This window comes from Caballeronia eucalypticola (genome assembly GCF_047608185.1).
GTDB lineage: Bacteria > Pseudomonadota > Gammaproteobacteria > Burkholderiales > Burkholderiaceae > Caballeronia.
On sequence record NZ_JBLKRU010000045.1, the window covers coordinates 1 to 56,863 of the forward strand.

Annotated in this window: 51 protein-coding genes and 5 pseudogenes (1 of these 56 cut by a window edge); 25 read left to right on the forward strand and 31 right to left on the reverse strand. The window is 59.8% G+C overall.

Annotated features, from left to right (window positions below):
• The coding region (locus ACMX25_RS32840) for an IS4 family transposase (RefSeq protein WP_414954071.1) at positions 1–972 on the forward strand (972 nt) is incomplete at its 5' end.
• A 45-nt stretch (positions 973–1,017) separates the two neighbouring features.
• On the opposite strand, the gene ACMX25_RS32845 is transcribed toward ACMX25_RS32840, so the two are convergent.
• A complete protein-coding gene (locus tag ACMX25_RS32845) occupies positions 1,018–1,311 on the reverse strand; it encodes a hypothetical protein (protein WP_414954072.1) in 294 nt (97 codons plus the stop codon).
• Between the two features lie 413 nt (positions 1,312–1,724).
• Here ACMX25_RS32845 and ACMX25_RS32850 point away from each other — a divergent pair, with 413 nt between their 5' ends.
• Entirely contained in the window at positions 1,725–2,003 is a 279-nt protein-coding gene (locus tag ACMX25_RS32850; RefSeq protein ID WP_414954122.1) for a hypothetical protein, read from the forward strand.
• Here the strand turns inward: ACMX25_RS32850 and ACMX25_RS32855 are convergent.
• Positions 1,938–2,713 (reverse strand): annotated as a pseudogene (locus ACMX25_RS32855) (ISKra4-like element ISBte1 family transposase); the annotation flags it as partial. The gene ACMX25_RS32850 and the pseudogene ACMX25_RS32855 sit on opposite strands and share 66 nt — an antisense overlap.
• Before the next feature lie 168 nt (positions 2,714–2,881).
• Between ACMX25_RS32855 and ACMX25_RS32860 the strand changes: the two are divergent.
• Together ACMX25_RS32860 and ACMX25_RS32865 are read left to right on the forward strand one after the other, a co-directional pair.
• Positions 2,882–3,772: a nucleotidyltransferase domain-containing protein gene (locus ACMX25_RS32860; protein WP_414954073.1), complete on the forward strand. Its 891-nt coding sequence runs from the start codon at positions 2,882–2,884 to the stop codon at positions 3,770–3,772.
• Positions 3,773–3,841: 69 nt separating this feature from the next.
• Positions 3,842–4,047: pseudogene (locus ACMX25_RS32865) on the forward strand (transposase domain-containing protein); the annotation flags it as partial.
• Positions 4,048–4,144: 97 nt separating this feature from the next.
• On the opposite strand, the gene ACMX25_RS32870 reads toward ACMX25_RS32865, so the two are convergent.
• Positions 4,145–5,962, reverse strand: coding sequence for a reverse transcriptase domain-containing protein (locus ACMX25_RS32870; protein WP_414954074.1), 1,818 nt, complete (start codon positions 5,960–5,962; stop codon positions 4,145–4,147).
• A gap of 989 nt (positions 5,963–6,951) precedes the next feature.
• On the opposite strand from ACMX25_RS32870, the gene ACMX25_RS32875 reads away from it, so the two are divergent.
• Entirely contained in the window at positions 6,952–7,851 is a 900-nt protein-coding gene (locus ACMX25_RS32875; protein WP_414954075.1) for a nucleotidyl transferase AbiEii/AbiGii toxin family protein, read from the forward strand.
• Here ACMX25_RS32875 and ACMX25_RS32880 read toward each other — a convergent pair.
• Positions 7,828–8,721: a type IV toxin-antitoxin system AbiEi family antitoxin domain-containing protein gene (locus ACMX25_RS32880; RefSeq protein WP_414954076.1), complete on the reverse strand. Its 894-nt coding sequence runs from the start codon at positions 8,719–8,721 to the stop codon at positions 7,828–7,830. The genes ACMX25_RS32875 and ACMX25_RS32880 overlap by 24 nt on opposite strands.
• Before the next feature lie 637 nt (positions 8,722–9,358).
• On the opposite strand from ACMX25_RS32880, the pseudogene ACMX25_RS32885 reads away from it, so the two are divergent.
• The 3 genes and pseudogenes from ACMX25_RS32885 to ACMX25_RS32895 all read left to right on the forward strand — a co-directional run.
• A pseudogene (locus tag ACMX25_RS32885) lies at positions 9,359–9,477 on the forward strand (electron transfer flavoprotein subunit alpha/FixB family protein); the annotation flags it as partial.
• Positions 9,478–9,945: 468 nt separating this feature from the next.
• Positions 9,946–10,188 carry an AbrB/MazE/SpoVT family DNA-binding domain-containing protein gene (locus ACMX25_RS32890; protein WP_414954117.1) on the forward strand — a complete coding sequence of 81 codons (243 nt, stop codon included), beginning with the start codon at positions 9,946–9,948 and terminating at the stop codon, positions 10,186–10,188.
• Positions 10,185–10,616, forward strand: a complete 432-nt coding sequence (locus tag ACMX25_RS32895; protein ID WP_414954077.1) for a PIN domain-containing protein — start codon at positions 10,185–10,187, stop codon at positions 10,614–10,616. The genes ACMX25_RS32890 and ACMX25_RS32895 overlap by 4 nt, the downstream gene beginning before the upstream one ends.
• Before the next feature lie 810 nt (positions 10,617–11,426).
• Here the strand turns inward: ACMX25_RS32895 and ACMX25_RS32900 are convergent.
• The 4 genes and pseudogenes from ACMX25_RS32900 to ACMX25_RS32915 form a co-directional block, all read right to left on the reverse strand.
• Positions 11,427–11,570 (reverse strand): annotated as a pseudogene (locus ACMX25_RS32900) (IS66 family transposase); the annotation flags it as partial.
• A gap of 215 nt (positions 11,571–11,785) precedes the next feature.
• A pseudogene (locus ACMX25_RS32905) lies at positions 11,786–12,818 on the reverse strand (L-idonate 5-dehydrogenase).
• A gap of 228 nt (positions 12,819–13,046) precedes the next feature.
• The gene (locus ACMX25_RS32910; RefSeq protein WP_414954118.1) at positions 13,047–13,454 is read right to left on the reverse strand and encodes a porin; all 408 of its coding nucleotides are present in this window, start codon (positions 13,452–13,454) and stop codon (positions 13,047–13,049) included.
• 149 nt (positions 13,455–13,603) lie between these two features.
• Positions 13,604–14,428, reverse strand: a complete 825-nt coding sequence (locus tag ACMX25_RS32915) for a TauD/TfdA dioxygenase family protein (RefSeq protein WP_414954078.1) — start codon at positions 14,426–14,428, stop codon at positions 13,604–13,606.
• 297 nt (positions 14,429–14,725) lie between these two features.
• Here ACMX25_RS32915 and ACMX25_RS32920 point away from each other — a divergent pair, with 297 nt between their 5' ends.
• From ACMX25_RS32920 to ACMX25_RS32935, 4 genes are all read left to right on the forward strand, one after another.
• On the forward strand, positions 14,726–15,457 hold the full coding sequence (locus ACMX25_RS32920) for an IclR family transcriptional regulator (RefSeq protein WP_414954079.1): 732 nt from the start codon (positions 14,726–14,728) through the stop codon (positions 15,455–15,457).
• A gap of 81 nt (positions 15,458–15,538) precedes the next feature.
• Complete coding sequence (gene dctP / locus ACMX25_RS32925) at positions 15,539–16,555, forward strand: TRAP transporter substrate-binding protein DctP (protein ID WP_414954080.1); 1,017 nt, start codon at positions 15,539–15,541, stop codon at positions 16,553–16,555.
• A gap of 14 nt (positions 16,556–16,569) precedes the next feature.
• The gene (locus ACMX25_RS32930) at positions 16,570–17,118 is read left to right on the forward strand and encodes a TRAP transporter small permease (RefSeq protein ID WP_414954081.1); all 549 of its coding nucleotides are present in this window, start codon (positions 16,570–16,572) and stop codon (positions 17,116–17,118) included.
• 22 nt (positions 17,119–17,140) lie between these two features.
• Positions 17,141–18,445: a TRAP transporter large permease gene (locus ACMX25_RS32935; protein ID WP_414954082.1), complete on the forward strand. Its 1,305-nt coding sequence runs from the start codon at positions 17,141–17,143 to the stop codon at positions 18,443–18,445.
• 76 nt (positions 18,446–18,521) lie between these two features.
• On the opposite strand, the gene ACMX25_RS32940 is transcribed toward ACMX25_RS32935, so the two are convergent.
• From ACMX25_RS32940 to ACMX25_RS32975, 8 genes are read right to left on the reverse strand one after another with little or no spacing between them, the layout of a single operon-like run.
• Positions 18,522–19,073: a 3-isopropylmalate dehydratase small subunit gene (locus ACMX25_RS32940; RefSeq protein ID WP_414954083.1), complete on the reverse strand. Its 552-nt coding sequence runs from the start codon at positions 19,071–19,073 to the stop codon at positions 18,522–18,524.
• On the reverse strand, positions 19,070–20,335 hold the full coding sequence (locus ACMX25_RS32945) for a 3-isopropylmalate dehydratase large subunit (RefSeq protein ID WP_414954084.1): 1,266 nt from the start codon (positions 20,333–20,335) through the stop codon (positions 19,070–19,072). Before ACMX25_RS32945 ends, ACMX25_RS32940 begins: the two co-directional genes overlap by 4 nt.
• A 3-nt stretch (positions 20,336–20,338) precedes the next feature.
• Positions 20,339–21,220, reverse strand: a complete 882-nt coding sequence (locus ACMX25_RS32950) for an isocitrate lyase/PEP mutase family protein (protein ID WP_414954085.1) — start codon at positions 21,218–21,220, stop codon at positions 20,339–20,341.
• Between the two features lie 10 nt (positions 21,221–21,230).
• A complete protein-coding gene (locus ACMX25_RS32955) occupies positions 21,231–22,307 on the reverse strand; it encodes an ABC transporter substrate-binding protein (RefSeq protein WP_414954086.1) in 1,077 nt (358 codons plus the stop codon).
• A 60-nt stretch (positions 22,308–22,367) separates the two neighbouring features.
• Positions 22,368–23,159, reverse strand: coding sequence for an enoyl-CoA hydratase/isomerase family protein (locus tag ACMX25_RS32960; RefSeq protein WP_414954087.1), 792 nt, complete (start codon positions 23,157–23,159; stop codon positions 22,368–22,370).
• A 49-nt stretch (positions 23,160–23,208) separates the two neighbouring features.
• Positions 23,209–24,558, reverse strand: coding sequence for a phenylacetate--CoA ligase family protein (locus ACMX25_RS32965; RefSeq protein ID WP_414954088.1), 1,350 nt, complete (start codon positions 24,556–24,558; stop codon positions 23,209–23,211).
• Complete coding sequence (locus tag ACMX25_RS32970) at positions 24,548–25,261, reverse strand: TetR family transcriptional regulator (RefSeq protein WP_414954089.1); 714 nt, start codon at positions 25,259–25,261, stop codon at positions 24,548–24,550. The genes ACMX25_RS32965 and ACMX25_RS32970 overlap by 11 nt, the downstream gene beginning before the upstream one ends.
• Positions 25,258–26,430 carry an acyl-CoA dehydrogenase family protein gene (locus ACMX25_RS32975; RefSeq protein WP_414954119.1) on the reverse strand — a complete coding sequence of 391 codons (1,173 nt, stop codon included), beginning with the start codon at positions 26,428–26,430 and terminating at the stop codon, positions 25,258–25,260. Before ACMX25_RS32975 ends, ACMX25_RS32970 begins: the two co-directional genes overlap by 4 nt.
• A 249-nt stretch (positions 26,431–26,679) precedes the next feature.
• Between ACMX25_RS32975 and ACMX25_RS32980 the strand changes: the two genes are divergently transcribed.
• From ACMX25_RS32980 to fabG, 7 genes are read left to right on the forward strand one after another with little or no spacing between them, the layout of a single operon-like run.
• Complete coding sequence (locus ACMX25_RS32980) at positions 26,680–27,474, forward strand: glutaredoxin domain-containing protein (RefSeq protein WP_414954090.1); 795 nt, start codon at positions 26,680–26,682, stop codon at positions 27,472–27,474.
• Positions 27,459–28,400, forward strand: a complete 942-nt coding sequence (locus ACMX25_RS32985; protein WP_414954091.1) for an SDR family NAD(P)-dependent oxidoreductase — start codon at positions 27,459–27,461, stop codon at positions 28,398–28,400. The genes ACMX25_RS32980 and ACMX25_RS32985 overlap by 16 nt, the downstream gene beginning before the upstream one ends.
• Positions 28,397–29,311 (forward strand): MaoC/PaaZ C-terminal domain-containing protein, encoded by a 915-nt coding sequence (locus ACMX25_RS32990; RefSeq protein ID WP_414954092.1) that lies wholly within the window; start codon positions 28,397–28,399, stop codon positions 29,309–29,311. The genes ACMX25_RS32985 and ACMX25_RS32990 overlap by 4 nt, the downstream gene beginning before the upstream one ends.
• Entirely contained in the window at positions 29,308–30,747 is a 1,440-nt protein-coding gene (locus ACMX25_RS32995; protein ID WP_414954093.1) for an OB-fold domain-containing protein, read from the forward strand. Before ACMX25_RS32990 ends, ACMX25_RS32995 begins: the two co-directional genes overlap by 4 nt.
• A 9-nt stretch (positions 30,748–30,756) precedes the next feature.
• On the forward strand, positions 30,757–31,965 hold the full coding sequence (locus tag ACMX25_RS33000; protein WP_414954094.1) for an acetyl-CoA acetyltransferase: 1,209 nt from the start codon (positions 30,757–30,759) through the stop codon (positions 31,963–31,965).
• Complete coding sequence (locus ACMX25_RS33005; protein ID WP_414954095.1) at positions 31,966–33,123, forward strand: acyl-CoA dehydrogenase family protein; 1,158 nt, start codon at positions 31,966–31,968, stop codon at positions 33,121–33,123.
• 15 nt (positions 33,124–33,138) lie between these two features.
• Positions 33,139–33,891 (forward strand): 3-oxoacyl-ACP reductase FabG, encoded by a 753-nt coding sequence (fabG, locus tag ACMX25_RS33010; RefSeq protein ID WP_414954096.1) that lies wholly within the window; start codon positions 33,139–33,141, stop codon positions 33,889–33,891.
• On the opposite strand, the gene ACMX25_RS33015 is transcribed toward fabG, so the two are convergent.
• The 6 genes from ACMX25_RS33015 to ACMX25_RS33040 all read right to left on the reverse strand — a co-directional run bounded on the left by ACMX25_RS33015 (position 33,851) and on the right by ACMX25_RS33040 (position 41,066).
• Positions 33,851–34,756: a MaoC/PaaZ C-terminal domain-containing protein gene (locus ACMX25_RS33015; RefSeq protein ID WP_414954097.1), complete on the reverse strand. Its 906-nt coding sequence runs from the start codon at positions 34,754–34,756 to the stop codon at positions 33,851–33,853. The genes fabG and ACMX25_RS33015 overlap by 41 nt on opposite strands.
• A gap of 18 nt (positions 34,757–34,774) precedes the next feature.
• Positions 34,775–35,650: a TauD/TfdA dioxygenase family protein gene (locus tag ACMX25_RS33020; protein ID WP_414954098.1), complete on the reverse strand. Its 876-nt coding sequence runs from the start codon at positions 35,648–35,650 to the stop codon at positions 34,775–34,777.
• A gap of 39 nt (positions 35,651–35,689) precedes the next feature.
• Positions 35,690–36,526 carry an ABC transporter permease gene (locus ACMX25_RS33025; protein WP_414954099.1) on the reverse strand — a complete coding sequence of 279 codons (837 nt, stop codon included), beginning with the start codon at positions 36,524–36,526 and terminating at the stop codon, positions 35,690–35,692.
• Positions 36,523–37,344, reverse strand: a complete 822-nt coding sequence (locus ACMX25_RS33030; protein WP_414954100.1) for an ABC transporter ATP-binding protein — start codon at positions 37,342–37,344, stop codon at positions 36,523–36,525. Before ACMX25_RS33030 ends, ACMX25_RS33025 begins: the two co-directional genes overlap by 4 nt.
• Before the next feature lie 454 nt (positions 37,345–37,798).
• Positions 37,799–39,634 (reverse strand): serine hydrolase domain-containing protein, encoded by a 1,836-nt coding sequence (locus tag ACMX25_RS33035; RefSeq protein ID WP_414954120.1) that lies wholly within the window; start codon positions 39,632–39,634, stop codon positions 37,799–37,801.
• Positions 39,635–39,899: 265 nt separating this feature from the next.
• Positions 39,900–41,066 carry a serine hydrolase domain-containing protein gene (locus ACMX25_RS33040; RefSeq protein ID WP_414954101.1) on the reverse strand — a complete coding sequence of 389 codons (1,167 nt, stop codon included), beginning with the start codon at positions 41,064–41,066 and terminating at the stop codon, positions 39,900–39,902.
• 320 nt (positions 41,067–41,386) lie between these two features.
• Here ACMX25_RS33040 and ACMX25_RS33045 point away from each other — a divergent pair, with 320 nt between their 5' ends.
• The 3 genes from ACMX25_RS33045 to ACMX25_RS33055 are packed head-to-tail and all read left to right on the forward strand — an operon-like array spanning position 41,387 to position 44,927.
• Positions 41,387–42,598, forward strand: coding sequence for a serine hydrolase domain-containing protein (locus ACMX25_RS33045; RefSeq protein WP_414954102.1), 1,212 nt, complete (start codon positions 41,387–41,389; stop codon positions 42,596–42,598).
• A 59-nt stretch (positions 42,599–42,657) separates the two neighbouring features.
• Positions 42,658–44,313 carry a D-alanyl-D-alanine carboxypeptidase/D-alanyl-D-alanine endopeptidase gene (dacB, locus tag ACMX25_RS33050; protein ID WP_414954103.1) on the forward strand — a complete coding sequence of 552 codons (1,656 nt, stop codon included), beginning with the start codon at positions 42,658–42,660 and terminating at the stop codon, positions 44,311–44,313.
• Positions 44,310–44,927 (forward strand): D-alanyl-D-alanine carboxypeptidase, encoded by a 618-nt coding sequence (locus ACMX25_RS33055; protein ID WP_414954104.1) that lies wholly within the window; start codon positions 44,310–44,312, stop codon positions 44,925–44,927. Before dacB ends, ACMX25_RS33055 begins: the two co-directional genes overlap by 4 nt.
• A 394-nt stretch (positions 44,928–45,321) precedes the next feature.
• Here ACMX25_RS33055 and ACMX25_RS33060 read toward each other — a convergent pair whose 3' ends face one another.
• The 8 genes from ACMX25_RS33060 to ACMX25_RS33095 all read right to left on the reverse strand — a co-directional run bounded on the left by ACMX25_RS33060 (position 45,322) and on the right by ACMX25_RS33095 (position 54,252).
• Positions 45,322–46,053: a maleate cis-trans isomerase family protein gene (locus ACMX25_RS33060; protein WP_414954105.1), complete on the reverse strand. Its 732-nt coding sequence runs from the start codon at positions 46,051–46,053 to the stop codon at positions 45,322–45,324.
• Between the two features lie 252 nt (positions 46,054–46,305).
• Positions 46,306–47,712, reverse strand: coding sequence for an amidohydrolase family protein (locus tag ACMX25_RS33065; RefSeq protein ID WP_414954106.1), 1,407 nt, complete (start codon positions 47,710–47,712; stop codon positions 46,306–46,308).
• A gap of 45 nt (positions 47,713–47,757) precedes the next feature.
• Complete coding sequence (locus ACMX25_RS33070) at positions 47,758–49,095, reverse strand: nucleobase:cation symporter-2 family protein (protein ID WP_414954107.1); 1,338 nt, start codon at positions 49,093–49,095, stop codon at positions 47,758–47,760.
• A 121-nt stretch (positions 49,096–49,216) separates the two neighbouring features.
• Complete coding sequence (locus ACMX25_RS33075) at positions 49,217–50,278, reverse strand: CobW family GTP-binding protein (protein ID WP_414954108.1); 1,062 nt, start codon at positions 50,276–50,278, stop codon at positions 49,217–49,219.
• 58 nt (positions 50,279–50,336) lie between these two features.
• A complete protein-coding gene (locus tag ACMX25_RS33080) occupies positions 50,337–50,933 on the reverse strand; it encodes a UbiX family flavin prenyltransferase (protein ID WP_414954109.1) in 597 nt (198 codons plus the stop codon).
• The gene (locus tag ACMX25_RS33085) at positions 50,930–52,336 is read right to left on the reverse strand and encodes a UbiD family decarboxylase (protein ID WP_414954110.1); all 1,407 of its coding nucleotides are present in this window, start codon (positions 52,334–52,336) and stop codon (positions 50,930–50,932) included. Before ACMX25_RS33085 ends, ACMX25_RS33080 begins: the two co-directional genes overlap by 4 nt.
• Positions 52,337–52,429: 93 nt before the next feature.
• Positions 52,430–53,335, reverse strand: coding sequence for an amidohydrolase family protein (locus ACMX25_RS33090; RefSeq protein WP_062173372.1), 906 nt, complete (start codon positions 53,333–53,335; stop codon positions 52,430–52,432).
• A complete protein-coding gene (locus ACMX25_RS33095) occupies positions 53,332–54,252 on the reverse strand; it encodes an amidohydrolase family protein (protein WP_414954121.1) in 921 nt (306 codons plus the stop codon). Before ACMX25_RS33095 ends, ACMX25_RS33090 begins: the two co-directional genes overlap by 4 nt.
• Positions 54,253–54,482: 230 nt before the next feature.
• On the opposite strand from ACMX25_RS33095, the gene ACMX25_RS33100 reads away from it, so the two are divergent.
• Positions 54,483–55,397 carry a LysR substrate-binding domain-containing protein gene (locus ACMX25_RS33100; RefSeq protein ID WP_414954111.1) on the forward strand — a complete coding sequence of 305 codons (915 nt, stop codon included), beginning with the start codon at positions 54,483–54,485 and terminating at the stop codon, positions 55,395–55,397.
• Here the strand turns inward: ACMX25_RS33100 and ACMX25_RS33105 are convergent.
• Complete coding sequence (locus tag ACMX25_RS33105; protein ID WP_414954112.1) at positions 55,366–56,259, reverse strand: LysR substrate-binding domain-containing protein; 894 nt, start codon at positions 56,257–56,259, stop codon at positions 55,366–55,368. The genes ACMX25_RS33100 and ACMX25_RS33105 overlap by 32 nt on opposite strands.
• 115 nt (positions 56,260–56,374) lie before the next feature.
• Between ACMX25_RS33105 and ACMX25_RS33110 the strand changes: the two genes are divergently transcribed.
• A complete protein-coding gene (locus ACMX25_RS33110) occupies positions 56,375–56,851 on the forward strand; it encodes a (2Fe-2S)-binding protein (RefSeq protein WP_414954113.1) in 477 nt (158 codons plus the stop codon).
• On the forward strand, positions 56,848–56,863 hold the 5' end (the start) of the coding sequence (locus tag ACMX25_RS33115; RefSeq protein WP_414954114.1) for a xanthine dehydrogenase family protein molybdopterin-binding subunit. It continues 2,258 nt past the right edge of the window; 16 of the gene's 2,274 nt are visible here — the first part of the coding sequence; it begins with the start codon at positions 56,848–56,850; its stop codon lies off the right edge, out of view. The genes ACMX25_RS33110 and ACMX25_RS33115 overlap by 4 nt, the downstream gene beginning before the upstream one ends.

Sequence of the window (56,863 nt, forward strand, 5' to 3'; positions counted from 1 at the left end):
CCAGTCAAGCTGGTTGATGGCACCGGGATCTCGATGCCTGATACGCCGTCGAACCAGGCCCGCTTCCCACAGCCCGGTTCCCAGGCCGAAGGCGTGGGATTTCCGTTAGCCTATCTGGTTGCGGTGATCTGTCTGGCAAGCGGCGCAGTGCTGGAGGCGGCGCTCGGAACTTATGCGGGCAAAGGCAGCGGGGAGCTGGCGGCGTTTCGCATGCTGCAAAGCTCGTTTCGTCGCGGTGACGTGATCGTTGCTGACGCCTTGTACTGCCACTACTTTCTGATGGCCTCAATGATCGCCGCCGGGGTGGATGTCGTGATGGAACAGCATGGGGCGCGCCACACCGACTTTCGGCGCGGCAAGTCGCTGGGCACGCGCGATCACCTTGTGACGTGGCCCAAACCCCAGCAGTGTCCCGCCTGGATGACGCGTGAGCAGTACCAGGCCTTCCCCGATGAACTGACAATGCGCGAGTCCAGGCTGCATCACCAGGTGCTGGTCACCACGATGCTTGATGCACGCAAGACCCGCAAACAGGACCTCTCGCAGTTGTATGCCAGGCGCTGGAACGTGGAACTGGATCTACGTAACATCAAGACAACGATGGGCATGGATGTGCTGCATTGCCAAACGGCCCACATGAACGAGAAGGAGATCTGGGTCCATCTGCTGGCCTACAACGTAATCCGGCTGCTGATGGCCCAAGCCGCCAGCCACTACGCCACGGACCCGAGAGCACTGAGCTTCAAGCACACCGTGCAGCTATGGACTGAATGGCTGGCCAGAGGGCTGACGGCAACGCACGACCAGAGTCTCCTGTTCAGCCTGATCGCACAGTCCCGTGTTGGGAATCGCCCCGGTCGCATCGAACCACGAATGCGTAAACGTAGACCGAAGTCTTATCCATGGCTGAAAGAGCCTCGTCACATCGCTCGCGAGCGCGCCCGAAAATATGGGCACGCTCCTCGGGCTTAAGTAAGTGCCATTCGGTCTAGAGGCAGTTCCCCGCCATCCCGATACTCATTCCTTTGTTGCGATCTGGTCAACGGCGGTCAACCATTCAACAGGGAGGCGAGTGTGACCGGCCCGCGGTAAGTCGTCGTTGGCCGCCAACTGCTTGATCCAAGCCCGCATCTGTTCGGCAGTATCAAGACCGAAGAGCACGCGTAGTTTGTTGAAGAACTTCATCGAACTCGCACGAGCAAAAACCGGAAAGGGTGCTCGCCCAGGTCCAAGATAAATCGCTGTGTACGGCCACCAATAAACACCCGCCCGCTTGAAGTGCATGAAAAGCAGGACATCGGCTTGAGCCAACGACTCGAAGCGAGTGACGGCGGTCTTGCATCGGTCATGCAGCAAATCGGCCCGAAGCGACGTTCGCCGCAGATTTAGTCGTGTATTTCGCCGTTCCAGCGATCCCACGTCCCGGTCGATAGCCGCCGCGGAACCATCGGCTCACCTGTGAAGGCACGGTTTTTCCCGACGTAGAAGTCAGTAGCCGTCAAAGTTCGCGCTTGTTCAAAGCGGTCGCCATCGATAAGGATCGCGATGGTGTGCAGAAAGAGTTCGTGCGTGATAAAGAGAAAGTTATCGAAATCCCAATCGGAGTAAAGCTGCCTGCGCCGCCGTTTCCATGATTTGTTCGCTCCGGCCGAGCGAATTGCAGTTACTCTACGACCGTCTGGCCAGGGTCGACTCGGCCGCTGAAGCGCAGGCGTTCATGGTTAATGTTTACTCGATGCAGTGAGCTGACCCGGGAGCTGACCGTCGCGGTAACGGATGGTGTATTCGGGGATAGCGATCGACTGAGCCAGCATCCTGTCGGCCTGAAGGTCCATATCAAACAGAACGCCGTGGCGCGGCGCATGTCGCTCAGCCAGTCGGCCAAGGATGATTCAGGGTGTTTGGAATACCAATCGGAGCGCGCCAAAGCGGGGGCACTACGCTGCGATATGGCGAGCATGATCGTTGCCTGCGAGCGCTGGATACCATCGCTCGAAGCATGATCGCAGTTGCTCATTCAGGACGGCAGTCCTCACCTGCAGAAGGCCATGCGCATGAGCCGGTCGCCACCCTATTTGCTGCCGCTTCACAAACCGTTTGCTGACCACCCGGTTGACCGCCGACTCGACGAAGCTCGACGAAGCTCGACGTGATCGGCTCGCCATGGCGATAGCGGTCCCCGTAGTTCACGATAAAGCGCTGGTTGTTCTCGATGTAGCCGCCGAACTCCTCCTGTCTGGCCAGCAGCCTGGCCTCCTCGGGACTGCGATCCGTGGCGAGTTCCCAACCCAGGCTTTCAACCCGCCGCAGTGCCGGATAGGGGCAGCCGTGCCAGAGGTGCCACTTTGCACTGCGCAGCCCATCGATCAGCACGTCGACACTTGGCCGTTCGCCGCGGTCCGGCAGCCCCTTGATCTTCTGTTCGAGATTTTGTACCCGCATGGCGACGTGAAACCAGTCGACTACATTCTCGCCACAATCGCCAAAGTCGATCTGGGTGCGGCGCACGGTGTCGCCGCCATCAGACAGGAAAGTCACCGGCTGATCCGCGGCGACGCCTTCCTGCGCGAGAAGCGCCAGCATACGATCGACGGGCGCGTGCTCGTGTGTATGAACGTACGCGAAGCTGTGTCCGCCCGTCATCGCGCATTGATTTCCCGACGATGACTTCGAACCACCCGTCCTGTCGACTACTGTGCCCGGCGAGCCGGATAAGGAAGTGCCAATGGTGCGTGTGAATGACACGTACAGTACCCCGGACATGGCGACTGATCTTATGGAACACGATCTCAAGAAATTAAATGTTCTTTACCAGCGCGGCGGCCAATCGTTTAGCAAACACGAAGACGAACTCAAGAAACTGTTGATCTAAGGAGGACGAATGGCCATACCAGAAGACCAGTTGACTCAATGGGCTCAGATCGGGGCGCAAGTTACCTCCAAGGACACGTACGCGACAATCAAATTGGCGCTGGAAAGTGCCGACGCAGGCTATGCAAACAAAAACTATAAGATTTTTCTGCAAGGGTCATACCGCAACGACACCAACATTTTTAAGGAAAGTGACGTCGACGTCGTCATCATGCTCGAATCGGTCTTTTATTATGACCTCACGCCCCTTCCCGAACCCCAAAAGGTCGCATTCTCTGCGGCTCATCCTGATGCTCTATACACGGCGGAGGCATTTCGCGCTCATGTGTTGGATGTGTTAAAGAAGCGGTTCGGCGATGACGCTGTGCCCGGGAGCAAGGCCGTCGAGATCCAGCCGCGTCACAGCCGACGTAAGGCTGACGTTTTGATCGCTGTGGAACACAAGAAATATCGCCGGTTTACCGCAGTTGGCAACGAAGAGCAGGTTGCTGGGATCTGTTTCTTCAAGTCAGACGGCACAAAGGTCGTGAACTATCCGAGGCTGCACCGCAAGAACCTTACGGCGAAGAATCAAGAAACAAACCAGTGGATGAAGCACATCATCCGTATCTTTAAGAACGCTCGACAAAGAATGATTGAGCAACGAGTCTTGGAGCATGGCCAGGCTCCTTCATACTACCTTGAAGGGTTGCTTTACAACGTTCCGGTCGATCGTTTCGGAAACACATACGACGACTCGGTTGTCAGATGCATCAACTGGCTGGTGGAGGCGAATCGCGCGACTTTTCTGTGTGCCAATCGGCAGTACAGATTGCTCGACGACTCGCCCGAGGTGTCCTGGAATTCGAAAGACTGCAACGCTTTCTTGAACGGTTTCGTTCAGCTGTGGAAGGGCTGGTGAAGCGGACTATGTGTTAGTTCGAGGGCGCAAGCTTCCGGACTTATTGCAGAAATATGCAGGTCCGCGTAGCTGTTCAGTGACACGGTTGCTGGAGCGAAAGCGAGCGCAATGGCTACAGCCTGATGCTCACGTGTCGGGCCTGCATCGTCGAACCCTACGCATACCTCGTGCACGTGCTCACCGAATTACCGCAGCGCGCACCGGATGCCCATGTCACCGACTTGCTGCCCTTCAACTTCGCGAAGCTTACGGCGCCAGCACTTAACCCCGCTTGATCCAACTGGCGCATTGGCGCGGACTTCGCCGGATCGACGCGGTGAGACATGATCGCCCACCCCGCAGGATATCAATTCCGTGTGCTGGATCGCGCGCTTACGGAGGAGATGCCAGCGTCGCCTCATACTCGGCGATCCAGGCGTCCAGCTCTGCGACGCACAGGCACTCGTTGTTGCCGGCGTCCTGCTGCGCACCCTGCTGGGCGACGCCCGCCACGCGAAACAGCTCGTCAACGACCGGACCACCCGAGTTGCCCTTACGGATCAGCTGGTTTATCTCGAAACGCTGTAAGCCGGTGCGGGGAAAGCGCGCGGTCACAACCGCCGGCTCGATGTTCGCGCGCCGCCCCCTGTTCCAGTTCGGAAATCCGATCAGGTGTCCGGGGGAGTGTCGGTTGATCGGCGCGTCCATCCCGGAGAAATGTCGATGTTCGGGCGCGTCCTCGAACTCAAGGATTGCGAGGTCGCGATGGGCGTGGCGATGCATGACCCGGAGCGGCCAGTGCTGCCCCGTCACAGGGTCTATCGCGGTCAGGGTTGCACCTTGTACCTCCTGCGCGTCGATATCGGTGGAGAACGGGACGCGATTGATCTCGCCGTGGCCGCCCAGCACGTGATCGCAGGTGATCAGGCGGTTATGGCGCTTGTATGCGAAAGCCGTGCCCTGGCTGTAGACCATACCCGTTTCGCCGCCAGCCGGCGGATGATAGTCCCCGGTCCATTCCACAACGAACACGGCCCGTTCGGCGTCATGCGCGTTCCGAACGATCGCCTCGACGGGCAGAGTCGAAGCCTTGAACGTCTGGCTCGTCTCGCGTTCCCTCGCCACGAGACGGTTGTAGGTCTCCGCTAGGCGGGTGTAGATCGCATCGTCGGCGCCGCGCACCATGCGCACGAACAGGAGCTTGCCCCATAAGACGTTCTTCAGCGTGGGAGGTTGGCCCGTGCGGGTTTGCCGCTTCCACGGGCGCTTCTCATATGCCAGGGCAGCGCCGTCGGCGATAAGCTTTTCCCAACCCGCCTGCGCGGCGTCGTAGCCATACTTGTCCCAAGCGTGCAACGCCCCTCGGATCCTGTCGATGAACACGCGCTTTACGTTCGGGAACTCGTTGATGACGATCCCGGTGACCTCCATCCGGCGCTGGCGGGTGGACATGCGCGTCTTGGCCGCGTTGATCCGAAAGCTGTGTTGGTTGATGATCCCGGTCAATTCCTGCCCGAGGGTCACCACACCGCTGTCGAACGTGCAGATGTTCGCGGGCAGTGCAGCACGGTTCGGCGACGAAAAGCTGAACGTCATGTCGTCCGCGTAGCGGGTGTAAGTGGCCTGGTGACGCTTGGCGAGGGCCATCAGGTCACGGTCCAACGATCGGCAGACCTGATTCGACAGGAAGGGCGACGTTGGCGCACCCTGAGGCAGCTCGTTCTTCACGACGCACATGTGCGCAAGCATCGTTGCGACCGAGTGCGAGAAGTGAAACGGCGCTTTTTGCAAAACACCGCGAATCCGGTAGAAGGTGATCGACGGGAAAAACCCTTCAAGGTCCAAATTCAGCACGAAGTGCGGTCGGCGCTCCAAATGTTTGCGCGCGTTCGTGACGATGCTGCGGTCCTTCGTGAAAGCGTGGGCGCACGGCTTGGGCGTGCCGGCCCGATCGAGAAGGTAAGCGAGTAGCTTTGCTTGGAGCAGCTTCAGCCGCCGCCGGGGCTCGCGGATGAGGCGATGGCCACCGCTGCGCTTGGCCATCAGAAAAGCCTTGTACGGCGGCGTTGGGTAAAGAATGCCTTGCACGTTTTCGTACGCGAGGTCGAACACATCGGCTGCGAAAAGATGGACGTCCGTGTGTCGCCAGAGTTCCGCCCACTTCGCGCTTTCGGTTAGGTCTTCTGCGGAAATAATCAGGGGAATGTTCATAAGGGTAAGGTGCCGCCCCGGGTATCTTTCTCCTGTACCTGCTGCGCGCAATCCGTCAATCGGTCAGGCTCAGCGGAGCGGGGTTTCCATGATGCAGCGTCCGCGTTAACGCAAACGAGATTAAGTCCTGCCCAGGGCGGCGTTCGATTGTAAGCCGTTGCATAACCTTCAGGCAACGACGTGCTAGTCCCGGTGCGCCTCCTTTCTTGAGCAAAGAGGCCATTTGTGAGCGGCCAAAGGGAGAGGTTGGTTGCTGCCGGCAGCGCCAAAGACGGGGTGCACTCAATATTCGGATGAAAACGTACGATAGCCGCGCCGCATCACTAGGCGAATCAATGGTCTAGCCGCAGAGACAAATTGCCGCCGAATTGACTAGCATAAGTACCGAGCCTCGCTCCATAGGGCTTTTCAGATAACAGGCGTACGCAAAAATCCGAAGCCTGAGAGAACTCCATGACTGTTGATAAAATAGCCTATCGTTAGCCGCGACGTGGCAATCCGATGCTCCCAAAGTCGTGACACCAAACTCGACCTCACGGCGCACGGCCGGTCGGCACCCGTCGACGAATACGCCGTAGGAGGTTTCATGAAGGTTAAGTTTGATGTGAACCAGTTGGACAGCGACATGCGTTCGGCTCGGGAATTTTAGCCGTCTCCGGCACAGCAGGCCGCAAGGCTCTTTTGAGTCGGTTGAGAAATGATGGGGCGCGGCGGGCCATCGAGATCGCGAAGAGTGTGATAGTTGACCCGAGCATCTACGCAGCGGACCGGTCAGCGACGCTGAAGTGGCTAAAGATGCACACCAAGAGGTAGTCGCATGAGGGGCGCATGCCCCTTCGTTGCAGCGCGCCGGGGCCGATGCAGTCTCGAGTGCAGGCTATACGCCTGCCATCTCGCGGCGGCATTTTCGGGGCGATGCTCGCGCGGGTCACGTGCGGTGCCATATTACCGTCGCTCGCCATCAACAACACAGGGCTCGCCAGAAGAAAATGAAAAAACCCAAGACAGGACCGCAAGACCCGAAACTGCTGGACAGGATCAAGAGCTTGGCGGTCCAGGCGATGTTTTCCGACGACGAGCTGTTGGAGCAACTAGTGCTGAAAGGCGGCAACGCAATGGCGCTCGTCCATCAGATCAGCGCGCGTGCTTCCGTCGATCTCGATTTTTCGTTGAAGCAGGATTTTGGCGAAAACCTAGAGCACGTGCAGGCGCGGATCTTCAAAACACTCTCGGATACATTCCGTGCCAACGGGTTCGAAGTTTTCGACTTCAGAATGGTCGAGAGACCAAAGGCCATAACGGCGGACATGAGGGATTTCTGGGGCGGCTATGGCGTCGAATTCAAGCTCGCAACCGCCGAGATGCATGTCGAGCATTCCGCAAATCTTGAAGAGTTGCGCAAGAGAGCGATTAATCTGGCGCAGGGCACAAAATTCCTTATCGATATCAGCCGCTTCGAATATGTGGAAGACAAGCAGGATTGGGACTTCGACGGGACGCTGATCTACGTCTACTCACCCTCAATGATCGTCTGTGAGAAGTTGCGGGCCATCTGCCAGCAGATGCCTGAATACGGTCCGGTCGTCAAACGAGAACGCCTGGGGAGTGCCCGCCCCAAGGACTTCGTCGACATATTCGTGCTCACGAAGGCGCTGGAGCTGGATCTGTCGGGCGAGCAAATGCGACGAATCCTGACCTCGATGTTTGAAGTCAAGAAGGTGCCCCTGTCACTCCTCAGCCTGATCCCGAACTACTACGAGTTTCATCTGGCCGGTTTTGCGGCAGTTGCCGACACAGTCTCCCCGGATTTTGACCTCCAGGAATTTGATGTCTATTTCAACTATGTGCTCGAGCTGGTTGATCGGCTAAAACCCACTTGGGACAGATAGGCGCCACTGCTTCATGTAACTGGTCTCGCCCATCTCGTGCATCAGGTAAAAATCGTGTTCGATTGGCAGGCGCCGGATCAGATTGATCTGGCTCGGCTTGTAACCCGCGCGCTCCAGGTAGTAGCCTATCGCTTGGTGATAGGGATACGCAAAGTTAAGCTTGCGTAGCATTGCAACCAACCGGTTGATGGAGACTCGATCTTTCGCGAGCTCAAAGGCCTTGGCAACTTCAAAGACGCCACCGGCATAGACGGGTTTCACGGTAATGTCGATGAGGGTGCGTTCTAAGTTGGTGAGGCGTGCAAGGACTTCCTGGCCTCCTTCATCCGTAACGCGTTCGGTGACGATACCCAGATGGCCCGTATGTGCGCCGTTCAGCAGGTAGATCTTTTTCCCCGCATGCTCGACCCAGTTATGCGAAACCCGTGGAGCCCGACTGAATGCCTGGTCGATTTCAGCTTGTCCGAGCTTGACCTGCTCGCGCTGATCGCTGCCGCCGCTGCTGCGCTCATCCGTTATGTAAATCGTTGTGGGTGACTGCTCGGTTAGCCCGTGCATCCGTACTGCTGTGTAATGACTGAAATAAAGGTCCTTCCTCAGCGACAGCAGAATGCTCAGTAGCGGAACGTCGCCCCAGACATAGCATCGCTCCGTGCGTTGCGGAAACGGGAATTCAACTTCCCTGAGCTTGGCGTGCTCTTTCAGAAAGTCTGTGAAGCGCTCGGCAGTGGTGCTTTGCGCGAGACGCCAGAAGGCGCGTTGGCTGGCAAGAATCGTCCGGATTTCCTTCAGCTTGAGGGCGTGCTTCGGCAGCTGATCGAAATGCTTGACGATATCCGCTTTTGCGATTTGGATTCTTGTTCGGTTCATCCCAAATATTAGGGAATATTATGATGACGCTGCACTGGCAGCATGCATGCTGCCAGTGCAGCGTCAAGAATTCAATCTAAGGAAAGGACTTAGCATTGTTTGTGTACAAACCACTGCGCTACGCAGCGTTGACGCTGCGTAGCATAGCGCATATTTTTCTAAAAATCAACGCTGTAACCCTTGATGTTGAGGCAAAGCGCCTTGAAAAATCCCTATAAATAGTCTATGCTATGCAGCGTTGACGCTGCATAGCACGCCACTAAAACCTATTTTAGCCCGATTTCGCATCATTCTGTTAGCGCTGCATCGAAAAATCAACTGAGAGGGGAAGACTTCTAATTTTTCATCACGACGTTACGCAGCGTTGACGCTGCGTAACGTATCATATATTTTTCTATAAATCAATCCTGAAAGCCTTGATTTTTAAGGTAAGACATCGTTAAAAATCTCGATAAATATGTTATACTATGCAGCGTCAACGCTGCATAGTACGGATAAATAGGAATTGATTTGGCCGACGCATCTTTCGTCAAGGACTTTCTGCACGGAGTCAGAAATGAATCCGTTCGAAGTCGTCCAGGCTGATCTCGTGGCGACACCGGCCATAGAGCTGGGTGGTGAGTGAGGTGTGACTGGCGATTCGAAGGTGATCATTGCGCTCAACAAGGACGCGGAAGCGCCGATTTTCGGCGTGGCGAACTAAGGCCTCGTGGTGATCTGTTCACGGTCGTACCGGAGTTGACTGACTCGCTTTAACGGTCTCGTCTAGTCGCCGAAGCCGGCGGCTTATTGCTGCGGTTGGGTAGATCCCGCGCGCCCTGGCTTCAGGAGGTTAGCGGCGCCTGTCAAGGGCGCGGATACCCAGTTCGAGAACGAGTCAAACGCAATTATAATTTGACATAATCTTATTTGTCATATTTTAGTACAAACATCCTTTTATTTATATTCGCACAATGTGCATCGCGCACTTAAGATCCGTCGCACGCCACAACTTGGTTAACGCTTCGCGAAGTGGCTGACGGCCAGCTACAGCGGATTATCTGACCGCGCGAGCAGCTTTCTTTAGCTCGCGTCTCGGACGTGGCCGGAGCGCTGATTCATTTCGCCTAGGTTTCGGCAGCGATGGCGGCATCCGTAAGCACCGATCGATCGTCGGGTGCGCTGAATTTTAAAATTGCCCAGAAAGATATACAATATGGAAAATGTGTATCCAAAGGGGTAATTATGCAAGTCGCAAAATGGGGCAACAGCCTTGCCGTCCGACTGCCCGCTAGCGTCGTAGAGGCGCTCGGACTGCAGGAAGGTGACGACATCGAAATCTACGCCGACAAATTTGGTGCGTTCTCCGTGAGCAAAAAGCCCACCGTCGATGAACGGATCGAGCGTCTGCGGAAGTATCGCGGGCGCCTGCCTGCCGACTTCAAGTTTGATCGGGAATCGCTCAGCGAGAGAGGAAACGCTGAATGACCGTTGACGCACCGACGCGGTTCGCCGTCGATAGTAACGTGATCGCGTATCTGTTTTCTGGCGATCAGACAAAGGCTGAACGGGCCGAATCGCTAATTGTGAGCAGCAATCCGCAGCCCGTAATCAGCACACAGGTAATGAACGAGGTCACACTCGTCATGCGCCGTAAAATGGACCTTCCGTGGCCCGAGATCAACTCGCTGTTAAGCGATGTTGAGGAATTCTGCGAAATCGTACCACTGACGCTTGAAGTGCATAAGGAAGCGCGCCGGGTCGCCGAGCACTACGGCTTTCGGTTCTACGATTCGTGCATCATCGCGTTCGCGCTGATTGAAAATTGCGAGGTTCTGTATAGCGAAGACATGCAGCATGGCCAGGTGATCTATGACCGGTTGACGGTGGTCAATCCATTCCATTCGCCAAGCTGATCACCCTGCGATCTCCATTCAGGCGTCATACGGTACTGCTGTGACACCTTTTGTGTCTGCTCATCTCAGTGGCCGTGCATCGACGGCGCGACGTGCGCAATCTCGTATCGCTAGATCCAGAGCAGCAGCGCGATCGCTTCCAAGCCACCCCGTGAGGTTTGAAGCCACCCGGTGAGACCGGATCTGGATCAACTCGCACAGCAGCGCGTATCGCATCGCGACCTGTCGATAGTTGTCTGGCGGCTGGAACAGGATTCGCAGCACGTCGGTCGTGGACACCGAGTCGGGGCCCGACGGCCGAGGTCCAACGGCAGCCACTCCTCGCACGCAATCGCGCGTCTGCCCTGTTCGCTCAGCACGCGCTCGATGTCGTCCGCGTTCAGTGCGATGTGTGCCGTGAGCGCTGAGGGCCCGGACTCGGCTGGGTCCTGATTCGCTACTTCAGCCGCGTTTCCTTACGGTCAGTCACACCGGTAAGTCAGTGTTGCGGGCGGATCTTAGCCGGCAGTGTAGCCAGCTCCTCGTCAGATCTGCACAGGGCTTGAAAGCAGTCCACGTTCCCGAGCTCGACTGGAAAAGCATGCCAGTAATCAGAACGCTGTCGATGAAGACGATCCAGACTCAGGCCTCTACGTAGCCGCCATGATAGCTGCGACGCTCGCGCTGGCGGCTGAGCCACTACCGATGCTGACGGCGCGGAGTAAATGGAGCAAGCCTGAAAAAACACTGCCTTAGAATAAAAAGCAGCTGACGCGCAAGCAACACGTCTCTCCCATGCGCAGCACAGAGCGGTTTGTCGATCGGAACGGTCGCCAGACCGGCGCGCGCGACGATGCGTTCTTGTCTGTACAACGGAAGGTGATCACCATGTTTCGAAACAAGCACGTGTGCCAGCAGGCCGGCGGTCGGAATGCTCTTGTCAATGACATGCAGGGGCACCAGGGCTTGGGTCAGCCGCGAATGGCGGATACGCTGCTGCGCGTAACCGACATCTCGCAAGCGAGGGATATCACGGTCCCTGCAAACCGTTGATGAATCTGGTCGCAGAACTCCCTGCTCATTAACCAGCGCCCGCGCTTGATTTACTGACGGACGAGTTCATCGAATCGATCCGCCCGCGCTGGCAGGACTCGAACTATCGCAGTTCTCGGTACTTCCAGCCTCGTGGGTCAGGCAAAATCCACGATGACTTTCATCGCTTTTGACCGGTCGTTCGCCGTTTCAAAAGCCTTGAGCGAATCGCGGTAAGAGAAGATATCGGATATCAGCGGCTTGGTGTCGATCAACCGCTTGTTGAGCAGTTCAACCGCAATAGCAAATTCCTCACGAAACCGGAATGCGCCGCGCAAATCAAATTCCTTGGCCACAATCAAATTCATCGGCAGCGGCACGTCGCCCCCGAGACCCACCTGCACGATGATGCCGCGCGGCCGCAGCGGGTCGAATGCGCTACGCAATGCGGATGCATTGCCGCTGGCCTCGATCAGCACGTCGAACGTGCCCTTGCCCGCAGCGAACGGCAGGAGCGCATCCGGCGCCTGCAAGATGTTGAACGCGTGGTCGGCACCGACCTCGAGCGCGATCTTCAGAGGAAACTCATTCACGTCAGTTGCGACGATATGCGCGGCCCCGGCACGTCGCGCTGCCGCGACGATCAGTGCGCCAATCGGACCGCATCCCGTGACCAGCACACGCTTGCCGAGCAACGGTCCCGCCCTGCGTACCGCGTGAAGCGCAACCGACAGAGGCTCGAACATGGCGGCTTCAGCATCGCTCAATCATCCGACACAACATGAGCCTGCGACCGATCAATCACGATCTTCTGGCGAAATGCACCCTGAACGTGCGGCGTACGCATGCACTGCCGTAGTAGCGCATGTCGAGACAGTGGTTCTGCAGACCTTGCTGGCAGTATTCGCAGTGTCCGCAAGGTCGGCTGGGACTGATCGACACGCGCGTTCCGACGGGCATGTCGGTGACATCGGCACCGACGCGCGAGACCACGCCGGATACCTCATGCCCGAGCACCATCGGTTCCTTGATGCGAACCGTGCCGAAGCCGCCGTGATTGAAGTAGTGAAGATCAGAGCCGCAGATGCCGCCGGCGCGAACGCGAATCAGCAGTTGATGCGCTTCCGGTTCGGGCGTCGGGACATCTTCAATGCGCAAATCCAGCGGCGCGTGAATCACGAGTGCATGCATGGCGAAAACCCCTTGTTAAGCGGTACATTGAGCGGTGCTGGAACGGTACATCGGACGTGCTCCACTCTACGGCCAGGTCTTCAGCTTGAACAAGATCGATTCGATCTGGATCAATAGGCGTACCTTATGATCGCCACTGCGATCCCACTGCGATCCCACTGCGATCCCACTGCGATCCCACTGCGCGCAGCGTGAGCCGCGCGCATTCATGACCAGCCGCTGCGTCGATCAGAACCTGTGGCGCAGGCCGATCGTTGCTTCGAACAGCGAGTTATAGCCATTGAAGGGTTGGTTCGAGCCTGCATTACCCGCCAGCGTGGTCCATGCGCCGGTCAGGTGATTGTAGTCCACACCCACATAAACGTCGGTCCGCTTGCTGAGCAAGTAGTCAAGCGTCGGGCCGGTCGTGATCCGCGTTCCGCTTGTATTCGCGTGACGCAGGAAGTCGATATAAACCGGCATCATCAATTGCAGCGAAGGCGTGATGAAGTAGCTTGCTGCAACGGAGAACGAATCGTTCCGGTAGTCAGCCGGATACACGTGGCTATAGATGTAGGAGCCGTAGAGCTTGGCATTGCCAAGCGTGTAGGTCGCGCCCGCGGTAAATACCTTCTGCGAACTATCCGGGATCGTGATGCCGAAATACGTGCTGCCGTAAGCCGTGGCGCCGGCGTCAGGCCACCGATATCGTTGATGACCTGATAAGCGGCGCCCACGCTAAGCGGCCCGTGGTCATAAGAAAGACTGACCGCCGGCGAAGAGTTCTGATGGCAATGCCAACTTCGTCAGCGAGGCCGGTCTCCTTTGAGCGTGATGCGATGCATGACACGCCGGAAACCGTGATAGTCGTTGACAGGATTGTGCTGTGCGGCCCGGTTGTCCCAGAACGCAATAGCATTCGGTGTCCAGGTAAAGCGGCAGGTGAATTCCGGCCTGACCTGATGCTTGAAGAGAAACTCGAGTAATGGTGTGCTCTCGTCTGTCGTCATCCCCGCAATGCCGATCGTGTGCGCAACGTTCACGTAAAGGCTCTTGCGCCCGCTCTCCGGATGCGTCCGCACGATCGGATGCTCCGCGACATAATTCTCGACCTTGCTTGCTTTACCATCGCTTCGAATCCGGTCTTCTCGTGTACGGGAGACATCAGCTTTCGCTGACGAACTGATTCCCTTGAGTCCGGCCAAAAGCGTTTTCATTGTGTCCGATAAGGCGTCGTATGCGAGTTGCTGATTCGCAAAAAGTGTATCCCCCCCATATGGCGGCACTTCGCGAGAGAGCAGCATCGAACCCATTGGCGGGATCTCAAGGTACGTTGTATCGGAGTGCCAGACGCCGCCGAAGTTGACGGTCTCGTGCTCCAGCTTTTTCACTTCGATAATTTTCGGATAACCGTCGACGCCGTTCACGAACGGATAATCGATCGGCTCTCCCATGGCGCTCGCGAAGTCGAGAAACTGTTGCGATGTCAGTGGCTGATCGCGCAGAAAGACGACCAGATGGTCGAGCAGGGCCTGACGAATTCCATCGATATCGGAACCGCTCATTCCCGCCGTGAGATCGACTTCCAAAATCTCGGCGCCGATAGCGCCAGCAATTTTCCTGACTTGCATGTGAACCCCTTCCTTTTTGAGCGGATGCAAGAGCGCAGGTCGCGTTACCGCCAGGCGCACGACCATCCACAAGAGTTTCGAGTTTCAAGCTTTTCGTTATTTCGAAAAATTTTTCAAAATAGGCGATTCAAATATAAGAATCGTCGATCCGCGTGTCAAGGATGGGAAATCCCGCGAACGAGGTCATGCAGCGTTTAAATTCGGGTAATCCCCGGCTTCACACCGCTGGTGCGCAAACCGACTTTTTCTTATACTGAATTCGTTCTGTCGAAAATTTCTTCGAGATATCGAAAGCGAATGAAACCTACTGACCGCGCGCTGAGTATCTTCGAAGCATTTGCGGTTTCCGAGCGGCCGCTCACGCTGAGCGAGCTCGCTGAGGTCGCAGGGCTGCCCGTCAGTACCTGTCACGGTATTGTCGCGACACTCGTGCAGCGAGGCTATCTCTACCTGACGAGCCGTCGCAAGGATCTTTATCCGACGCGTCGCTTAGCCGATATGGCCGAACGCATCGGGCGGCACGATCCTTATCTGGAGCGGCTCGAAGCGCACCTGGAAGTATTGCGCGAGGAGACTCAGGAAACGGTGATTGTCGGCAAGCGGCAGCATGACGAGATTGTCTATCTTTCGGTTCTCGAAGGGCCGCAAACGATTCGTTATAGCGCAAGCGCGGGCAGCATCAAGCCGCTGCATTCCACCTCCATCGGCAAGGCGCTGTTAAGTTCTCTCGACGATGTAACCCTGCGCGCATGGTTAAAAACGCAAGCGCTTGCAGCTGTGACATCGTCCACGCTCACCAGCGCCACGAAGTTGATCAATAACCTCAGGGACGGTCGCGAGCGCGGATTCTTCGTCACGCGCGGCGAGAGTGTGAGCGACGTGCTCGCGGTTGCCGCGCCTGTCGTCGTTCAAAGAGAAGTGCTAGGCATTGCCATCGCCGGTCCGATGTATCGCATGGACAAGCGCATTGACGAGATGGGCGCCATGCTGCTGCGTACGAAGGCGCTCATCGAAGCTTCGCAAATTTGAACAATCCGGGATATTTCTCGTCCCCCGCGCACGTAATGAAAACCACAAGGGCCGATCAAGAGGCCCGCATAGGAGACGACTGTGAAACTGCTTCGATTACTCGCGCTGTCGGCGGCGGTCGCTGGCTTGGTATTGCCGCTCGCGCAAGCCGTTCGAGCCGATGACTCCGTGCACTTGAAAATGGCACATCAGTGGCCAGACGATCCAAACGATTATGTGGTCCTGACGGGCAAGAAATTTGCAGCTGAAGTGGAGAAGCTGTCGGGCGGCAAGATCCATATCGACATATTCCCGGCGGAGTCGCTCGTCAAGTCGCTCGCGACGCATACCGCGTTGCGCAACGGAACCGTTGATTTATCGATCTATCCGTATATCTATTCGGCGGGCGCTATTCCGGAGATGAACCTGACACTGTTACCTGGACTCTGGAAGACGCCCGACGACGTCTTCCGCTTTCGCAACTCGGACGCCTGGAAGGATGTCGAAGCGAAAGCGGAGACGTTTGGGTTCAAGACGCTCTGCTGGATTCAGATATCCGGAGGCGTAGCGTCAAAAGGCAAGGCAATCAATGTACCGGGCGATGTCGCCGGCACCAAGGTTCGCGCGGCCGGCAAGATGATGGAAGCCGCGTTGCAAAAGGCGGGCGCGAGCACGGTGTCGATGGCGTCTTCGGAATCGTATAGCGCTATGCAACTGGGGTTGCTCGACGAGATGTGGACGTCGTCGGGCACGTTCGGCTCATATCGCATCTACGAAGTTTCAAAGTTCTACAACTCGCCCGAAAACTTCAGCGTCTACTACACGATCGAGCCTATCGCGATCAGCATGAAGACCTGGAACAAACTGACGCCCGAGCAGCAAAAGATCATGGTCGATGTAGGCAAAAGTCTCGAGCAGGACGCGTTTGAATCGGCAAAGGCCGATGACCGTCGCGTGACCAAGCTCTTCGCCGATCACGGCGCCGCGATTCACAATATGACCGGCGACGAGTGGAAGCAATGGCAGACGCTGTTCCAGCAAGTCAGCTTTCCCAAGTTCCGCGCCGAAGTGCCGGGCGGGGGCGCGTTGCTCGACAAGAGCCTCGCGTTCTACAAGTGAGCGACGAGGTCGCAATGCCTGCTAAAAAACGCCCCTTCACGCGCTTCCTCGATGCCATGTGCCACGCCATTGCGCTGTCAGTAGGCTGCGCGGTGCTGCTCACGGTGGCGGTCGTATCGTACGGCGTGCTCGCGCGCGAAGTGCTGAAGCTCTCCGACGTATGGGTCACGGAAGTCACCACCTATTTGATGGCGTACATGACTTTCGTGGGCACGGCAACGCTTGCGTGGCAGGGAAGGCATCTGAAGGTGGATGTAATCGGCCAGCATGTCGGCCCGAGCACGGCACGGGTGCTGACGATGATCTCGTGCGCGATCGTGACCGCCGTGGCGCTCACGCTGTTCTGGCTCGGCTACAACTTCTGGCTCGACGCGTGGCAAAGCGGCGAAAAATCCTGGGGCATGTTTTCGATACCGCTCTGGATTCCCTATTCATGCTTGCTGATAGGCAGCGCTTTACTGGCGTTCGTGCAGGTTGTACGTCTCGGCAAGATGCTGCTCGCGGTGCTGAATATCGGCAGCGAAATGCCGGACGACGAGACGCACGTCATCGTCCGGCATTGATCGCCGACAAAGGAAAACGCCCATGCAAATGCTGATCGGTGCAGGAATGTTCGGCGGCCTGCTTGCCGTGCTGTCACTCGGCGTGCCGATTGCGTTCTCGCTCCTGTTCGTCGCGCTCGTGTCGCTGTTCATTACCGGCGGCGGGTGGGACGCGCTCAACCTGATCTCGAGCACCTACTGGAGTTCGGTCGCGACCTTCACATTGACATCGGTACCCATGTTCATGTTCATGGGCGCCATTGTTTCGGCATCCGGCATGGGCGCTCGTCTGTACGGCGCACTCGCGACCATACTCGATGGCGTGCCGGGCGGTCTGGCTGTCGCGACGACAATTGCATGCGGTGTGATGGCTGCCGTATCGGGATCGAGTGTGGCGACAGCGGCCGCGATCGGTGGCTTTGCAATCGCCGAGATGCGACGCCGCGATATCCCGGTTAAGGAAGCGTGCGGCGCGGTCGCGGCGGGGGGCACGCTCGGCATCTTGCTTCCGCCAAGCATTCCGTTAATCGTGTACAGCGTGATCGCGGAACAGTCCATCGGCAAACTGTTCATGGCGACGCTCGTGCCAGGCGGCATCATGGCGGCCAGCTTTGCGGCCTATCAGATCTATCTGGCGTTGCGCAGGCGCGCAAAGGGCATTATCACGGATATCCCCCCACGCACGCGCGCGACAGTCATGGAACGGGTAGTCGCGTTGAAAGACATTGGGCCGTTTGCGCTGCTGATCGTGATTATTCTGGGTTCGCTCTATAAGGGCCTGGCGACGCCGCAGGAAGCGGCATCGCTCGGCATCGTCGCCAGTCTTTTGCTGGCCGGACTCGTGTACCGCGAATTGAATTGGCCGCGCTTTCGCAAGATCCTGCTGGACACGGCGCAGAGCAGCGTGATGATTCTTGCAGTGATTGCGTCGGCCATTGTGTTCGGCTATGTGATGACCACGAGCCAGGTCGCTACTGCATTCACCAGTGCAGTAGGCAACGCGCATGTGAGCCCTTGGGTACTGTTCATATCGATCAATCTGCTGTTGATCTTCCTTGGCTGCTTCATGGAGACGATTGCGATCATCGTCGTGACGATGCCGATTCTGATTCCCGTCGTTACCGCGTATCACTGGGACTTGATCTGGTTCGGCGTGGTCGTGGTGATCAACATGGAGATGGCGTTAATCCATCCACCCGTGGGTCTCAACCTGTTCGTGGTTCAGAGCGTGGCCCCGGACGTCGGCCTTCGTCGCATCGTGTTGGGGACCTTGCCCTACGTCTTTATCATGATGCTGGTGCTAGTGTTGATCGCGGTGTTTCCGGGGCTCACACATCTCATTTCGTAGGCCTTTCCGAGCTGTGCACTTTGTTCGGGCATTCGCACATGGCACAGCCGCCGCTGAGCCACCAGATTCCCCCAGACTACGCCGGCGATCTGGTTATCTCCGCGTGAGAGGTCAGATCTTGACCGTCCTTTATCTGCTGTTTCAGGAACGAGAGTCCCCCCCCTGCGGAAACAATGTCCATCACGAAAGGTGGCAGCGGCTCGACACGATATTCAATAGCCTTGTCCACCTGCCGAATGACGCCTGCTGAAAAGTCCACCGCGATGGTTTCTCCATCAGCCAGGGAATCATAGACATCCTGACCAATCTCCAGAAACGGCACGCCCATGTAGACCGAAATCCTGAACGGCGCGCGAGTCAGTGCGACGGCGAGCAGCCCAAGGCCGAGTTCTTTCATGGCGATGAATGGATGGCTATGCTGGCTGCCGTGCGCGAATCGTCGACCGGCCAGCAGTAAATCGCCCGGTGCTGCCGTGCCGGCGAGTTCGGGCCGCAGTTCGTGCAGCAGGTGCTTGCGCAACATCCGCGGATCGTATTCGAAAACGTGCTCGGCCGCGATCAGCGCGTCGCTCGAGACGTTGTCGGGCAGCTTCCAGCAGCGCCCGGTGGTTGCGAGGCCTGTATTCATGAGTGAACCTCGTGCAGATATTCGCGTGGGTCGGCGATGTGTCCGGCCAGCGCCGAGGCCGCGACCGTCAGCGCGCTGGCAAGATAGATCTGCGCCTCCGCGCTTCCCATCCGGCCCGGATCATTGCGTGTGCTCGTGCTGATGCGTACCTCACCCGCTGCAAGCTGGGCAAGACCGCCGAAGCAGGGACCGCATGTCGAACCCGCTATCTGGGCGCCTGCTGCCATGAGTGTGCCAAGCACGCCTTCGGTCATCGCTTGCTCATGCACGCGCCGCGTGGCAGGAATGACGAGCAACTGCACGTCCCGATGCACACGCCGGCCTGCAAGCAACGCTGCCGCCGCCCGCAGTTCAGCGAGACTGCCCGACGCGCACGAGCCAATGTAGGCATGCTGGATCTGGACGCCGCTCAATGCGGCAGCGCTGCGAACGTGGGTTGGAGAAGGCGGCACGCTGACGAGCGGCTCAAGGGTGCTGGCATCGATATCAATGGCCGATGCAAAGAGTACGTCCGCGTCGCTCTTCAGTATCTGCGGATCCGCGACGCCGGCTGCACGCAGGTAGTCGACCGTACGCGAATCGGCAGCAACCAGACCCGCGTCCGCACCCATGTCGACGGTCAGCCCGGAAATCGTCATACGCTCAGGTACACCGAGCGCGGCAATGGCTTCGCCGCTGTATTCAACGACGCATTCGTTCGCTTCATCGGGACCGATCAGACGCATGGTATGCAGCACGATATCGCGTGCGCTCACTCCGGGACGCAGCGTGCCGTGGACACGCACGTGGATCGTCTGCGGCACCTTGAGCCAGATGCGGCCGATCGCCATGATCATCGTGACCTCGATGCCGAACGGCATGGCGAGCGCGCCCACGCCGCCGAGTCCCGGCGTATGCGTATCGGCGCCCGCGACGAACATGCCGGGTAGCACCAGGCCACGCTCGACTGTCAGCGGATGCGTGATGCCCTCGCTATCGAACAGATGGCCGATTGCCATCTTCACGGCAAGCTGGCGGGTGAGACGGTTGCGTTCGGCTGCCGCCACGCTGTGTGCGGGTGTTTCGTGATCAATCGCTACGACGATGCGCTCTGGGTTCACCAGCCTGTCAATACCGATATCCGCAAGACGCTTCACATAGGCCGGATAGGACACCTCCGGCATGGTGGTCAAATCGGGCGCGGCCCAGATGACTTCCCCGGGTTCAACCTGGGCGCGGCCGCTTGCGCGGCCAAGAATCTTTTGCACGAGAGTCTGTGGCATGGGTCAGGCGCCCTTGATCACGCTGGCTTCGAACGCGGCATAGCGCGATGCGCCGAGCATGTCGGTCAGTTGAGCGAGCGGCGTCATATCCGGCACGAACTCCGCCGTGCTGCCGTCGCGACGCAGTGCTTCGAGCAGCGAGCGCTGCCAGCCCACCATGCCCTGGATCAGCGTGATCGGATACAACGCCATCCCCAGCCGGGTTTGCGCCAGGGCCGACTGCGAATGAAGCGGACGGATGGTTTCAGCGACCGTGTGAATCACTGGCACCTTGACTGCTTCGGCCACACGGCGGCAATCGTCGATCGACGACAGCGACGGCACCATCACTGCGTCCGCGCCTGCATCGGCCATGACCTTGAGACGGCGCACTGCTTCGTCCATGCCATGCAGCGTAGCGGCGTCCGTGCGCCCGATGATCAGGAAATCGGGCGAACTCCGGGCGCGTAGCGCGGCACGCAGGCGGCCGCTCATTTCGGTGTCGTCGACCAACGCCTTGCCTGCCATTGCACCGCAGCGCTTGGGCGCCATCTGGTCCTCCAGATGCAGCCCCGCGACGCCCGCGCGCTCGAAGCTCCGCACGGTTTCAGCAATGTTGGAGATGTCGCCGTAGCCAGTATCGGCATCGACCAGCACGGGCAAGCCGACCGCTGCGACAATCTGTGCCGCCTGGGCAATCATCTCGGTGCCGCTGATCAGGCCGATATCCGGCTTGCCACGGCTTGCCGCCACGCAATAGCCCGACATGTAGACGGCCTCGAAGCCGGCCGCTTCGATCAGCATGGCGCCGAGCGCGTCATGACAGCCTGGGACCGCGACGGCCTCCCGGCGCGCCAGCATGGCTCGCAGACGCGCCCCCGGATGTTGTTCGTCCAATCGGTTCATCGGATGCACCTCAGGATTTTGGCAAAGTCGCAACCGCCTGACCGATGGCTTTCGGGTCGAACTGGTTCGCGGCGGGGATAAACTGGTTCGTGTAGACATCTTTCGCTTCGACCGGTCCTGCCAACTGTTTGTTCGCCCGCAGGAAATCGACCATTGCCTGGGCCGATGCGGGCGGTGTCTCGCCCCATTGCTCGCCCGGACTGAGCTTGAGGTATTTGATCCGCATGTCGACAAGCGCGAGCGCCTGCTTCATGGCGGCAGCATCGTCGAGACCGGCTGGCTTGCTGGCGGGAAACTCCTGCCAGTGTGCGCGGATCGCGCCGCGCGGGTCGGCTATCGTGATTTGAGTTCCCTGCACCGCGCAACGCAACAGTTTGGCGACTACATCAGGATGTGCGTTGATGTAGTCGTCCCGGGCAAAATACGCACTGCCGAAGGTCAGTTTTTCTGCCGACGGCGATGTGAAAACGCGCAGCTTCAGCCCCATGTCTTCGGCCAGCGCAATCTGCGAATCCCACGTTCCCCAGATGTCGACGCGGCCCGTTCTCAGCGCCGTGATCGCTTGCGCGCCCGTGCCGGTCTCGACGAACGTCACGTCCTTGTCGGGATCGATGCCCGCTTCGGAAAGCTGGCCTTTGATGATATTGACAAGCACCGCGCCGTAGGAGATCACGCCGATGGTCTTGCCCTTGAAGTCCTTGATGCTCTTGATCGGACTGGATTCCAGCACGACGGGAAACTGAAAATTATGGCGAATGTTCAGATACACCGAGCGCAGCGGCGCGCCCTTGGAACGCGCGACGATCGCCGCGCCAGGCGCCATGTTGACGAACTGCGCCTGTCCGGAGAGCACTGCCTGCATGCCCGCGGTCGAGTTGATCGGCTGGATGGTGACGTCAAGACCTTCTTTCTCCCAGCACTTCGTGTAAAGCGGGATGGAGGTATTGTTGGCCTGCGATGCATCTATCACCGTCGTGCCTACCGCGATCGTGATTTTCTGCGGCTCCTGGGCGGTTGCATGCACGGATGCCAATACGCAGACGCCGATCAGGACTGCGGCTAACCCGATGCGTGGCGAGGTTTTCATGATGTTTGTCTCCCTTTTTACTTGATCTGTTCGTTGACAGCGATGCTTCTTTGGCTTCGTCTATCGGCCCTCGAACCGAGGTGACCTGCGTTCCCGGAATGCGCTGCGTCCTTCGACGAAATCGCACGTGCTGAAAAGCAATGTTTGTCCTTCGAGCTCTCGCGCCAGCGCATCGTCGAGCGTGATGCAGCCTTTCGCCAGCGCGCTCTTCGTCATGGCGATAGCCACCGGCGCGGTCCCGGCGAATGAATCGGCTAACGCGAGCGCGTGAGTCAGCAGTGCGTCGGGCTCGGCCAGTTCGTCGGCGAGGCCGAGCGTCAGTGCTTCTTGCGCATCGATCACGCGGCCGGCATACAGCACACGTTTCGTTTGCGCCAGGCCGATGCGGCGCGGCAGTGACCACAGCAATCCGAAATCGGCCATGAGCCCGAGCTTGCCGAAAATGGCGCCGAAGCGGGCCTCGGCGCTCGCGATCACAAAGTCACACGCGGCGGCTATTGAAAGTCCTGCGCCGTGTGCCGCGCCGTTCACGGCCGCGATGACGGGTTTATCGCCCGCTGCGATAAGACGGATCAGCCGCTGCCCGCGTTCCATCCGGGAGCGCACGGCGAGGGGATCATGATCGACGAGTCCGTCGAGATCGCCTCCCGCGCAGAAACTTGCACCACATCCGGTCAGTACGATTGCGCGGCACGCAGGGTTGCGTTGCGCGGCCTCGAAGGCGACGATGAGCGCTTCGCGCAAGGCCGCAACAAGGGCGTTGCGTTTATCGGGCAGGTCCATCCGTATCAACGTGGTCGAGCCCAGCTCTTCAACCAGCACGAGCGGCGCAGTGTCTGCAACGGGATTCATGCGTGTCTTTCCTTGCGCGACTGACGCAGATCCGCGGGCCCGGGCTGTTTCATCCGTCGAGCCCTTCGCGCACCACGCGCTTCGATTTATGTGTGCTGCGAGGCAGGGTGCCGTGCGGCACAACATCGACAAGCGCGCGGACCTGTAAGCGAGTGCGGATCTCGTGAGCGAGGCGCTCGGCGATATCAGGCGATGCCGCTGTGCCGAGTGCTTCGACGCGCAGGCGGATGCCGGTGAGGAAACCGCTGTTTGCATCGCGCACGGAAGGGTCGAGCACGATCTGATACTCGCTGCTGAGTTCTTCGAAACCGTGTACGATCTGCTCCACCGATGAAGGAAACACGTTTACCCCGCGCACCACGAGCATATCGTCCGCGCGCCCCTGGACGCCGCCGGCGAGCCGCGCATGCCTGCGCCCGCACGTGCAGGGCGTGCTGTCCCTCACGACGATATCGCCAGTCCACCAGCGCACGAGCGGACCCGCCTGCTTGTCGAGATGCGTTAGGACCAGGACGCCCGGCGTGCCGTCGGGCACGTGCTCGGCGGTGTTGCTGTCCACCACCTCGGCATACAGGAAGTCTTCGGCGAGATGCGGCCCCGCCTGCGCATGACAATCCTGCCCGATGGTCTGGAATTCCAGACTGCCGTAGGCATCGAAACACTGTGCGTTCCAGTCAGCTTCAAGGCGTGCACGCGTTGCCGGCACGCTCGCACCGGTTTCGCCCCCCAGCATGATCCGGCGCACTTTGGACTCACGCGGATCGAGTCCCATTGAACGCGCAGTCTGCGCCAGGTGCGCGATGAACGAAGGGGTGCTGGTGAGCACGCTCACGCCGAATTCGAAGATGGAACGGATCTGTCGTTCAGAGTCCTGACTACCGCCCGGAATGCAGGTGGCGCCCAGGCGCTGATAACCAGCCGTGGCGCCCAGGCCCCCGACGAACCACGCATAGCCGAAGAGGCACTGATAGACATCGCCGCGCCGCACGCCCTGCGCGTGCGCATAGCGAGCGTAGAGGCCTGCCCAACGGTCGAGATCGTCGTCGGACCAGTACTGCGGTGACGGCGTGCCACTAGTGCCCGATGAAAAATGGATACGGCGCACGTCGGCGGGATCGACCGCGCGAAATTCGCCATATGGCGGCACGCGCGTGACGGTTTCCACATAGTCGGTCTTGCGCGTGAACGGCAATGCCCGCAGATCGTCGAGGCTCTTCAATTGCGATGCCGACCAGCCGGTTTGGGCAAAAACCCGGCGATAGTAATCGCTATGACGTCCTACATAGTCGAGTTGTGTGCGAAGACGGTCCAGCTGATACGCGGCGATCTGCTCACGGGACCATGTCTCGCAGGCGTCGAGCGGGGCGTCATGACAATCAGCGCCGGTGTCAGGCTGCATACGGCGCTCCAAGACCGCGCACGCAGAAACCGACTACGCCATCGGCCGTCGCACTGCGCCCCGCGGCGGTCTCGCCGCGCCGCGGCCGGTACCAGATCGTCGTCCAGTTGAGCGCGCCGAGCAGTGCCTTGACCACGACATGTGCATCCTGATTGGGCAATGTCTCGCGGCGCATCGCCTCTTCGATCGCCTCAACGAACATCGCTTCGTAACGGTCACGCATGGCGAGCAGTTCGCGCAAGCTCTTGCGTTGTTGCGGCGTGATCTGGCCATGCATGTGCATGTCGAGACCCTGCACGACAACGCATTGGAATTCGATGTTTTTCATGATGACAAGCACGTGTGCACGCGACATGGCCGCGATCCGCTGAATCGGATCGGCGACATTTTCAGCGGCCTTTCCCGTCTCCGTCATGATCATCTGCATGGCTTCACGATGAACTTCGAAGAAGAGGTCGGTCTTGCTTTTGAACGAATAGTAGATGCGGCCCTTCGTGCAGCCGAGCACGTCCGCGACATCGTCGATGCTCGTTGCGGCATACCCCTTCACCATGAACGCGCTCGCGGCAGCGCGCAGAATCTGCGCCGCGCTGCTGGCGTCGTCGTCGATGGCGGCTTTCCTGCCGCCGGTCGCGGCCTTCGGCGATTTCTGCGGGCGGGGCGCGCGGGTGCGCGGCGGGGGAACTTCTACATCGATTGTCATACAGCATCTCCTGTTGCTTGGGCCCGGATCGCGCGTGCTATCAGCAGGCGCTGGATCTCGGAAGTCCCTTCATAGATTTGCGTGACCCGCTGATCGCGATACAGCCGCTCGATCGGATTGGGCTTGACGTAGCCTGCGCCGCCGAAGATCTGCAATGCCGCGTCGATCACGTACTGGCTGGTCTCGCTTGCAATCAGCTTGGCCTGCGCCGCGAGCACGGACACGTCCTTGCCTGCGTCGTAGACGCGCGCGGCTTCGTAGGTCATGAGCCGTGCCGCAGAAAGCCGCGAGGCGAGGTCCGCCAGTTTAAAGCCGAGCGCCTGATGGTCGATGAGCAGTTCGCCGAAGGTGCGCCGCTGGACCGCGTAACCGACCGCAAGACGATAGGCGGCGAGCGCCATGCCGCATGCCTGCGCGGCCACGCCGACCCTCCCGACATCGAGCGATCCAAACGCCATGCGCAACCCTTCGCCCGGCGCAGCGAGCATGTGGCCCTGCGCGACCCAGGTGTCCAGTTCGATCGTGCTGGTGCGCGTGCCACGCATGCCCATCTTGTCTTCCAAACGGGTGTCGTCGACACCAGCTTCCTTTGCCGACACCAGGAATGCCGCGATCCCGCGCTTGCCTGTACCCGGCGCCGTTTGCGCGAAGACGACATACCAATGCGCGGCGCCGCCGCCGCCGATCCAGCACTTCTGGCCGCGAATGCGCCAGCCGTCGTTTTCGCGGTAGGCGAGCGTGGTCATTGATGCAGGATCGGAGCCCGCGCCGCGCTCGCTCAACGCGAAAGACACCGCTTCCCCGCGTTCCACCAGACCGCGCAAGAGCTGCGCCTTGAGCGACTCGTCGCGCATGAGAAGGAGTGGCGCCGCGCCAAGCTGAAGGGTCGCGACAATTCCACTCGTCGATGCGCAACTTTGTGCGATCTCCTCGACCACCGCGCAGTAGCCCACAAGGCTCGCGCCGCCGCCGCCGTGCGCGAGCGGCAACAGCATGGTCGCTATGCCGCTTTCACGCAGTTGCAGCACGCTTTCTTCCGGGTAGCGCTGGTCCCGGTCGATAGCCGCAGCGAGGGGTTCGAAATGGGCCGCGCTCAACTGCGCCGCGAGCGCATGCCAATGTCCTTCCGCTTCCGTCAACTCCGGTTCCCAAACGACACCGCCCCTCATCTTTTTCTCTGAGGATTGCTTGGCTGGAAGCACCGGCGCCACCAGTGGCGTGTGCGCGGATTGTTCGTTCACCGCGACCGCCGCGCCTGCTGAAATGTTCATTCGGGAAGACCCTGCGTGGTTCAAATCGGTTGACCTGGAAAAATACTGTGTAGTATTCTCGGTCATCAAATAATACTGATGAGTATGTTCCTGGTCAACAGGAATTCCTGCAGGGAAACCCCGTAAGCAGGCATGAGGAGACGAACCGTGGAAAGTGAACTTGCCGTTGCCCGTGCGCCATCGCAAGCGGTACTTCGCGTGTTTTGGGCGCCTGGTTGTTCGAGTTGTCTGCGCACCAAGGAATTCCTGAAGCGTCATGGCATCGCGTTCGAATCAGTGAATGTGGTGGCTGATCCGGCTGCCATGGATGAGTTGCATCGGTTGGGGGCGCGCAGCATTCCCGTGCTTGCGATCGGTGAGCGCTATGTGTATTGCCAGTCGCTCGCCGATATCAAGACGTTTCTCGATCTTGATCTTCCAGACGATGTCCGCCTCCCGGCCGACGTACTGGTTGAGCGCGTGAAGATTGTGCTCAAGAAGGCGATCGGATTTGTCCGGCAACTCACCGATGCCGTTCTTGACGGCCCTTTTCGCAACAGCTGGGCGCCGCCGCGCGGGCTGGCGCATCACGTCTTTCGCGTGGTCGAAGCGTTCCTCGAAGCACGCGACGAAGCGTGCGAGTTGAGTTACGAAATGACCATGCGTGGCACGCATGAAGTGTTGCCGGGCGAGGACGTCATCGCCTATGGACAGAGCGTGAAAACACGTCTCGACGCGTGGTGGACGAGCAATCGCGATGCAGATTTCACCACGATCCAGCCGACGTATTGGGGTGCACAGAGCCTGCACGAAGTGCTCGAACGCACGACCTGGCACTCGGCGCAACACGCGCGGCAATTGATGGTGGTGATCGAAGCGCAAGGGCAGACCGTTACCGATCCGTTGACTGCGGACGATCTGGCGGGTTTGCCCATGCCGGAAAAAGCATGGGACGACGAGTAGAGCGGGCGACAAGTGAGGAAGACGTGAATCTTGAAGATCAAGTGGTGGCGGTCACGGGAGCGGGACGGGGTATCGGACGCGAGATAGCCTTGCTGTGCGCGAAGGAAGGCGCGGCGGTTGTCGTGAATGACTACGGCGGCCCGTCGGACGACAGCGAGTCCAATCCTGGTGCAGACGTGGTGGCGGAGATCATCCAGGCGGGCGGGCGCGCGGTGCTCAATACGGCGAACATCGCAAATGGCGATGAGGCCGCCTCGATCGTCGACGATGCGCTGCACCACTTCGGGCGCATCGACGCAGTAGTGAACAACGCGGGAATCTTGCGGGATCGCATGTTCCACAAGATGAGCCATGCCGAATGGCACGACGTGATCGATGTCCATCTCAACGGCTACTTCCACGTGTCGAAAGCGGCAGCGTCGCATTTCAAGGAGCAGGGCAGCGGCGCGTTCGTGCACTTCACGTCGACATCAGGGCTGGTCGGCAATCTGGGACAAGCGAACTATGCGGCGGCGAAGATGGGGATCGTGGGTCTGTCGACTTCGATTGCGCTCGACATGCAGCGCTTCGGCGTGCGCTCGAACTGCATTGCGCCTTTTGCCTGGAGCCGCATGACGGCGTCCATTCCCGCGGAGACCGAGGCCGATCGCGCGCGCGTCGAGCGCCTCAAGACCATGTCCGCCGACAAGGTCGCGCCGCTTGCTGCGTTCCTTTGCTCGGCTCACGCGCGCGAGGTTACGGGCCAGGTCTTCTGCGCGCGGAAAAACGAGATTTTCCTGTTCTCGTTGCCGCGCCCGGTGCGCTCCATGCAGCGCGCTGAGGGCTGGACCGTCGATACCCTGGCCTCGGACCTGCTGCCTGCTTTCAGGCCGACCCTGCAGCCGCTGCAGCGTTCCTCCGATGTCTTCTCGTGGGACCCTGCATGAGTTCCGCATTCGACCCGCAGCGCTTGATCGACATGCCGCCACGCGAGACAGTTGCCGTACACGATGCACGCGATGTGATCATGTATGCGCTTGGCCTGGGTATCGGAATGGATTCAGCGACCCGCGACGCCACGCTGCGGTATGTCTTCGACCAGGACCTCCAGGTATTGCCGACCATGGCCGCGGTAATGGCGTGGCCCGGCTTCTGGATGAAAGAGCCGCAGTACGGCGTGACCTGGCAGAAAGTGCTGCATGCCGAGCAGTCGCTGGAAGTTTTCGCACCGTTGCCCGTAGCCGGCGAACTCATGAGCGTGCTGAAGGTGGAGCGTGTTGTCGATAAAGGCGCGGAGAAGGGAGCCATTCTTTACTCGCGGCGCGATCTCTACGAAGGACGTGCCGGCACGCTGCTCGCGACTGAAAGGCGTGGCACGTTCCTGCGTGGCGATGGCGCACGTGGCAGCGCGGGAGATGCGCCCGTTTGCGCACCGCACAGCGTGCCCGCACGTGCGCCCGACGCGATCGTGACGCTTCCCACGCGCGGCGATCAAGCGCTGCTCTATCAACTGAGCGGCGATCGCAATCCTTTGCACATTGATCCACGGCTTGCCGCATCGGTGGGATTCGCGCGGCCGATCCTGCATGGCTTGTGCACCTATGGGGTCGCGGCGCGCGCGTTGATCGAGTCCGTCTGCGAAGGCGATCACGCGCGCTTCAGGCGCATGGACTGCCGTTTTTCCACGCCGGTGTATCCGGGCGAGACGATCGTCACGTATGTGTGGTTCGACGACGACGGCGCTGCGTCGTTTGTCGCACGCACCGCCGAGCGCGATGCGCTGGTTCTGGGCAACGGCCAGTTCCTTTACCACCCTGACGCGGCCACGGCGAGCCGGGCGAGGAGACCTCTTCAATGATCGGGATACTGTCGTACGGCGCGTATGTGCCGCGCCTGCGCCTGCAGCGTGCGGCGATCGTCCAGGCGCACGCGTGGTTTACGCCGGGACTCAAAGCCCACGCGCGCGGCGAACGGGCGATGGCGAATTGGGACGAGGACGCCATCACGTTGGCGGTGGAAGCCGCGCGCGATTCGCTGTCGACCATGGCACGCGATGGTATCGGTTCGGTGTTGTTGGCATCGACGAGTTTGCCGTTCGCGGACCGGCAGAACGCAGGCGTTGTGAAGGAAGCCCTCAATCTCGCGGATACGATTTTCACGCAGGACGTCGTGGGCAGCCAGAAGGCTGGAACGGGCGCGCTGATCCAGAGCTTGCGTGCGGCGTCTGCGAGTGACGGCCCGACCTTGTGCATCGCGGCGGAACGCGCGAATGCGCGGCCGGGTTCCGAAGCCGAACTGATCAATGGCGACGCGTCGGCGGCGTTCGTCATTGGCGAGGGCGAACCGATCGCTACGCTTCTGGCCAGCCATTCGCTATCGGTGGATTTCGTCGATCACTTTCGCGGCAAAGCCGCGCAGTTCGACTACGGCTGGGAAGCGCGATGGGTCCGCGACGAAGGCTACGGCAAGATCATCGGCCGGGCGATTCGCGGGGCGCTCGATAAAGCGGGTCTCGCGGGAGATGCAATCGACCATTTGATCGTGCCCATTCCAGTGCGCGGCGTGGCCGAAACGCTTGCACGCGATGCCGGCATTCCGCCCGCCGCGATTGTTGATGGACTCGGCGAGTCGCTGGGTCATGCAGGCTGCGCGCAGCCGCTCGTGATGCTCGCCATGGCCTTGCAAAACGCCAAGCCGGGCGAGCGCATTCTCGTCACGGGTTTCGGGCAGGGGGCCGATGTCCTGATCATCGAGACCACGCTCGCGCTCGCGCATCATGTGCATCCGCGTGGAGTGGCCGGTTGGCTCTCGCGCAAGAAAGCGGAATCGAACTATCTGAAGTACTTGTTCTTCACCGGTGGCATCCGCCTCGATACCGGCATGCGCGCGGAGCTTGAGCAAAAGCAGCCGCTCACGGCGCTTTACCGGAACCGGGCGACCGTGCTGGGTCTTGTTGGCGGTATCGATACCGAGACCGGCGACGTGCAATATCCGGCGACCGGCTTTTCCGTGGCCTCGCGCGTGGCACGCAAGCTCGAGCCGTATCCGCTTGCCGAGCGCCCGGCGCGCGTGTTGACTTTCACTGCCGACCGACTCGCTTTTACGCCCGATCCGCCGGGATGCTACGGCATGGTCGAGTTCGATGGCGGTGGCCGCATGCTCGCCGAATTCACCGATGCCGACAGTGATCAAATCGAAGTCGGGCGTCCAATGCGCATGACCTTCCGTATCAAGTCGGTCGACCAGCAGCGCGACTTCACCAAGTATTTCTGGAAAGCGGCGCCAGCCGTATAAGGAACTCACATGCCCAAGGGTATTCGCGACAAAGTAGCCATTCTCGGCATGGGATGCGCGCGCTTCGGCGAGCGCTGGAACGACGACGCCGACGCGCTCATGGTCGAGGCTTACACCGAGGCGCTCGCCGATGCCGGCGTCGAGACCGCGCAGATCGACGCAGCGTGGCTGTCGGTCGGATTCGACGCGATGAACATCGGGCCGTCTGGCATCCCGCTCGCCATGGCGCTGCGGCTTCACGACATTGCGGTCACGAAGGTCGAGAACTATTGCGCATCAGGCACGGAAGCGTTTCGTGGCGCGGTGTATGCGGTGGCGTCGGGCGCGGCAGATATTGCGCTTGCGCTCGGCGTGGAGAAGCTCAAGGACACGGGTTACGGCGGCCTGCCCGTGCGCTCGCGGGGCACGACTTTCGACATGATTGGTGTCGTCGGTTCCGCGCCCGGCAATTTTGCACAACTGGCAGGCGCCTACCGCGCGCGGCATGGCGTGTCGCCGGAGGATCTCAAACGCGCGATGGCGCACGTCTCCGTGAAAAGCCATGCGAACGGCGTGAGCAATCCGAAGGCGCACCTGCGTAAGGCCGTGGACATGGACACCGTGATCAACGCGCCGATGATCGCCGAACCCCTGGGTCTCTACGATTGCTGTGGCGTGTCCGATGGTGCCGCCTGCGCGATCGTCACCACGCCTGACATTGCTCGCGCGCTCGGCAAAGGCGGTGAACTCGTGACAGTGAAGGGGCTGCAACTGGCGGTATCGAATGGATGGGAGTTGCAGGGTTCGGGCTGGGACGGCAGTTATTTCCATACCACGCGAATCGCCGCCAAGCGCGCTTACGACGAAGCGGGCATCACTCATCCTGCCGAGCAATTGAGCCTGATGGAAGTCCACGATTGTTTCTCCATCACCGAGCTTGTAACGATGGAGGACTTGCACGTGAGCGAGCCGGGACAAGGCTGGCGCGATGTTCTCGACGGCCGCTTCGACGCAGATGGCGACATCCCGTGTCAGATCGATGGCGGCTTGAAGTGCTTTGGTCATCCTATCGGTGCGTCGGGGCTGCGGATGATTTACGAAAACTATCTGCAACTGTTGGGACGCGCGGGCAAGCGGCAAGTCGGCAAGCCGCCGGTCTTCGGCCTCTCGCACAACCTGGGCGGCATGCCGAACCAGAACGTGAGTGCGGTCGCAATCGTCGGACTGGAGGGCGCGTAGATGACGATCGATGCCGAATTGCTCGGTCAGCTAAAAGATTCCGTGCGCCGCTACGTGCACGACAAACTCGTGCCGCTCGAGTCGCAAGTCGCCGATGACGACCGCGTGCCGGACGCGATCATCGACGACTTTCGCCGCATGGGGTTGTTCGGCCTCAGCACGCCGGAACATTACGGCGGCCTGGGACTGGGCGCAGCGGATGAAACCCAGATCATCGTCGAATTGACGTGGGCGTCGGCGGCCTTCCGGTCGATCGTCGGGATCAACCTGGGACTCGGTTCGCAAGGCATCCTGATGCATGGCACCGAGGCGCAGAAGGACCACTGGTTGCCGAAGATCGCGAGCGGCGAGGTGATCACGAGCTTCTGCCTGACCGAGCCCGATTCCGGTTCCGACAGCGCCGCTCTTCGAACTCGCGCAACGCTTGACGGTGACCACTATGTGATCAGCGGCAGCAAGCGCTACATCACGAATGCGCCCATTGCCGGATTGTTTCTCGTGATGGCGCGTACGCATGCCGAGCGCTTGCCGAAGAACGCGCACATCAGCGCGTTTCTCGTGCCCGCGGATACGCCTGGTGTCACGGTCGGTGAGCACGACAAGAAAATGGGGCAGGCAGGCGCATGGTCCGCCGATGTCTACTTCGACGACGCGCGCGTGCCGGCGAGCGCGATCATCGGAGGCGAGCCTGGACGCGGTTTCGTCACCGCGATGAAATCACTCGACCGTGGGCGTATCAACGTGTCTGCCGTGTGCGTAGGGCAGGCCCGGCGCATCCTGCACGAAGCGACACGCTACGCAGTCGAGCGCAAGCAGTTCGGCCAGCCGATCGGTGACTTCCAGCTCGTTCAGGCCATGCTCGCCGACAGCCAGGCGGATCTCTATGCCGCCGAATGCATGTTGCGCGACGTCGCTCGCCGGCACGACGCCGGCGAGCGTGTCTCGCTTGAAGCCTCCTGTTGCAAGCTATTCAGCTCGGAAATGGTCGGGCGCATTGCGGACCGTGCCGTGCAGATTCATGGCGGTGCGGGTTACATGCGCGACAGCGCCGTCGAGCGTTTTTATCGCGATGTACGACTGTTCCGCATCTACGAAGGCACGACTCAGATCCAGCAATTGATCATTGGCCGCGAATTGATGCGGCGCGCGCGTGGCTAAAACAAGGGATACAACATGGATCTGGGGATAGCAGGCAAGGTGGCGATCGTCACGGGTGGCGCGCGCGGCATTGGCGCGGCGATTTGCGACCGGCTCGCGGCGGAAGGCGTTCGCGTGGCCGTGGTGGACCTGGATGGCGATGCCGCCCGCATGCAGGCAAACCGGATCATGGAAAGCGGTGGCGAAGCCATGTCGCATCGCGTCGATGTCAGCGATGAAGCGTCTGTCAGCGCCATGACGGAGGTGGTCACGAAGGCATGGGGCAGCGTGCATCTGCTCGTGAACAATGCGGGCTTCACGCGCGACATGCGCATCACGAAGATGGCCATGAGCGACTGGGACAGCGTAGTCGATGTCATCCTGAAGGGCGCTTTCCTGTGCACGCGCGCGGTGCTGCCGCACATGACCACGGACCCGCAACGCTGGGGGCGGATCGTCAATATGTCGTCGCGCGCGCATCTTGGCAATGCGGGGCAGGCGAACTACTCGGCGGCAAAAGCCGGACTGATCGGATTCACGCGCGCGATGTCGCTCGAAAACGCCCGCTTCGGCGTGACGGTGAACGCGGTGGCGCCGGGCATTATCGATACGCAGGCCGTGCGGGCGCTGCCGCACTATGACAAGGTGCGCGAAGCTGCCGAGAAGACCACGCCGGTGCCGCGTATCGGGCAGCCCACCGATGTCGCCGACGCCGTCGCGTTTCTCTGCTCCGAGCGCGCGTCCTACATCAGCGGCGATGTCCTGCACGTTTGTGGCGGCCGCTATTGAATGTCGGCGCGATTTCGCAGTTGAAGGACGCACGTCCTCGCGACAACACCTTGACGCCGCGCTCCGCCGCGAACATGTCGAAGGTTTCGGCGCGCTCGTCCAGCTCGACACGTAATGTCTCGCCCGGATAGACCGGTGCAGTGAAGCGCGCTTCGATCGTGCGCAGTGCCGCAGACGGTAACCCGGCAGTCAGCAGCACGGCAAAACACGCTATACCGAATGTCGCCATGCCATGCAGGATCGGCTGAGGATAACCCGCCGACATGGCTGCACCTGGGTCGGCATGGAGTGGATTCATGTCGCCGTTGAGCCTGAACAAAAGGGCGGCTTGCGACGGGACGCGATGTTCCACCGTCACCGATGCTTGCGTGGGGGTGGATACGGTAGCGCGGGAACCGGGAAAGGGGCCGGCCATGAACCCGCCATCCCCGCGAAGGATGGACGTCATCTCGAGCGTGGCCACCGGCGCGCCGCTATCCGCTTCGCTCAACTCGCGCCGGGTCACGACACGCGCGCCACGTTGTTGCCCCCGATCCTCCACCAACATCACCCGGCTGCGGCTACGAACGAGTGCAGCCCCCGCCAGCGAACGATGCAGCGTGAGCCGTTGTTCCGCGTGCAGCATGTTGGCCCAATTAAGGCCGAGGCGCGGGTCCGCGAGCCAGGGCCCGGGATCGGCGAGAACGCATGCGAACGAGGGGAGTACCTCAAGGCCGGATTCGTACACGAAACGCAGGTGCGAGCGATCAGCGGCTTGCTCGCCGATGCCCAGCGACAGCGCGTAGAACATTGCGTCTCGTTCGTCGTAGTGCTGGACCACGTCCTCGATACGCCAGTTCAGCAACTGCGCGGGATCTAGCGACATTCGGCCGGCCGATACGGCTCAGCGCGCAAGTGCGATTGCCGCATCGTCCGCAATGCGGCCGCTCGCGTTGCCAAGCAGGGTGGTGCGAAACATCATGCGCGGTTGCGTCTGGTCGTAATCCGCGAGCGCGATATGCATGGCGCTGCGGTTATCCCACATCATCAGGTCCCCCACTTGCCATCGATGCCGGTAGACGTTTTCCGGCTGCGTGCTGTGCTCGTGGAGGTATTCCAGCAACTGGCGGCTTTCGGCGCGCGTCATGTCCTCGAAACCGACCGTTGTCATTTCGCTGACGTAGAGGGCCTTGCGCCCGGATTCGTCATGCACGCGTGCGACCGGCTGAAAAACGGGCGGATTGCGGCGCCGGATATCAGCAAGCTCATCGGCGCTGCGGTTGGCCTGCGTCTCCCGTGCGACCGCCATGTCGTGGAGCGCCAGCCGTCCATCCAGCATCGATTGCATGCCTGGCGACAGTGTTTCCCAGGCACGGTACATGTTGCAGAACATCGTGTCCCCGCCGACAGGAGGCAACACCGAGCAGTAGAGCAGCGAGCCTTTCGCTGGCCGGGTGGTCGTCGATAGATCCGAGTGCCACTGGCGGCCCACCGCGAGCCGTTTGCCGCCTGATTCGTAGTTGGTCACGAGCAGCACTTCCGGGTGTTCCGGGTGCCGGAACTTCGGGATGGAGGCGTGGTCGTCCAGCGCACCGAAACGGCGGCTGAATGCGATGTGCTGATGATGATCGAGCGTTTGCCCGCGAAACAGGAGGATGGTGTGCTCGTGCCACGCGTGGCGCAGTGCTTCAATGCATTCGTCGGACAAAGGCTCGCGCAGATCGAGCCCGATGACTTGCACGCCGATTGCCGACGCGAGCGGTTGGAGAGTAAAGGTCATGACGATATCTGGAGAGGTGACCGGTTCTGGGCGCAACGCTCAAACTTGTGAGATCTGCTGTTCTTCCGCCCAGAAAAGCAGGCGTTTTTGCAGCGCGTGCATGAGCATGTGCAGCACGATACCCATGGCGGACAGCACCACGAGCGCGGCGAAGACGCCCGCTGTATCAAGGTTGTTGTTCAACTGCATGATGAGATTGCCGAGACCCTTTCGCGAGCCCACGAATTCACCGACGATCGCTCCGAGCACGCTGAAGATCACTGCGATATGCAAGCCCGCGAAGATCATTGGCGCCGCGCTCGGCAAACGTACCATCGTGAAGATCTGCCAGCGGCTGGCGCGCAGGGAACGCATGAGTTCGACGCGCGACGAATCGGTCGAACGAAGGCCCACGATCACATTCACGAGAATGGGAAAGAACGCCACGACAGCGGCCATGATGACCTTCGACGTCATGCCGAATCCGAACCAGATGATAAAGAGCGGCGCGACGGCGACCTTCGGTGTTGTCTGGATGGCGATCAGATAGGGATAGATCGTTTTTTCGATGAATCGCGACTGTGCGATGAGCGCGCCGAGAGCAATGCCCGCAACCGTGGCGATCAGGAATCCGAGCAACGCCTCGGCGAGCGTCGTCAGGCCGTTGCTGATAAAAAGACCGCTGCGAAAACCATTCAGCAGCGCATGGTAGATATCGGACGGCGCGGGCGCGATGTACAACGGCACCGCCGCCATCGCAAAGCCGATTTCCCACACCGCCACCACCAGTACAAAAAGTCCCGGCACGCAGAGCCATTCTGGATGTTCCCTGAAGGCGGTCAGGACCGGATGGCGAGGCGCTGGCGCCGGCTGCGTCATGGCAAGTTCGGAACTCATTCGATAAACCCCTTGGCCTGGAAATGTTGACGGATACGGCGCGTGTAGATACCAAAGCGCTCCGTGGTCATGACATCGAGATCTCGTTCGACGCCCAGATCGACGTCGATCATGTCGGCAATGCGGCCGGGCCGGCTCGACATTACGAGCACGCGGCTGCCGAGAAACACCGCTTCGGGAATCGAGTGCGTCACGAACAGGATGGTTTTTCCCGACGCCCGCCAGATGCGGCGGATTTCGACGTTCATGGTTTCGCGGGTCATGGCGTCGAGCGCGCCGAATGGCTCGTCCATCAGCAATACGGCGGGATCGTGGACGAGCGCGCGGGCGATAGCCACGCGCTGCTGCATTCCTCCCGATAGCTCGTTCGGGTATCGCTGCGCGAAATCGGCTAGTCCGACCGTATTGAGGAGTTCATGCGCACGCGCACTGAGCTGAGTGCGATCCAGTTTGAGGACCGTCGCGGGCAGCATGACGTTCTCGAACGTGGTCTTCCACGGCAGCAGCACGGGGCTCTGGAATACGACACCAATGTCTCGCTGCGGGCCGTCAATGGCCGTACCGTTGACGCGGATCGTGCCTGATGAGCGGGTGATCAATCCCGCCAATAGCTTGAGTAAAGTCGATTTTCCGCAACCCGAAGGGCCCACGACAGTAATGAACTCCCCGGTATCGATAGTCAGGTCGATCGGCCCGAGCGCCTGGACCGGCTCGCCGTGACGCGTTCGATATTGCTTCTGCAAGCTTTCGATCTGTATGAGCGCGGCGAGCGGGAGATGCTTTTTCGCAGCAAGAGAAGTCAACGGGATGCGATCCATGGCAGGACGTGCTCTCCTTGAGCGCTTGGCAACAGTCAGAACATAGCAGCGATGCAGCGTTTTTTCGACGTCATCATACTCATCGGTATGTATCGACAAATAATACTGATGAGTATGTACCGGGTCAATAGAACGGCGTAGGTGTTTACTCTGGACGCATCGAGCGTGAAGGGGGAGACGCGGGCTTGGAGGGCTCCTCAAACCCTCTACGATAATGACGACCACGCGCGTGACAGCTTCGACTATCAAAGCTGCAATAAAGGGGTATGAAAGCGATGGTGCGTCAAGTTCCGTTCAGCACGGGGAGAGCCCGAATCACCGCGACTTGCTTCTGTTCCCCGCAAGTCGCAGCGCAAGTTCAGGCGCGTGCGGGCGTCTGGGGTCCCGATACTTGACCCGCTCGGGCAGATAACAACCGTTGCCACTTACGTGCGTTCTTGCCCGGTCCGCGCACTTAGATGCGCGCGTATATGGAGCTCCCCACCGTTAGCGTCGTAGCCGTGGTTGTAGAGAATCGGATTTCATAGAGATCGCGTCCAAAGTTGCCCGGTATCTTCACTGACATTCCGCCCAATGTGTCGCTGACCAGCGTAAATAGCTGGTAGCGGAGGTCTTCATTACCATACAAGATGTAGCCGGGTAATTCCGACAGCGTGGTGAAGAACGCAGGAGGATTGCCGAGAACGGCAATCGGCACAGCCGATGGCGAATCGTTCGTTAACGTCCACTGGCTTCCGACGCGCTGCTGCCAGCTGTTCGAAAGAGACGCGGCGGGCGCGAATTGTTGACCGACTGGGAGTGTCAAGTAGGCATAGCCTGCGCCCGGCACCACCCGCTTCATAAGGTATCGATAGTTGTATGGATTGGCTTCGCTGTCTTTGCCTGCCACAACCGTAAAACGATAAGACGCTGTGTCGGCGTCGCTCCACCACCAACCGTCACTCCGAGATTGATAAGTACCTATGGTTTGCCAACCGCGTGTATCTGCGTCCCATTGGCTGAGCTCAAAGCTACCGTTCGAACCAGCAATCACTTGATAGGGCGAATCGGAATTTCCATAAATGCCGGCACTGGTCGATAGGTTAGCCGCGGCAACAACTGATGGTGCCTGACTACTGATCTTTGGTGGCAAGGAGGCAATTGTGCTGTCTTCTTTTAACGCCGACATTACCAAAGTTTCGGCGATCGTACGCGCGTCGTAGCCAGAATTGCCGGTTACCATCAACGCGAATTGCGATTGGGGCACCACGAAGAATTCGGTCGTGTAAAAAGCTGTGCCACCGTCCTTCTCCCAGCCAAGCACACCAGCTGCGTTCAGCGCTGGTTGTACAACCGAATCCCAGCCGAGACCCCATCGCCATTCGGGCGATGGATTGATCGTCAAGTTTTTTGTCTGATCGGAACCCATCTCCGCGACGCTGGCAGCGGAGACAATGCGTTGCCCCTGAAACACTCCACCGTTGTATATCATCTGCGCCAGATTCATCATGTCAACGGGTGTCGAACTTAGCCCACCGGTCGCATAGGCGTTGACAAACTCTTGGTATTGCGTACCGTTGGCCACCGGCAGCGAGAACGATCCGCCGGTAGGAACGCTGGTCAGGTAACTTGAATTTGCCATCTTTAGCGGAACGAGAATCGCCGATGTCACGAAGTCCACGAAGCTCTGTCCAGTCACTGCGAGCACAAGCTGCTCAACCATGGTGAAACCATCGTTGCAATAAACGGCTAGCTCGCCAGGCAGATGCTTTAGATGCGAGTTGGCCAGTTCGGCTTGCGTGTCAGCAGCGTAGCCTGCAATAGGCTGAAAAGTGAATAAGTTGCGACCGTTTGTGCCGGGTAAGCCCGATGCATGCGAGAGCAAATGGCGTGTGGTAATTTGCGCGTACTCGGGCGAGAGCATGGTGAACGTTGGCAGATATTCAACGATCGGTGTATCAAGCGCGATCAATCCTCGATCTACAAGTATTGACGCAGCGAGCGCAGGGAAAAGTTTGCTTACCGAGCCAATGTTGAAGCGCGTCCGAGGTGTTGCGCTGACTTGTCCGGGGACCGATGCCATTCCAAATGCCTGCTGCCAGACAATCGTGCTGCCTTTTACCATTGCGACCGAGATCGCAGCGACCGGGCGGCTGGGGTTGCTGACGGCCGCCTGCATCATCTGCTGGCCCATTGCTATGGTCTGCTGATACGACTGCGAATGGTCGTCGTGCCCACCACAACCAGGCAGAAATGCCGCCAATAATCCAGCGCTGCCGTAGCCGAGAAATTGCCTGCGCGCAGGGCTCATTGCCTCAAAGTTCTTGCGATCGAACTGGACCACGGTAGGCTCCGTTTTGTTGGTTAGTTTTCAGCGATCAAACTGTCTGCCACAATTTTGGCTATCTGATCAGCGGGCGGCGTGCCATCGGGCGCGGTCGCCGCGGTCGCGAACACGACGATCATGTTTTGCGTTCCGGTTGATGCGAACGATACGGCGTCACCTGCATCTGCACGTCACATCTGTAGGATGCCGTATTAGTTTACCTGGAGTCAACGTTCGCCCGCCCTTCCTGTCAGCGTGCCGTGATAGTCACGGAATCCGAAGGCGCAATCTCCAGAGCAATATTCTCGAACAATCGCGATGCCGCAGACACGTCCGGCGAGTCGGCGTTTTTAGTTGCCGTTACCGCGATCGAAATACCGTTTTTCTCAAGATACGCCGATACACCTGAATAGCCGAAGAACGACGGATTTTGCAATAGCCAGCCATTGACGACGACAATACCCAGCCCCCCATACGCTTTGCCGCGTGACGTCACGGGATTCTGCGCGATCATTTCTGCTCGCGCGCGCGCTGAAATCAGCTCACCACTGCCGATTGCCTGAGTGCTTTTGAGAATGTCGGGGATCGTCGAAGACATGATTGCGCCATGTGCGAGCGTCCAAGAGGGATTCCAGGCGGTCGAATTCTGGTAACTGCCCAATTCGTCTGAATACGCATTCAATATCGGCAAAGGCATAAACGCATCGTCGTTGCTGAAGGTTTGGGTTAGTTGCAACGCACGCAAAATTCGTTGGCTAATAAGGGTGCCGAGCGGCATTCCCGTGACTTTCTCGAGCACCTGACCAAAGAGCACGAAATTGGCGTGCGAATACGCGAAACAGGTTCCTGGATCGCAAACCGACGGTTTGGCGAACGCGTCAGCGAGCAATTCGCTTTCTTGCCACTGACGATAGACGTTCTGTTCGAGCGGAATGGTATTGACGTATTCCGGAAACCCCGAAGTCGATCCAATCAACATTCGTAGCGTAACCTTGCTCGCGTCACGAATATCAGGCAGATATTTCGACAAGGGATCGTCTAGGCTTAACTTCCCTTCGTCCTCGAGTTGCAGCGCAACCGTCGACATGTATGAAATCGCGATAGCGCCGATACGCCAGTGCATGTCGATGGTGGCTGGCACGTCGGGAGTCGATTCGCCCCAGGCCTGCGTGAGCACGACATGATCGCCCACGCTGACGCCAACGACCGCCGCGCGTAGATCCAGTTGTTGCATTGTGTCTTGTACAACTCGACGGACAGAATCGGCGACTTGCGAGGTGTTTGTGCAGCCGCTTTCCAAGTGAACCTGATCCGCGCCACACGCTTGCGTGGAACTGCCGCCGCAACTGGCCAGCAAGCCGCACGCCAGTGCGACCGAAGCTGTCCTTGCAAACCAATCAGATCTTGCTAGCAGCATGAGCGAACGACTCCCAGAGTTGCGCGGTCCTTGCAAGATAAAGAATTACGTACAACGGGGCAATGCCCATACAAAGGCCTCTCGACGGCGCGTTGTCATACGTAAATGCGGCAACGCAACTTGTCCATCTTTTGACGAACCGCCCCTCGAGCGGAAAAACATGTATGCATTCTTACAAAGTATGACTTATTATTTCTGAGAAGTAATCAATTAGAACAACAGAATCGTCTAATTAAACCAGGATCGGCTCCGGTCTATTATCGGCATCGAGCGGCGATCTTCAAAAGCATTGCGTCACAACCAATAAGGAAAACGAAGCAATGATGATCGTCCGCCCGGTTCCTCGGACGCACTTCGCGTCCAAGGGCTATGTCTATGCGTTTACCCTGATCCTGTCTATGCTGTTGCCGGGGTGCGGCGGCGATGATTCACCCGAGCCGGCATTCGTCAGCGCCGCCAGGCCGCAAGTCATCCAGTTGATGAGCGACATGCAGGCGCCGGGCGCCGTTGTCTATGTGCAGTCGCCCAAGGGCGACTGGCTTGAATCCTTCGGCGTTGCAGAGCGGGGCACCAGCGCCACGATTCCGACAAACGCGAATTTTCGGGTCGGCAGCGTGACCAAGACATGGACTGCCACGGTCATCCTGCAACTGGTTCAGGAAGGCAAGCTGAGCCTCGCGGATCCCGTCAGCAAGTACATCTCCAACGTGCCGAACGGTACAACCATCACGATTCAGCAATTGCTCGCGATGCGAAGCGGCCTCTACAATTACAGCCGCGACCTCGGTTTCAACCAGACGCTCGATTCGCAGCCGGCGTTGGTGTGGACGACAGACGAGCTCTTGGCCATTGCATACAGCCACCCCGAGGTATTCCCGCCCGACACGTCCCTGGATTATTCGAACACGAACTACATTTTGCTGGGACTGATCATCGAGCAGCTCACCGGCATGAGCGCCGCTGATTCAATCAAGGCGCGACTCTTCGCGCCGCTTGGGCTGGCTGCGACCTATATGTCGCCGGAAGACAATACGGCGATGCCCGCGCCGTTCGCGCACGGTTATCTGTGGGGCACGAATGTGGAGACGGCGACCACCTCGGCCTTGTCGCCGGAACGTCAGGCAGCCGCGAAGAACGGCACGTTGCAGCCGACGGACGTCACGAATGCATCGGCGTCGTGGGGCTGGACCGCGGGATCGGGCATCTCGACGATCAAGGAGCTCGCGGCCGTCGTGCAACGGATGGTCGGCGGCGGCTACCTGAACGCGGACCTGCAGTCAAAGCGCCTTTCCACCTGCACGTCGGTCAATGCGAGCAACCCGAACGCGCCGGCGTATTGCCTCGGCATCGTCAAGTACGGGACGTACTACGGACACAACGGCCAGATCAGCGGCTTCAACACGTTCATGGTGTACGACCCGGCGACCACGACGACCGTGGTCGTCTGGACCACGACCGCGGAATCGCCCGATGGCCGCGCGCCCGCTGACACGATCGCGCAAATGATAATCACGGAACTTGCCAAGCCGTAACGTGAAGCCGCTCCTCAAATGCGCCATAGCGAATAAAATCATTCAACCCGGAGACGGCGATGAAACCATTGATCGAAGCGAGCTGCGAACGGTGGCCAATAGCGGTTGCGGCAGCGCTTCTGCTCGCGTCCTGCGGCGGCTCGGATCACAACAGCACGTCGGTCCCTGATGCGATCATGCAGGTGATGCAGAAGCCCGCGTACAAGGGCGCGACGTGGGCGATGCAGGTTGTCGATGTCAATACTGGCCACGTCATCTACGATCTCAATTCCGGCTCGCAGCTGTTCATCGCTTCGGTTCGCAAGGTGTTTACCACGGGCAATGCGCTCAACATCCTCGGCGCGCAGCACACGCATGTCACTCCCGTGTACAAGCAGGGCACCGTTGACGCAAACGGCGCGCTCAACGGCAACCTGATCATGGTGGCGAGCGGCGACCTGACAATGGGCGGTCGCGCCAACCCGGATGGCACGATTGCGCTCACCGCATTCGATCACAACGAAGCCGATGGTCTCGGCAATGCGCTCCTGAGCGCGCCCGACCCGCTGGCGGGATTCAACGCCATCGCGGCTCAAGTGGCCGCTGCGGGCATCAAGACGGTCAATGGCGACGTCGTGATCGACGATCGACTTTTCGATGCGTTCCAGTATCGCGATGAGACCGGCTTCAACGTCACGCCAATGATGGTCAATGACGATGTCGTCGATATCTCGTTCAGCCCGAGCGCGCAAGGTGCGCTTCTTCTGTTCACCTATCGGCCCATGTCCGCGGCATTCTCCGTGCAGTCCACGCTGACAACGGGCGCAGCGACATCGGATTTCGCCGTCGATCTCAATCCCGAACCGCCGGATGATGTACCCCGGTGCTTAGGCGCGGCGAATTGCATGGGCGAAGTCAGCGGGACGGTGCCCGCGGGTGTCCCGCCTCCGCTGACCGGCGCATATCCGCTCGTACGCACGTTCCGTGTCAGCCGGCCGTCCACGTATGCGCGCACGGTCTTTATCGAAGCGCTGGCACGTGCGGGCGTGACGGTGACTGCCGCCCCGCTCGAGGCCAACCCGGTGGCGTTGCTGCCCGCGCAAGGCTCATATTCGAGCGCGCAGCAGGTGGCTGCGCTCACGTCCGCGCCATACGCGCAAGACCTGCGGTTCGTGAACAAGGTCAGCTATAACATTGGCGCCGACGTGACGCTGTTGCTCTACGGACTCGCCAAGAACGGCTCGCGGACGATGGCCACTGCGCTCGCAACTGAACAGAGCGAGCTTTCGTCTACGTTCAAGATAACGCCGGACCAATATCACTTCGAGGACGGCAGCGGCGGCGGCGATACCACGGCGACCGCTACGGCTGTGATAGCGATGCTGCGCGGCATGCGCCTGATGCCCGACTATGCAACCTACGTCGACACGATGCCTTCGCTCGGCGTCGATGGATCGCTAACCACGGTCACGGATTTTGAGTCCGACCCGACCCTGGCCGGCGCGAAAGGCCGCGTGTACGCGAAGACGGGCACCTATGTCGGCCTTAGCACGACCGCACCGCAAACGCCGTTTCTCAAGGCACAAGCGCTCGCCGGTTACATCGACGCGAAGAGTGGCCGCCGGATCGCCTTCTTCCTGACGATGAACAATGCCGTGTTCGAAGGCTTTCCAACCGTCCTGAACGCCTTCCAGGACGAAGGCGAGATAGCGGCGCTACTCTGGAAGCTGCAATGACGCTGCGGCTTCGCACATCGTTTCCGGTTGTCTTTGCGGTGATCGCTTCCTGCGTGCTTGTCGCGAGTTGCGGGAGCGGCGGCGACAGCACGACTGACCCGATCGCACAGGTCATGAACAAGCCGCGCTATACGAGCGCGAAATCGCAGTGGTCGCTGGTCGTGATGGACGCGAGCACGGGCGAAGTGCTCCAGTCGCTGCAACCGGACAAGCTTGTGCTGACTGCATCGGTACGCAAGCTGTATTCGGTGGCCACTGCGCTCAACGTCATCGGCGCGGATCACCGGTTTGTCACGCCGGTGTATCGCAACGGAACGGTCGATTCGTCCGGCAAGCTCATGGGCGACCTGATCCTCAAGGCGTCGGGAGATCTCACGTTTGGCGGACGGCAGAAGGCCGATGGCACCATCGACTACACCGACTTCGATCACAACGATGCGCGTGGTTTCAGCGGTGCGATCCTCACCCCCGAAGATCCGCTGACCGCCATGAACGATCTGGCGCAGCAGGTGAGGGCGTCGGGCATTACGTCGGTGAGTGGGGAGGTGATCATCGATGATCGTCTGTTCGATGCATTTCGTGTTCCTAACGGTCTTGTATTGCTGTTCCTTTAAAGGCTCCCTGCGAAGCACCCTTCTTTAGTTCGCCAGGAAAAAAGCGTCGAGTGCAGTTTCTCGCGGACATGTACCATTCGGCTCGCCGCGGCGAGTCCACCGCGCATATCAACCATTTCAGAACGAACGGCGCTGTAGCCTGTTTTACTAGCCGCGCATGCAGCGATTCCTCGCCAAGCGGCCAATTTAACTCCGATTATGTTGTCCGTAAGGGAGGCGGTACAGCGGCGCCAATTTGACGCTTTGAAGAACGACGGGTCACGACAGATTCAGCATTGCTCGTTGATCTAAAGCGGGCAACCTGCCCATGTGAGAAAGGATATTGACGGTGCGCAGGTAGGTGGATCCTTTTCAGAAAATTTCATCGGGCATGTTGCCGGAGTTAGAACCGCCCTTAAACAACTTCGCCGAACAAACGCCCCCAGCTTGCCAAGCGGGACGTGTCATAGCCGGCGAGCTGCAAGGACTTCCACACGGCGGTCGCGCTCGTGTCGTAGACAGGAATCCCGATTTCCTGTTCAAGTTCGGATACGATGCGAACGGCGTTCAGGTTGGTGCAGAATATTGAAATCGCGCCGGGCCGCGACGTCGCGACTTCGCGGACCATTGTGCGAATCGTGTCGACCGGGACTTCGGCAAAGGAGAAGTTTACCTGCAGATTCAGATGCCGCTCGTTCACAAAGGTGACGCCGGTACGATGATAGTTGTCGATGATTTTCTTTTGTACGCTATCGACATACGGCGTCACCAGACCGAGTTCGCGTACATTGGTCTTCCTCAAGATCTCGTTGAGTGCCAGCACCGATGTGGTTGCTGGAATACCAGTAATCTCGGTAATCCGACGACATAGGCGATCGTCGGTTTCAAAGCCGAGCCATCCTGCGGATGTACCGTTCCACGCAATTACGTCGACTCTCGCGTCAGCTAGCATCTGCGCAGCATGAGTGATCGCCGACTCGTCGAACTGTCCGAGGGAATGATCGCTAAGCAAAATCTCTGAGACGGGGAAGCGCGCGAAGTGAGCCGTAACATCCGGCAAGCTTGCAAGCATCGCCCTTGTCAGCGGTTCGAGCCATGTGTTGGACGACGGGGTCAACATGCCAAGCAAAGTGCGATTCTTTGTCATTGGGATCTCGAATGGAAAAAAGACGTCGGCAAACCTTTGGACGTAAACCTCGCATTGTCTGCCGCTGGAAACCTGCAGAAAGCATCTTCCTTTGGTTGAGATTTATTGGCAGGCGCCTTCGACGCTTACTCCTCTCAATTGCCGAGCTAAATCACGTCAGTGGTTGCGACCGAAGACCGACGGGCGACGCGAACGTGAGCGAGGTCGACTGCATTTCGAACGCTCGCACCACCTGCCGAGTCAATACCCGGTTCAGACAAGCAAGAGCTGCACCGCTTTCCGTGCGTCCCGCCGAAGCTCTCCGAGATCCATACCGGGGATCTCACCGTCGTCGACGACAACACGGCCGCCCACGACGCTGTATCGAACGGTCGTTGGTTCGCCCGCCGCAACCGGTGCGATCGCTATATCGTGGAAACCATTGAAACGCAGTGCGTCGACATCGTACAGCACCAAGTCGGCCGCATTGCCGACTTCGAGCGTGCCTACCGCGTCAAGACCGAGGACGCTTGCGCCGCCAGCAGTCCCCCAATGAATCGTTTCTTCGACGGTTGTAGCAGAAGCCCCCTGCGACGCGCGATGCAACAGCCACGCAAAATGCGCTTCGTTGGTCATGCTCCCCGACTCGTTCGAGGCCACGCCGTCCACGCCCAGTGACATGGGCACGCCTGCTGCCGCCATCTGCGGCGCGAGCGCAATACCGCTGCCAAGCCGCGCATTGCTGACCGGGCAATGCGAGCAACCGGACCCCGTTTCCGCGAGCATGGCGATCTCGCCGGGTTCCAGATGAACCAAATGGGCGAACCATACATCTGGGCCAAGCCATTCATGCTCGGCGACAAACTCAACGGGCAGCATGTCGAATTTCTCCCGGCAGAAGTCGACGTAGCGACGCGTTTCGGACAGATGCGTATGCAGACGCAAGCCCATGCTGCGCGCTGCGCGTGCGATTTCCGGCAACAGCGCGGGCGGCAACGAAAAGGTCGGCGTGGTGGGCGCGACCACGACCCGGCGCATGGAGTCGGGGCGGGCATCGTGATAGCGGGACTTCAGGCGCTCGATGTCGCCGAGCATCTGGTCAAGTGACTCAGGCTGCAACACGCTGTTCGCAAACCCCGGATGGTCCCCCGCCGCCTGAAGTGCTCCACCGCGGCACAGCACGAAACGCATGCCGAATGCAGCCGCTTCCTCGAACAGAAGGTCGCCGGTTTCTGTCGTGCCTTTTGCGTGGTAAAGATAATGATGATCGGCGCAGGTGGTCACACCCGAAAGCAGGAGTTCCGCCAGCCCCAGCCGGGCGGCGATGCGAACGAGGTCCGGTGTAAAGCGCGCAAGCCGAGGGTACGGCACCGCAGCCAGCCATTCCTGAAGATCGGCGTTTATACCGGCGGGGACCGCCTTCAGCAAGTTCTGGAACAGGTGATGATGCGTGTTGACCCACCCCGGATAGACGACGCAGGAACTGGCGTCGATGACTCTTTCATTTTCTCTCGCCACGAGTTGCGGACCGATTTCCTCGATCCGTCCCGCGCGAACGCGCACGTCGACTTGACCGAGCCGGGCGCGTTCGCCGCGCAGGCCGCTCATGACAGCAATCGGATTCTTGATCAACAGGGCTTCGCTTTGGGTGTTCACGTTTTGTTTCTCCTTGCAACGCATTTCCTGCAGCGGCGCAGAGACGGCCGCTACATAATTCGATTTGGCTCATTCCCGGATCAGTTGATGTGTCTCGACCACGACCTCGTCGTGCGCGCCGTTAAGCACTGCATTTAGAGCCACGGAGACGAGACAGGCGAGCACGACGCCGCTATGCAGGAACGGCTGGGTCCACTCGGGCATCTGCTTGAATACCTCGGGTGCCATCACGGGAATCAGCGCTGTCGCGATCGTGAAGCCCACGATCAGCACGTTGTATCGATTGCTTTCGAAGTCGACCTTCGAGAGCGTCTGCACGCCCGCTGCCACGACTACGCCGAACATGGCGATCCCCGCTCCGCCGAGCGCGGCGGAGGGCGTCGCTGCGACGACCGCGCCAATCTTCGGCACTAGGGCTACGATGCACATTAGCGCTCCGCTTGTGGCAACCACCCAGCGGCTTCGCACGCCCGTGAGGATCACGAGCCCGACGTTCTCCATGAACGCGATAAACGGAAACGCCGCGAACATGCCTGCAATGGCGCTGGCAAGCCCGTTAGCGCGCAGGCCGCGCACGACGTCTTCCTCGGTGACCTGCTTGTCGACAATCCCGCCGATCGCGATGAAGAGTCCCATTGACTCGACCATCTGCACCACCATGACAACTATCATGGTCAGCACCGGCACGACGGCGAATACCGGCGTGCCGAAGTGGAACGGATAAGGTACGGTGAACCATGGCGCGCTGCTGACACCGCTATAGTTCCCCATCCCGAGCAGACACGCGACTACACCGCCGGCAATGAGCCCGATCAACACTGACAGGTTGCGCAGGAACGGCGAGCCGAAGCGATTGACCGCGAGTATCACGAGGGCGACGAACAGCGCGACCAGCAGGAATGGCGATGCGCCGAATTGGGGGTTCTGCCGTCCGCCCGCTGCCCACTCGTAAGCCACCGGAAACAACTGCAAGCCGATCACTGTCACGATGCAACCGGTCACGACTGGAGGAAAGAAGCGTCGCAGCCGGCCGATCAGGGGGGCGGCGAACAGCGTGAACAAACCCGCCCCGATCACGGCGCCGCACACCCCCGCGAAGCCGACATTTGGATTCGAGCCAATGGCGATCACCGGTCCGACACTGCTGAACGCAACGCCTTGCAGGATCGGCAAGCGCACGCCGAATTTCCAGAAGCCAATGGTCTGCAGCAGGGTCGAGATACCCGAGCAAAAAAGCGCGGTGCTGATCAGGATGGTCGTGTCGGCGGACGACATCTTGAGCGCCGACGCGACGATGAGCGGCACGGCAATCGCGCCGATATAAGCAACCAGCATGTGCTGCAATCCGAGCGTAATTACCTGGCGCTTCGGCAGACGCTGATCGACAGGGTGTGGGGCGGTGTTCATCGAATGTCTCCTGAATTTCGTTATTGACCAGCCCGCGGTCCGCGGCACAAGTGCGCGTTTGCACGCGTCGTTTTGGCAGCAGTCGCGCCACGAGTCATCCGCGGGCCGGCTGTTCAACCCGTCAGGCCGTTATAGGTGCGCCGAGACAGGCATGGAAGCGGTCGGTCAGCTCGGCACGATCGAGATCGCGGCCGATAAAAACAATGCGGCTAGTCCGAGGCTCGCAACCCCAGGCCTGCGCCGCGCGCAGCTCGATCACGTTGTGCACGCCTTGCAGCACGTAGCGGCAGGGTTGCCCGCGCACGGCAAGAATGCCCTTCATGCGAAACAGCTTGCTCGCATCCGATACGCGTAGTTGGGCGAGCCAGTCCTGCAATGCGTCGAGGTCGACCTCGGCGGATACCTCGATACCTACCGACGAGACACTGGCGTCGTGTTCGTGTTCGTGCTCATCTGCGTGCTCGTGGTGATCGTGATCCTCATGCTCATGCTCGGAAAGTCCGCCCGCTTCGACCAGCTGCTGTGAGAACTCGGAGGCGCCGACGCCAAGGATTCTTCCCAGGTCGATCAGTGCGTAGCTCGACGGGACAATGTCGGCGGTGGCGTTCAATGCGCGAATCCGTGTGGTCAGGGTGGCCACTTCCTGCTCGCTCACAAGGTCTACCTTGTTGATCACAATGCGGTCCGCGCACACGATCTGGTCTACTGCCTGATTGTCAGAACCGTCGAGGAGGATGTCGTCCAGATGTGCCGCTATATGCTTCGCGTCTACCATCGTCACGACCGCGTCGAGTGTGACCTGTTTAGCGATTGGATCGTCGAGGAAGAAGGTTTGTGCGACCGGATACGGATCGGCAAGACCGCTCGTCTCCACAATGATGTGATCGAGCCGCTCGGGCCTGTCGATCAGTGTGCGGACGATGCGCACCAGATCCTCGCGCACCGCGCCGACACAGCAGACACAGCCGTTCGTCATCTCGTAGATTTCTTCGGTCGATTCAAGCACGAGACCGCCGTCGATACCTATTTCGCCGAACTCGTTTTCGATCACGGCAATCTTGCGGCCGTGATTTTCGCGCAGGATGTAGTTCAGCAGCGTTGTTTTGCCCGCGCCAAGGAAGCCGGCCAAAATGGTGACTGGAATTTTCTCGGCTTCATGATGGGTCATGTGGATGGTGTTCATCGATCGTCTCCTGGTGGTCATACTGACTGCTGATGCGTGGCCAGGCTTCATGCGAACTTCACGCAGTAAGCGGTTCTTCGACGGCTTCCCGCCACCGCGTAACGGTGCCTGTCTCGAGTCCGAACAAGTCGAGCACACGGCCGAGCGTGTGATCTATCACTTGTTCGAGCGATTGCGGCCGGGTATAGAACGCGGGAACGGGCGGCGCCACGATGGCGCCCATCTCGGTCACGGCAGTCATGTTGCGCAGATGCGCCAGCGTGAGCGGTGTCTCGCGCGCGAGCAGGACAAGCGGCCGGCGTTCTTTCAGCGACACGTCGGCTGCTCTTGAAATCAGGCTGAGCGACATGCCGTCAGCAATTTCGGCGAGCGTCTTCATGGAGCAGGGCGCGACAATCATCCCCATCGTGCGGAACGAGCCACTTGCGATGCTTGCTGCGAGGTCGTCGCAACGATGAGTAGTCGTAGCGAGCGCGCTGACGTCGGCGAGTTTGTAATGGGTCTCGTGGGCCATCGTAAGAACGGCCGCCCGCGAGATGATCAAATGCGTTTCCAGATCCAGTGCTCGCAGCAATTCGAGCAAGCGCACGCCATAGACGAATCCCGATGCACCGCTGATGCCGACCACCATGCGGCGGCTTTTAGCGATCGTCATGCCGGCACTCCCCGCTCGAGACCCGCAAGCAATGAACGCGCATGCTCAATCGCACGTTCGCCGATGCGTGCGCGAATGCCGTCGAACGTGGAGCCGCGAGTCGCATCGATACCCATGCGCGAAGTCGTGCCTGAAGCCGACGACGAAGGATCGAGCGGACTGCCCGGCAAGCCGTCGATCACGAACAGGTCGCGATGCGGCTGGAAATGCGTGGCGAGCGCCCATAACACTTGCGAGTCATCGCTGATGTCGATGTCGCTGTCCACCGCGATGACGTTCTTCAGATAAGGGTCCCAGCCGAGCAATGCGAGCATGATCTGGCGCGCTTCACCGTCGCGCGACTGGTTCAGTGCGACATAGCAATGGAAGTGCGTGCCGGAGTTCGGGTAATGAAGTGCTGTCACGGAGGGAAAACGCGCCTTCAACTTCTCGCTCATTTCCGCCTCGCGCGGCAAACGCGCGAGCGTCAGGTGCTCGGCATACGGACCGCCGACCACGTCGACGAGCCATGCATCGCGGCGGCGCATCATGGTGTCGACGCGAAGCAGATTGTTGGTCGAGCGGTCCGACGAATAACCGGAGAACTCCCCGAACGGACCTTCTTCGGCGTGCTCGGCCGGATCGATCGTGCCTTCGAGCACGAACTCCGCAGCGGCCGGTACACCGATGCCGTAACGCGGCGTGCGCACGAGTTCGAGCGGCGCGTTGAACAGGCCACCGGCTATCGAACGCTCATCCGTCCCGAACGGTACCCGCGCGGAAGCGGCCAGCATGAACAGTGGATGAGCACCGATCACCATTGCAACGCGAAGCACGTCGCCGCGTTGCTGCGCGCTTTGTAGCATCCGCCAGAGGTGGCCGCGTGAGTGCAGGCTGGTGGCGAGTGCATTGCGCTCGTGGCGCATGGAACGGTGGTAGCTGAGGTTGGCGATGCCCGTCACCGGATCTTCGGCGACGATCACCGCGTTGGTAATGTAAGGGCCGCGGTCGGTATCGAAATGCCGGATCATTGGCAGGTGATCGAGGTTGACTGCATCGCCTTCGGTGACCTGATCGAGAACTGGACCGTTCGCTACGAAACGCGGCGCAAGCGGCGCATTCGCACGGCTTTGATAGGCTTCAAACAAGTGCGGCGGTTCGACACCGAACAGCCGCGCAATGCGACTGCGGGATGCAAAGACGTTAGTGACGAGCGGTGTGTCCAGACCATCGACCTGCTCGCAGACCAGCATCTCATGCCGGCCTCGCGCCGCCAGTTCCGCGACCAGCGCAGTCACATCCTGATCGGCGGACAACGGCTGCTTGATCGTTAGGACGTCATCGGGAAAGAGGTCGCGATAGGTAGACACGAACGCGTGAAAGTCCTGCGTCCCCGCGAGTTCGTGCAAGCGTGCATCGGCCATGATGGGCTCCGGCGTGTGGATAAACGAGGTGAGACGACCGCGGGCGCGGACTCGGATACGGATACGGATACGGCGCCCGCGGTCTTTCATCAACTACACATAGCTCGCCTTGAGGCGCTTCTCAGCCTCGGCCAGATCTTTCGGCGGTTTGCTCGGCTCGATGCCGACCAGCCTCGCGATGTTGTTACCCATGTAGTCTTCGAGTCCGTCTTCGTCCAGATCCATGCCTTGCGGCGCCGGCGAACACAGCATCTCCAGTTCACGCAACCACATGCCCGGCTCGTTCGGTGGCGAGTCCGTGCCGAACACGATCTTGTTGCGCGGCAACTCTTTCGCGAACTCAACAATGCGCGACTGATAACACCAGCCCGACTCGCAATACACGTTCGGCGTGTCCATCGCCATCCAGAAGGATTCGAATGAATAGTTGCCGCCGGTCTGAATCCCGAAGTGGCCGATGATGAAATTCACCATCGGAAATTCGCGGATGATCGGATAGAACTGCGTCGGGATGGTGTACGGTCCGTCGCCGGTATGAATCAACACGACCACGCCCAGTTCCGCGCATTTCTTCATGGCGGGACGCAGCCAGTCGAGCGCCCGGTCGGGCCGGTAGCCATGCATGTTGGCGTGCAGCTTCAGCATCTTGAAGCCGTACTCCTTCACATGGAACTCGAGTTCGGCCGCGCCGTTTTCCGGGCCCCAGCGCGGGTTGTAGGTGAAGTTGCCGATAAACCTGTCGGGGTATTTCTGCGTCAGTTCGGCGATATACGCCATGTAGTCGCGAATGCCTTCGCGGCCACGCCGGTTACCGTCGCGATAACCCGTGTTGCCGGGCGGCGGCTGGATGAACCCCATGTCGATACGGCGGGGTTTGCCGTTGATCATGTACGGGCCGTCCATCATCTTGAGCAGGCGCTCGCCGGTGAACGGCTCGCCGGTATGGCGCCAGGCTTCGTCGACGAGATTGGTCGGGTGCAGATGGGTATCGATGATCATGCGCGGACTCCGGCAAACTGGTTCAGATAATCGTGTGCTTGCTCCACACTGCGCGGCGGCGGACTCGGTTCGAGGCCGATCATTCGCGCGAGGTTGTTGCCGAGATAATCCTCGAGCGTCTCCTCATCGAGATTCAGACCTTGCGGTGGCTCGTGGCACAGGACTTCGAGCAGGCGCAGCCACATGCCCGGTTCGTTCGGCGGCGTGTCTGAGCCGTACAGGATCTTGTGCGTGGACAGCACCTTCGCAAATTCGACAATGCGCGATTGCAGGCACCAGCTCGATTCGCAATAGACGTTGGGGGTATCCATGGCCATCTGGAACGGCTCGAAGCAATACACGCCACCGGTCTGCACGCCGAAGTGCGCCATGATGAAATTCACCGACGGAAATTCCCGGATCAGCGGATACCACTCGGTCGGAATGCTGTATGGACCATCGCCGGTATGAAGCTTGACGAGCAAGCCCAGCTCGGCGCATTTGCGCAAGGCCGGGCGCAACCAGTCAAGCGCGCGGTCCGGCCGGTAGGCGTGCATGTTCGCCTGCAACTGGACCATCTTGAAGCCGTGCTCCTTCGCATAGAACTCGATAGCCTTGGCCCCGTTCTCCGGACCGCAACGCGGGTTGTAGACGAAGCAGCCGAGCAGCCGGTCTGGGTAGCGTTGAACCAGCTCGACGGTGTAGGCCATGTAGTCGTCGATCGACTCGCGGCCTGAGCGCTCGCCGTCGGTCCACGTATAGATGGTGTTGCCCTGGGGCGGCTGGATGAAAGCCTTGTCGATGCGGCGCGGTTTGCCGTTGATGATGTACGGCCCGTCGAGCGTCTTGAGGAGGCGTTCGCCCGTGAACGGTTCGCCGTCGTGGCGCCAGGCGAGGTCGACCAGGTTGGTCGGGTAACAGCTTGTGTCGATGATCATGTACTCGATCTCCCATAACAGAGGAACTGGCATTAACCAGTTGCCGGATCGCTGGCAGGCGCATCTGCGGATGTGCATTGCGGCCCTTGTCAAAGCACTATTTTTTTAGCGCTTTCCCCTCGCCGGCATCGAGTGTCACACTGATGTGCACTGCTGCTTGATTCGCAGTCTCTTCAAACAAAAGCGCTCTGTACAATATTTTTTAACGTGACTCTTGATACGTAGGCGATATGGACATCCGGCTGTTGCGTTACTTCGCGGTGCTTGCCGACGAGTTGCATTTCGGCCGCGCAGCCGCGCGCCTGCACATTTCCCAGCCCCCTTTGAGCCAGCAGATCAGGCTGCTTGAAGAAGAGCTGGGCACGGCTCTTTTCACGCGCTCGCAGCATCGTGTCGAACTCACGGAGGCAGGGAAAACACTGAAGGAACAAGTGCCCCTGGTGTTCGCGCAGTTCGAACGGGCGATCGATCTGGCCCGGTGCGCGGGTCGAGGGGAGGTAGGGAACCTCGAGATAGGCATCATCAGTTCGGCCATGGTCGACGCCATTCCGCTTGCGCTGCGCGCGTTCGACGAGCGTTATCCCGCCGTACGCTGGACGCTGCACGAAATGACGCCCGCCGCGCAGATACAAGCGCTGAAGGAGCACCGCCTGGACGTATGTTTCTTTCGTATGACCCATGACGACCCCGAGATCCAGAGCGAGGTGGTCGTCAGGGAATGTGCCATGGCCGTGCTGCCGCCGGGACACCGGTTTGCACAGAGACAGGAGATCGCGTTGAAGGAGTTGCACGCGGAGCGCTTCGTGTCGTTTGGCCTGACGCACTCGAAGCTTGCGAGGTTCTTACGGGACCGTTGCATTGAAGCCGGGTTTACGCCGAAGATCGAGCAGGAGGTGGTCGAAGTGCAGACGTTGTTGTGCCTCGTAAGGCAAGGGCTTGGCGTGGCACTTGTGCCGTCCTCGTCGCAGCAGTTGACGACCGGCGGTGTCGTCTTCAAGCCGTTGAGCGGACAACCGCCGGAGGTGTCGCTCTATGCGCGCTTCCGGACCGGCGACACGTCGCCGGTGCTACGGCTGTTTCTCGAGACCGTTCGCCAGTGCGCTGAAGCACCTTTCACTCAAGGCTCTGCGCCACCAGCGCCTTAAGTGTCTCCACAACGTCCGCCACTCTCTCGCGTTTGCCTTGCGGCCACACCGCGTACAAGTTGTAGTGGGTTGGAATGGCGACCTCGGTCAGCGCCACGAGGTGCCCCGCACGTAGCGCATCCGTCGCGAGCAAACCCCGTGCAAGGCCGGCGCCTACGCCGGCTGTCATGGCTTCAATCAGGCTCGCCGCGTTGTCGAACACGGCGAGCACGTTCGACGGTTCGAGCGCCGCCAGGCCGGCCGCTTCGAGCCAGGGAATCCATGATCGCTTCGTGTAACCGAGCAGCGGCAAATCGAGCACCGCTTCGGGCGCGAGCGGCAAACTCAAGCCGAATTTTTTCACCAGGGCTGGTGAGGCCATCACCGTCAGCCGGTCACTGCACATCAGCCTGTTTTCATAGCCCTCCCATTCGCCGTAGCCGTATCGCAACGCTAAATCGACGCGTTCGAACGCTGTGCGCTCGTGGCGAGGCGTGGACAGCACAGTCAGCGCACGTCCGTCCAACGCCTCGATCAATGCGGGAAGGCGCGAGCTAAGCCAGCGTTGTGACAACTCTGGATCTACATCGAGCGTAAGAGAGTGTGTGACCAGCCGCTCTTGCACAGAGGACAGCGCGCGGTCGATCTGCTCGAAGCCGTCGCCAAGCAGGTTGGCGAACAGCACGCCCGCGTCATTGAGCATGACGCGCCCGCTCTTTCGCTCGAACAACGGCTGCCCGACAAATTCCTCCAGCGTCCGGATTTGCTGGCTGATCGCGCTATGCGTAAGGTCCAGCTGCCTTGCTGCACTCGAAAAGCTGCCGCCGCGTGCCGCGCTGAGGAAGGACTGCATCGACTGGATGGAAGGGTAGCGTTTGAACATGCCTGTTAGTCTGACTGACGGCCGTTGGAAGAAATTGTCGCTGGCGCGGGATTTAACGGCTTTCAATAATCGGCACGACGGCTGGACAACAAGCGACAAGCCAAGGGAGACACTCATGATCGAGATCATCGTCAATGACGAGCGGCATACGCTCGACAATGTAACGGAAGACATGCCGCTGTTGTGGGTGTTGCGCGACCGCCTGAAACTCACCGGTACGAAGTTCGGTTGCGGCGGTGGATTTTGCGGCGCATGCACCGTGCACCTCGACGGTAATGCGATGCGCTCGTGTGTGCTGCCGGTGGGTGCGGTAGCGGGGCATCGCATTACGACTATAGAAGGTTTGTCGAAGACCGGCGAGCATCCGTTGCAGCGTGCATGGATTGAAGAGGACGTGCCGCAATGCGGTTATTGCCAGCCCGGTCAGTTGATGGCGGCGGCAGCATTCCTCAACGGTAAACCTGAGGTCAACGACGAAACCATCACCGGGGCGATGTCAGGCAACGTGTGCCGCTGCGGCACTTATGCGCGCATTCGAAGGGCGCTCAAACGGGCCGCTCCCGAACTCTTGTCGTCAAAGAAGGAGGCATGATGCGCGACGCAA

Bases quoted from the DNA above. Each gene is read 5' to 3' on its own strand.
- ACMX25_RS32850 (WP_414954122.1), top strand. From the start codon at position 1,725: ATGTTTACTCGATGCAGTGAGCTGACCCGGGAGCTGACCGTCGCGGTA.
- ACMX25_RS32860 (WP_414954073.1), top strand. From the start codon at position 2,882: ATGGCCATACCAGAAGACCAGTTGACTCAATGGGCTCAGATCGGGGCG.
- ACMX25_RS32870 (WP_414954074.1), bottom strand. From the start codon at position 5,962: ATGAACATTCCCCTGATTATTTCCGCAGAAGACCTAACCGAAAGCGCG.
- ACMX25_RS32875 (WP_414954075.1), top strand. From the start codon at position 6,952: ATGAAAAAACCCAAGACAGGACCGCAAGACCCGAAACTGCTGGACAGG.
- ACMX25_RS32880 (WP_414954076.1), bottom strand. From the start codon at position 8,721: ATGAACCGAACAAGAATCCAAATCGCAAAAGCGGATATCGTCAAGCAT.
- ACMX25_RS32890 (WP_414954117.1), top strand. From the start codon at position 9,946: ATGCAAGTCGCAAAATGGGGCAACAGCCTTGCCGTCCGACTGCCCGCT.
- ACMX25_RS32895 (WP_414954077.1), top strand. From the start codon at position 10,185: ATGACCGTTGACGCACCGACGCGGTTCGCCGTCGATAGTAACGTGATC.
- ACMX25_RS32915 (WP_414954078.1), bottom strand. From the start codon at position 14,428: ATGCAAGTCAGGAAAATTGCTGGCGCTATCGGCGCCGAGATTTTGGAA.
- ACMX25_RS32920 (WP_414954079.1), top strand. From the start codon at position 14,726: ATGAAACCTACTGACCGCGCGCTGAGTATCTTCGAAGCATTTGCGGTT.
- ACMX25_RS32930 (WP_414954081.1), top strand. From the start codon at position 16,570: ATGCCTGCTAAAAAACGCCCCTTCACGCGCTTCCTCGATGCCATGTGC.
- ACMX25_RS32935 (WP_414954082.1), top strand. From the start codon at position 17,141: ATGCAAATGCTGATCGGTGCAGGAATGTTCGGCGGCCTGCTTGCCGTG.
- ACMX25_RS32940 (WP_414954083.1), bottom strand. From the start codon at position 19,073: ATGAATACAGGCCTCGCAACCACCGGGCGCTGCTGGAAGCTGCCCGAC.
- ACMX25_RS32945 (WP_414954084.1), bottom strand. From the start codon at position 20,335: ATGCCACAGACTCTCGTGCAAAAGATTCTTGGCCGCGCAAGCGGCCGC.
- ACMX25_RS32950 (WP_414954085.1), bottom strand. From the start codon at position 21,220: ATGAACCGATTGGACGAACAACATCCGGGGGCGCGTCTGCGAGCCATG.
- ACMX25_RS32955 (WP_414954086.1), bottom strand. From the start codon at position 22,307: ATGAAAACCTCGCCACGCATCGGGTTAGCCGCAGTCCTGATCGGCGTC.
- ACMX25_RS32960 (WP_414954087.1), bottom strand. From the start codon at position 23,159: ATGAATCCCGTTGCAGACACTGCGCCGCTCGTGCTGGTTGAAGAGCTG.
- ACMX25_RS32965 (WP_414954088.1), bottom strand. From the start codon at position 24,558: ATGCAGCCTGACACCGGCGCTGATTGTCATGACGCCCCGCTCGACGCC.
- ACMX25_RS32970 (WP_414954089.1), bottom strand. From the start codon at position 25,261: ATGACAATCGATGTAGAAGTTCCCCCGCCGCGCACCCGCGCGCCCCGC.
- ACMX25_RS32975 (WP_414954119.1), bottom strand. From the start codon at position 26,430: ATGAGGGGCGGTGTCGTTTGGGAACCGGAGTTGACGGAAGCGGAAGGA.
- ACMX25_RS32985 (WP_414954091.1), top strand. From the start codon at position 27,459: ATGGGACGACGAGTAGAGCGGGCGACAAGTGAGGAAGACGTGAATCTT.
- ACMX25_RS32990 (WP_414954092.1), top strand. From the start codon at position 28,397: ATGAGTTCCGCATTCGACCCGCAGCGCTTGATCGACATGCCGCCACGC.
- ACMX25_RS32995 (WP_414954093.1), top strand. From the start codon at position 29,308: ATGATCGGGATACTGTCGTACGGCGCGTATGTGCCGCGCCTGCGCCTG.
- ACMX25_RS33000 (WP_414954094.1), top strand. From the start codon at position 30,757: ATGCCCAAGGGTATTCGCGACAAAGTAGCCATTCTCGGCATGGGATGC.
- ACMX25_RS33005 (WP_414954095.1), top strand. From the start codon at position 31,966: ATGACGATCGATGCCGAATTGCTCGGTCAGCTAAAAGATTCCGTGCGC.
- fabG (WP_414954096.1), top strand. From the start codon at position 33,139: ATGGATCTGGGGATAGCAGGCAAGGTGGCGATCGTCACGGGTGGCGCG.
- ACMX25_RS33015 (WP_414954097.1), bottom strand. From the start codon at position 34,756: ATGTCGCTAGATCCCGCGCAGTTGCTGAACTGGCGTATCGAGGACGTG.
- ACMX25_RS33020 (WP_414954098.1), bottom strand. From the start codon at position 35,650: ATGACCTTTACTCTCCAACCGCTCGCGTCGGCAATCGGCGTGCAAGTC.
- ACMX25_RS33025 (WP_414954099.1), bottom strand. From the start codon at position 36,526: ATGAGTTCCGAACTTGCCATGACGCAGCCGGCGCCAGCGCCTCGCCAT.
- ACMX25_RS33030 (WP_414954100.1), bottom strand. From the start codon at position 37,344: ATGGATCGCATCCCGTTGACTTCTCTTGCTGCGAAAAAGCATCTCCCG.
- ACMX25_RS33035 (WP_414954120.1), bottom strand. From the start codon at position 39,634: ATGAGCCCTGCGCGCAGGCAATTTCTCGGCTACGGCAGCGCTGGATTA.
- ACMX25_RS33040 (WP_414954101.1), bottom strand. From the start codon at position 41,066: ATGCTGCTAGCAAGATCTGATTGGTTTGCAAGGACAGCTTCGGTCGCA.
- ACMX25_RS33045 (WP_414954102.1), top strand. From the start codon at position 41,387: ATGATGATCGTCCGCCCGGTTCCTCGGACGCACTTCGCGTCCAAGGGC.
- dacB (WP_414954103.1), top strand. From the start codon at position 42,658: ATGAAACCATTGATCGAAGCGAGCTGCGAACGGTGGCCAATAGCGGTT.
- ACMX25_RS33055 (WP_414954104.1), top strand. From the start codon at position 44,310: ATGACGCTGCGGCTTCGCACATCGTTTCCGGTTGTCTTTGCGGTGATC.
- ACMX25_RS33060 (WP_414954105.1), bottom strand. From the start codon at position 46,053: ATGACAAAGAATCGCACTTTGCTTGGCATGTTGACCCCGTCGTCCAAC.
- ACMX25_RS33065 (WP_414954106.1), bottom strand. From the start codon at position 47,712: ATGCGTTGCAAGGAGAAACAAAACGTGAACACCCAAAGCGAAGCCCTG.
- ACMX25_RS33070 (WP_414954107.1), bottom strand. From the start codon at position 49,095: ATGAACACCGCCCCACACCCTGTCGATCAGCGTCTGCCGAAGCGCCAG.
- ACMX25_RS33075 (WP_414954108.1), bottom strand. From the start codon at position 50,278: ATGAACACCATCCACATGACCCATCATGAAGCCGAGAAAATTCCAGTC.
- ACMX25_RS33080 (WP_414954109.1), bottom strand. From the start codon at position 50,933: ATGACGATCGCTAAAAGCCGCCGCATGGTGGTCGGCATCAGCGGTGCA.
- ACMX25_RS33085 (WP_414954110.1), bottom strand. From the start codon at position 52,336: ATGGCCGATGCACGCTTGCACGAACTCGCGGGGACGCAGGACTTTCAC.
- ACMX25_RS33090 (WP_062173372.1), bottom strand. From the start codon at position 53,335: ATGATCATCGATACCCATCTGCACCCGACCAATCTCGTCGACGAAGCC.
- ACMX25_RS33095 (WP_414954121.1), bottom strand. From the start codon at position 54,252: ATGATCATCGACACAAGCTGTTACCCGACCAACCTGGTCGACCTCGCC.
- ACMX25_RS33100 (WP_414954111.1), top strand. From the start codon at position 54,483: ATGGACATCCGGCTGTTGCGTTACTTCGCGGTGCTTGCCGACGAGTTG.
- ACMX25_RS33105 (WP_414954112.1), bottom strand. From the start codon at position 56,259: ATGTTCAAACGCTACCCTTCCATCCAGTCGATGCAGTCCTTCCTCAGC.
- ACMX25_RS33110 (WP_414954113.1), top strand. From the start codon at position 56,375: ATGATCGAGATCATCGTCAATGACGAGCGGCATACGCTCGACAATGTA.